This is a genomic window from Chitinophaga rupis, from assembly GCF_900109685.1.
GTDB lineage: Bacteria > Bacteroidota > Bacteroidia > Chitinophagales > Chitinophagaceae > Chitinophaga > Chitinophaga rupis.
Genome location: NZ_FOBB01000006.1, coordinates 115,344 through 173,014, shown reverse-complemented (window position 1 = coordinate 173,014; position 57,671 = coordinate 115,344). Strand labels below are relative to the sequence as shown.

Below are 57,671 nucleotides of genomic sequence, written 5' to 3'. Positions count from 1 at the left end.
GACCTGCACGCGGCATTAACAGATTTGAAACCAGCCACCGGCAGCCGTACCGTTGCAAAAAATATTGTTTTCATGTTTTCCGGCGCCGGCAGTCAGTACTTTAAAATGGCCCAACAGTTATATGAACAGGAGCGCTATTTTAAAAGGCTGATGGATGAAGGTTTTGAATTATTGGAACGTAAAACCGGCCGCGATTTTAAAAAGATCATGGGGTATACGGACGATGCAGCTACCGGTAAAACACTCATCAATACCGCGCTGTATATGCCGGTGCTCTTTTTAGTGGAGTATGCCCTGGCCCGGCTGCTAATGCGTATGGGCATACAGCCCGGTTACATGATAGGGCATAGTTTGGGGGAATATGTGGCAGCCTGTTTAAGTGGCGTATTTTCTTTTGAAGATGGGTTGAGCATTGTGATGAAAAGGGCAGAACTGTCTGAAACACTGGAAGAAGGCCGTATGGTGAGCGTGGAATTATCAGCAGAACAGGTAAGGCCCTACCTCACAGAAAACTTATCCATTGCAGCCATTAATACTCCTGACTCCTGTGTGGTCTCAGGCCCGCTTGCAGACATAAAGGACCTTACAGGCGTACTAACGTTGCATAACATCCCTTTCACGGAGCTGAAAGTTACGGTAGCCGCCCACTCAGCTATGTTTGATGCAATACTGGACGACTACCGGGAAGCATTTAAGCGTATTCCCCTTTCAGCGCCGGTATTACCGTTTATTTCAAACCTGAGCGGTAAGGAGATCACGGCCGCAGAAGCCACCTCAGTGGAGTATTGGGTAAGGCATTTAAGGCATACGGTTAATTTTTTAAACGGCATTCATTGCCTGCTGGAAAAAGGAAGCGCCAATTATATTGAGATCGGGTCCGGCGGAATCTTAACCTCTTTCCTAAAGATGCATCCGCTTTTTCAAACAAACAGCCTGGGTATAAATGTATTAAGGCATCCTAAGGAAGCAGTGAACGACTATGCGTTTTACCTGCATGCATTGGGTAAATTATGGAAGAACGAAGTGCCGGTGGACTGGGATGTTTTTAATGACCACGAAAAATATAATAAGATATCCATACCCGGTTATGCCTTTGATAAAACCAATTTGAGGGTAAGGATAGACACCTTTAAGCAGGTAACCAGTGGCGGGGCGGTTTTTAGCGCCGGCAACCCAGGCGCTGCAGAAAATAAAACCCCGGAGGAGGCTCCTGCCGGTTCCGCAGCTTATGATGTGAATGAGAACTACGTTGCGCCGGAAACTGCAATGGAAGCAGCATTATGCGAATTATGGCAATCTTTTCTGCCATCCGGCAAAATAGGCATTGAAGATAATTTTTTTGACCTGGGCGGCAACTCACTTAAAGCAATGACCATGCTCAGAAGGATTGAGCAGCAATATAACGTGCAGGTGGATCTCAAAGACCTGTATGCCCGGCCTACCATAAAACTGCTGGCGGAAGAAATTAACATTGCCACCCTGCTCAAATCACAAAAACCTAAAAAAGAGACGAGAAGCTTAAAAATATAACTTGTCATGAATATTAGTCAGTTACTGGTTGAACTAAACCATCACGATATATCTGTTTCTTTAGACGGCGACGACCTGCTGATAGGCTTTGAAGGAGACGAAATAGCGGAAACGCTGGTAAACAGGATCCGGGAGAACAAGAGTGAGCTGATAGCCTATCTTAAAAGATATGCTGCACAGGGATCCTTCGCGGAAATAACGCCGGTACCGGTGCAGGAAAGTTACCCCATGTCTTTTTCCCAAAGAAGATTATGGATACTGAGCCAATACCCGGAAATGTCCAGGGCCTATGTGATCCCCAATCATGTAGACATGACTGATGACCTGGATATAACACTGTTCAAAAAAGCTGTGGACGCGGTAATAACACGCCATGAAATTTTACGCACTGTTTTCAGGGAAAATGCAGGCGGCGAAGTAAGGCAGTGGATCTTGCCATTGGACGAGCTTGGCTTTGAGATCACGTTGGTAGATCTCAGTGAACAGGAGGATGCGGTAGCGCAAGCCGGTGAATATATGGAGGAAGACAGCTTCCGGTTATTTGACCTGGAAAACGGGCCCCTGTTCAGGGCCAGCCTCATTAAGCTGTCGGATAAGCAGTACCGGTTCTTTTATGTAATGCACCACATTATCAGCGATGGCTGGTCGCTGGATGTGTTGGCAAAAGACGTATTTGCCTACTATCATGCATACACGAATAATACCAGCCCTGTTATATCCCCGCTCCGTATTCAGTACAAAGATTATGCAAACTGGCAGGGCTTACAGCTAACCGCCGGTAAAGTGAATGATGACAGGAATTACTGGCTGGCGCAATTTAAAGACGGCATACCGGTAATAGAGCTGCCCAGCGAACAAACCCGCCCTGCTATTAAAACCAATAATGGGATCTTACTGGAAACCTGGTTGTCAAAAGAAACCACGCAAAAGCTCAGGGCCTATACACAAAAACAGGAAGGCAGCTTATTTATTACGCTGTTAAGCTTATGGAATGTGCTTTTATACAGGTATACGGGTCAGCAGGAAATGGTAGTGGGTACAGCGGTTGCAGGGCGTGAACATGCTTACCTGGAAGACCAGATCGGTTTTTATGTGAACACGCTGGCGCTTAAAAATACCCTGGCGCCAAAAGAAACGTTTACAGATAACTATACGAAAGTAAAAGCCAATACGCTGGCAGCCCTCTCACACCAAACCTTTCCGTTTGACCTGCTGGTGGAGGAGCTGCAGCTTATGCGCGACAGCAGCCGGAGCCCGCTGTTTGATGTAATGCTTACGTTTCAAAGCGCAGGCGCCAATCCTATAGAGCTGAACAACGAAATGGTGAACGGCATTCATTACAGGGGCCGGCGCAATGCAAAATTTGACATAGAGATAAATGCGCTGGAAGTTGGCGCCTATGTACAGCTCATCGTAAATTATAATACGGATGTATATAACCCGGAGATCATCAGGCAAATGATGCAGCACTTTAAACAGCTGGCAGCTGTGGTGCTTGATGATCCGGACCAGCACATTGATACCTGCAACTTTCTTTCAGTGCCTGAGCGCAATGAACTATTGTATGCGTTTAATGATACAAAAGCAGATTACCCATCTGACAAAACCATCATTGAGCTGTTTGAAGCGCAGGCAGCCCAATACCCCGACCGGGTGGCGGTTGTAGCGGAAGCAGGCAGCCTTACTTACCGGCAGCTGAATGAAAAGGCGAACCAGCTGGGGCACTTTTTACGGCAGCATTATGATATGGCAGCCGATGACCTGGTGGGTATTGAATTACCCCGCGGGCTGAACCTGGTAACAGCCATTTTTGGCGTATTAAAGGCCGGTGCCGCCTATGTGCCCATTGATCCTAATAACCCGGAGGACCGTAAATCATACATTAAAAAAGACGCTGCCTGTAAATGCATTATTGACCCGGACTTTATGGCCGGGTTTGAACCGTGTGCAGACCAGTATCCTGTACAGAACCCCGGGAAAATAAATAATGCAAAGAGCCTGGTATATGTGATCTATACCTCCGGGTCTACCGGCCATCCCAAAGGGGTAATGATAGCGCACCATGCTTTGGTGAACCGCCTGGTATGGATGCAAAAGGCTTACGCGCTGGGTAAAGCAGATGTGATCTTACAGAAAACAACCTACTCATTCGATGTATCTGTATGGGAATTGTTATGGTGGGGTTTGTACGGCGCACAGGTATATTTGTTAGCGCCGGAAGCGGAAAAAGTGCCGTCAAAGATTGTACAAAGCATTGAGGATGGTGAAGTAACGGTTATGCACTTTGTACCCTCCATGTTATTGCCTTTTTTGCACTACATCAAACAGTTTCCGGAAGAAAAAGCAAAGCTGCTTAGCCTGAAACAGGTATTTACCAGCGGGGAAGCATTATCAAAAGACCACAGCACCCTGTTCCGCGAACAATTGCCCTGGGTAGCGCTCATGAACCTGTATGGCCCCACAGAAGCCAGTATAGATGTAACGTATTACGATTGTGCAGCACCCCGTGCAGATAACATAATACCGATAGGTAAGCCCATTGATAATACAAAAATGTATGTGCTGGATGAGCAGCTGCAGCTGGTACCTATTGGCGTGAAAGGTAAATTATATATTGGCGGCGAAGGCCTGGCCAGGGGGTATGTGAATAATGAAACCCTTACCGCCAAAAAATTCATCACCAATCCTTTTGAACCGGGTCAGCTGATCTACGATACCGGCGATGTAGCCCAATGGCTCAAAGACGGGAACATTAATTTCCTGGGGCGGATAGATGACCAGGTGAAAATAAGAGGTTTCCGCATTGAGCTGGAAGAGATAGCTTACCATTTAAGGGAAAAGGAAGATATAGCAGCAGCCGTGGTACTGGTGAGAGAAACCATAACCGGGCAAAAAGAGCTGGTAGCTTTTGTGGTTTCAGACAAAGAGCAGGACGTAGCTGCACTCAGAATGCACCTGGCAGCTAAAGTGCCACATTATATGGTGCCCGCGGGTTTTGTGCAGGTTGATAAAATACCGCTGAATGCAAGCGGCAAAACAGATAAACGTAAGCTGCTGGCTTCCGCTCAGCCGGACCTTTCCAATAAGATAGCATATTCAGCGCCTGTAACAGACCAGGAAAAAATACTGGTGCAGGTATGTGAGATCGTTTTGAACAAAGAAAGAATAAGCGTTAAAGATAATTTTTACAACCTGGGCGGCGATTCTATCAAATCCATACAGATCGTATCCCGGTTAAAACAGCTGGGCTATACCCTTAAGGTAGAAGCCGTGTTGCAAACCCCCGTGCTGGAAACACTGGCCAGTCAGCTGGTGGTAAATGCAACGGAGCAGGCAGTTAACAGTACAGCACTATTTTTCCCGGGACTAACGGCAGAAAGTTTAAACGCTGTTAAAGCAGATGAGAATATTACAGCGGTATATGAGCTGTCGCCTTTGCAGCAGGGTATTTATTTTCACTGGTTAACCAGCAGCTCCCCATCGCTGTATACAGGGCAGATCGCTTACCGGGTACAGCTGAATACGATAACACTGCATGCCATACAGGAAGCTTACCAGCAGCTCATAAACCGGCATGCTGTTTTACGCACCAGCTTTGTACACCACCTGGCAGATATTCCTTTACAGCTGGTAAGAAGGAATGTAACCGCAAACTTTCATTACGACAGCTTACCCGCCTTCCTGGAAGAAAGGGATGTGGAGCCTTATATTAAACAGTACAAATTAAAAGACAGGGAAACAGGTTTTGATCTTGCAGCGCATTCACTCATGCGCTTAAAGGTGCTGGACCTGGGCGCCAACCGGTATGAATTTGTATGGAGCCATCATCATATTTTAATGGACGGCTGGTGTATGGGTATCTTAATCCGGGATTTTAACCGGTTATTAAACGGGGAGAGCCTTCCAGAACCCAAACCCTATCTGGATTATATACATTGGTTAAGAAGCATTAATACCAGTCTTTCCCTGGATCACTGGAAACAATACCTGGAAGATTATACCAGCGTTGCCACCATTCCCTTTTTAAAACCTCAGCAGCAGGAGTATAAAGAAGAAAAAAGGTCCGTTACCATTAAGGGCGCACTGTTTAATAAGCTAAAGGCGCTCTGTAATAAGTTAGCCATTACGCAAAACACGTTCTTACAAGCTGCCTGGGGATTTTTATTGTCCAGGTACAATAATACCAACGACGTGGTTTTTGGCGCTGTAGTGTCCGGGAGGCCTGCGGAGCTGGATGGCATAGAAAATATGGTAGGCCTTTTCATTAACACCATACCCGTACGCATAAAATATGAAGAAGACTGCACACCGGTAAAGCTGTTAACAGCAACACAACAGGCAGGTATTAGCAGCACCGCCCACCATTACCTGAACCTGGCTAAAGTGCAGGCACAAAGCGAGCTGGGAGCCAACCTGCTGAACCACATTGTTGTTTTCCAGAACTTTCCCATTGAGCAAATGGTAAAAGAAGCAGCGGTTACAACAGACCAGCTACAGGTAGAAACAGTGGAGTTTGTACAGCAAACCAATTATGATTTTAACCTGCTGGTATTCCCAGGTGAAGCCGCTTTGCAGGTAGACTTTATGTTTAATGCCGGCAAGTACGATGCCACAGCCATAACATCGCTTGCCGCACATTTGCACAGCATTATTGAGCAATTTGTAACAGCAGAGGACCAGCCGCTGAGCCGGATTAATTTTCTGCCGGCGGCAGACCGTGCGCTGATCTTTGAAAAATTTAATGCAACAGAAGTGGCCTATGAACCGGGTAAAACGGTGCTGGACCTTTTCAGGGAGCGGGTACAGGAGCAGCCGGAGCTTACCGCTGTTGCTTATGAAAATGCGCACCTGACGTACCGGGAGCTGGACCTGGTTACCAGCCGGCTCGCCGGCTATTTACAACAGCATTACAGCATACAGCCCAATGACCTGGTAGGTATACAGCTGGAACGCGGATTAAATATGCTCATAGCCATACTGGGCATTTTAAAATGTGGCGGCGCTTATGTGCCTGTAGATACGGAATACCCGGCAGAGCGTGTAAAATATATAGCGGCAGATAGTAGCTATAAAGTTTGCATAGATGCCATTTTCATGGAAACCTTTCAGCAGAAAGAACAAACGCCGTTCACGGAAGTGAACATACCTGCATCTACCCTGGCTTATGCCATTTATACCTCAGGCTCCACCGGTAATCCAAAGGGTGTATTAAATGATCATGCAGGCCTGTACAACCGGCTGTTATGGATGCGTGACGATCTGGGAATTAATGCCGCAGACATTATTTTACAGAAAACGCCTTATACATTCGATGTATCCGTATGGGAGCTGGTAATGCCTGCCATTACCGGTTGTAAGCTGGTATTTGCCAAACCGGGCGGCCATAAAGATCCCTTATACCTGCAGGAGCTGATAGCCGCTGAAAAAACTACCATCCTGCACTTTGTGCCTTCCATGCTGGCTATTTTCCTGGAAGGCCTGGATGCGGATAAATGTAAAACCCTGAAACACGTGGTATGCAGCGGCGAAGCATTACCGGCTGCTACGGTAGAGGCATTTAAGACGCAGCTGCCCTGGGTACGCATACATAACCTGTACGGCCCTACGGAGGCTGCTATAGATGTTACCAGCATTGAGCTTACAAAAGTGGATACACGAACCTGCGGGGTAACTATTGGCAAACCGGTTGCCAATACCAGGATATTTATTGTAGATAAACACCTGCAGCCACAGCCGGTAGGCGTGCCCGGCGAGCTGCTGATCGAAGGCGTGCAGGTGGCACGCGGTTATATCAATCAACGGGAATTAACGGAGCAGAAATTTATTACCAGCCCTTTTAATGCCAACTACCGCGCCTACCGCACCGGCGACCTGGCCAGATGGCTGCCCAACGGGGAAATAGCCTATATGGGCAGAATAGACCACCAGGTGAAGATACGTGGTAACCGTGTAGAACCGGGAGAAATAGAAATCTGCATCACGGGATCTGGTTATGTGGAACATGCCGCGGTGCTGGTAAGGGGAGAAGGGACCCCGCACAAATACCTGGCAGCCTATGTAATACCCAAAGCTGGTTATAACCAGGAGCTGTTATACCAATACCTGAAAAACCAGCTGCCGGAATATATGATCCCCGGCCGTGTAGTGGAGCTGGAAGAATTTCCATTAACCAGCAGCGGAAAGCTGAACAGGCGGGCCTTACCTGACCCGGGCGACAGTGACTTAGCGGCCACAACTTACGAGGGGCCCCGCAATGAAATAGAAAGCGCGCTGGCAAACATATGGGAAGAAGTGCTGAACCTGGAACGGGTTGGTATACACGATAATTTTTTCCGCATAGGCGGGGACTCCATCCTTTCTATCCGTTTGATCAGTAAGATCAACAAACAATTCAATGTGGGATTAACCATCGGGCAGTTATATGAATGCAGCACCATTACCGGTTTAAGCGAAGTAATTAATAACAACCTGGGTATTTCGGCAGCCAGGCAAAAACTAAAAGATGAAACAATCGCCAGGGTTGCGCAATTAAAGGAAAAGGTATTGGAGGTTATCCCGGACGCCGCATCAATAGAAGATATTTACCCCATGAGCGATATTCAGCGGGGAATGGTAATACTCTCTACATTGAATCCTGGTTCCGGTATGTACCATGACCAGTTTATTTTTCAGATACCGGCTGTGCGGCCGGACCTGTTTGAGCAGGCCTTTTCAAAGCTGGTATGGAAGCACCCGGCATTAAGAACCCGGTTTGATCTGTCAACGTATGGTGAAGATATACAGATCGTAGACAAACAGATAGCGGTTAACATCGGTTATCACAACATACAGGCATCAGCAACAGCTGCACAGGAAGAGCATATCAGGAATTATATGTTACAGGAACGCAAACGCCCGTTTAATATGGGGGAAGCGCCTATGTGGCGGGCAGACCTTTTCAGCATTTCCCCTGAAACAGATGTATTCCTGTTCCAGTTCTACCACGCTATACTGGATGGCTGGAGCGTAGCTTCCCTGAATACGGAGCTATCTCATATCTATCAGCAGCTGGCTGATAACACGCAGCTTTTTCACATAGAAAAATTAAGATCCACATACCGGGATGCGATCCTGGGTGAGTTATATGAAAAAAACGATCCGGAAACCATTCACTTCTGGAAAAATGAGCTGGCAGATTATAAGCGGTTAGACCTCTTTAAAAATGCACCGGTTATGCAAAGTTATACCGGCGTATACCCCGCACACTTTATTAACAGCCTTCGTGAAAGGTGCCGGCAGGAAGGAATTTCCATGAAAACGGCTTTTTATGGCGCCCTGGTATATGTGTTTAAAATGCTGAGTTATGAGGAGGACTTTGTAATAGGCATGGTAACCAATAACCGCCCGGTTGTGGAAGATGGCGATAAGATCTTAGGCTGTTTCCTGAATACGATACCGGTGCGCAACCGCCTGGAAAATACGCACCGGCTATCGTGGAGGGCATATTTTAAACGCATGGAGCAGCAGCTCACCGGTTTAAGGACCAAAGAGCGCATGACGTTATATGAAATTTCAAAGATCACGAATGAAAGGGACGCCGGCAGATCGCCATTTTTTGATGTGCTGTTCAATTATGTGGACTTTCATGTTTATAATGAATTGGGCGCCATCCATACACCTGCAGCCGGCGAAGTGCCCGCACAACGCCTGAACGTAGCATCATTTGAAGCCACCAATACTTTCCTGGATATAGATGTTATTGCCAGCGGGGAAACCATCCGGTTAATTTACGGCCTGCGTTACCTGCTGAAAATAGATGTGCCCATAGATACCCTGCATACGTATGTGAACCAGGTATTGACCGCTTTTGTAATACAGGCGGCAGAAAAAATTAACGATACCAACCTGCTGCCGGCAGCGGAACAGGAAAAGATCCTGAAACACTTCAGCGCTACGGAGACCCGTAATAACGCAGATAAAACCATCCTGCAGCTGTTCAGCGAAAGCGCCGGCAAAAACCCGGACAAAGCCGCTTTAATTGAGCACGAACAGGCGCTAAGCTACCGTGAAATGGATGGCTGCATTAACCAGCTGGCCGGCTATCTGGTGAATGACCGGAACATAGCAAAAGGCGACCTGGTGGGCATTGAAATGGAACCCGGCGCCTGGACCATCATTGCCATGCTGGCAGTCATGAAGGCCGGCGGGGTATATGTACCGGTAAATCCCCGGTATCCTGAAAAACACAAAACATTTATTTATGAGGACAGTAAATGTAAAATAGTTTTAAATGATACGCTAATAGCCGGTTTCAAAGAGATCAGGGAGCATTACAGCAGCACGTTCACAGCAGTGGCATGCAGCCTCAATGACCTGGCTTATATCATTTACACCTCCGGTTCTACCGGTAATCCCAAGGGCGTACAAATAAGGCATCTGTCACTGGCAGATTATGCTATCACCTTTTCAGCCTATTTTCAGCTAACCCCGGCAGATAGTATTGTACAACAGGCCAGTATTTCTTTTGATACGTCTGTAGAAGAAATTTTCCCGGTACTCATTAGCGGCGGCACATTGGTGTTATTCCAGGGCAAAAATGATATTGACCAGCTGCTGCAGCTTTGCGAGGACCATAAAATATCTATCCTGAGCACCAACCCTTTTGTGCTGCAGCATTTGAATAATGTATATCACAAATATGCCTTTAACTTCCGCGTGCTCATTAGCGGGGGCGATGCTTTGAAGCCCGGTTATATAGATAACATCTGGACCACCGTACCCGTTTATAACACCTACGGCCCTACGGAAAGTACGGTATGTGCCACCTATCATAAGGTAACAGCATTAGAAGATTCCATACCCATTGGTAAGCCCATTCCCAACAGGCACATTCACCTGCTGTACCCGGGAACGGAGCAGTTAACTCCCATTGGCGCGGTAGGGGAAATATGCCTTTCCGGCAAGGGCATTGCTGCCGGGTACCTTAACCGGCCGGAACTCAGCGCCGTAAAATTTGTACCGAACCCCTACCTGGATGGCGCCACTATGTTCTGCACCGGCGACCTGGGAAGATGGTTGCCCGATGGCAGCATAGAATTTATTGGCCGTAAAGATGACCAGGTGAAGATAAGAGGCTACCGCATAGAATTAGGGGAAATAGAAACAGCCCTTTCAGGAACAGGCCTGGTGCAGGATGCCATTGTGCTTGTAAAAGGCATGGAGGAGGAAAACAAACGCCTGGTAGCATATATAATACCCGGCGCAGGTTATACGCAGGAAAAGCTGTTGGGTTATCTGGCGCAGGTTTTACCGGAGCATATGATCCCGGGCGTAATAATGGAAATGGACCATTTTGCACTTACACTAAATGGTAAACCGGACAAAAAAGCCTTGCCCGAACCAGATGCGCTGCAGTTCCTGCAGGACATTGAACCACCCCGCAACAAAACGGAAGAAAAGCTGGTGCACATTTGGTGTGCGTTACTAAACAGGGAGCAGGTAGGCGTTACCACCAGCTTCTTCCAGTTAGGCGGTACTTCGTTAACTATTATCCGGCTTCGCCAAAAGATAGAAGAAGAAATAGGGGTCTCCGTAAATATCGTTGACCTGTTTAACCATACCACCATCCGGGACTTTGCAGCCACCATCAGCCAGGAAAGAACAGCAGGTATGGAAAGCAGCAACCTGACGCCCGCCACACTTAAATTCTAAAAACATTTTCAACTCAGTTTAAAATATACAATATGAATAAGTCCATTGCAGTTATTGGTATCTCATTTGAACTGCCCCAGATCAGGAGCTGGTCAGACCTGACCGCTTCTTTAGAGAACAAGCACACGTTTGTAAGTGAATTACCCGCTAACAGGAAAAAAGATATCCAGGACAGGTTTGGCCCCGTGGCCATTGCCAAAGCCGGCTACCTGGATCATATCGATCTGTTTGACCCTGTGGCTTTTGGTCTTACCAAACGCGAAGCATTTAAGATGTTTCCCGAACACCGGTATTTTTTACTGCACGCCTTAAGAGCATTTTATGACGCAGGTTATACCCGGGAAGATCTGAAAGGCAGCAACACCGGCCTTTTTTATACCAGCCCTAATTCCCACTATACTTATTTTATGGATGATGGTGTTGACGATACCGAGCTTACTCCCGGCATTGAAGGCACGCGGCTGGCCAGCTTCCTGGACCTGAGAGGGCCGGTAATGTCAATAAACACCACCTGCTCATCATCACTAACAGCGTTGCATAACGCCTGCTTAAACCTGCAGAGCGGAGAAGCTGATATGGCACTGGCAGGCGGCATACGTTTCAGCACGCCCACTAAGCATACCCAGAAAAAAACGGTAGTAATGTCGGACAAAGGGGAATGCAAACCCTTTGATGCAGCAGCAGACGGCATTATGAACGGTGAAGGAGCTATTTGTATCGTATTAAAACGTTTGGAGGATGCAGAAAGGGATCATGATCCCATTTACGGCATTATTGAAGGCAGCGCCATGAACCACGGTGGCGCCAGGATACCCAGCCTTACCGCCCCCAGCTCCGAAGCGCAAAAAGAGGTGATCATAAAAGCCTGGGAATATGCAAAGGTGAACCCCGCTGAAATTAAATTTATAGAAGCGCACGGCACCGGCACCATACTGGGCGACCCTATTGAGTTTAAGGCTGTTACCGATGCATTTAAAGAAAAAGGGATCACCGGTACCATTTGCGGCATCAGCTCCTTTAAAGGGCAGGTAGGTCACCTGGATACCCTCAGCGGCCTGGCCGGCCTGGTACGTTTGCTGGCAGCCTTAAATACAGGCATGCTGCCGGTACAACCCAACTTTACGGCCATTAATGAACATATTAACGAACGTAACAGCAATGTGCGCATTCAACGGGAGTATGAACCCTGGCCGCTTGTGAATGGTATTCGCAGGGGAGGGGTAAGCAGCTTTGGATTAACCGGCACCAATGTGCATGTGGTAGTTGCATACAAAGAGAACCCGGTTAGCACACAGGACCAGGATACCTTTAAATTCCTGCAGCTCAGTGAGCAAACGAAAGACCGGCTTGAAAAACAGAAAAAAGAGATCGTTCAATTCCTGGAAAATAACTCAGCCGCCAACCTGGACGCCTTCGCGCAAAAGATCAACCGGCTTTACACGCCCGGCAAGTACAGCGAAGGTTTTGTTTTTACTGATGCTAAAGTGTTGCTGGAACAGCTGCAATCATCCGCAACAGCCGCAGATAAAGCTGCAGCCTTTTTATTAATGGACCTGGATATTTTAAATTATGACCGGAACCTTATTAAGAACATACTGCAGGAAAATGTACTTATAAAAGATAGCTGGAACTTGGAGATAGGCGCAAAGTATGTACCGGAGCAGATACAGGACCAGCACCTGTTAAATGTGCTGTTCCAGTATGTACTGTATAAATACATGCTGTCCGTTTTGGGAAATAAAGTACAGGTAATTGCACGCAAAGGAGAAGGCACGCTGCAGGCATTATTGAATAAGGAGCTGCAGCCGGAAGATCTTATAAAGGATCCCGGATTGATCAGGATCAACCAGACCCCTTTTAATAAACAGGGTTTTGAAGAGTACGTGTTTAAGAACTATGATCAGCAGAAAGTGGTGATCATCCATTTCTCCAATGATATTCAGTTCCCGGAACAAAAGCAGGTAGTGAGCATACCGGGCAGGTTTGATGCAAAAGCGCGTTTTCAATTCTATAAAGAATTACTGATCATTAATAAACATCCGCTTAAAACGCAGAATGTGCCGGTTTATGTACACGGCCTGCAGTTTCCGTTGTATGAATTAAACCGCTTCTGGCCGGAAAATGTGCGTAAGATCGAAGCAGGCAAACACTTGCTGGAAGATGCAGATGCAGCCAAGGAGGTGAAACAGGAAAACACGATCAGCCTGGAAGAAGTAACCGCAGGTATTAAAGCAATATGGCAGCAGATCCTGGAAATGCAGGAAGATATTTCCCCGGCCGATGATTTCTTTGTACTGGGCGGCGATTCATTATCCGGCCTGGATATGTTATCAGCACTGGACAAAAAATTCGGGGGCGCTCATATCCGGTATGAGGAGATGTTTGGTGTTTCTACACTGGGAAAACTGGCTGAAACCTTACATGCCAGGATCTCCCGGAAAGATAAAGATATGGTAGCTGCACAACCGGACACCTTGGTGATACAGGACGATGATGCAGAAGTAAGAAGCGCCCGTTACCAGGACCTGCTGAATACCATCCAGCAATCACCCCTGCCCCGTAAGATCACGTATAACGATGTGCTGGTAACCGGGGCCACCGGTTTCCTGGGCTCTTACCTGGTGAAAAGATTACTTGATACAACGGATACAAATATTATTTGCCTGGTAAGGGGCGATAATGAGCAGGAGGCACATGACCGGTTCTGGGACATTTATAGGAAAGACTTTAACATTGCTAAGCACAACCGCATCAGGGTGATCTGCGGGGATCTGCTGGAGAAGAACATCTTTCAGGATAAAGAAGCAGAAAAGATATTGGAGAACGTGGATATGGTATACCATGTTGCAGGTACCGCCACCTTTGTAGGCAGCCCCAATCTCGAAGATCATATAAACTACAAAGGCACCCGCCATATATTTGACTGGGCGGCAGCCAATAAGGTGAAATATTTTAACCACATTTCCACCATCGGTGTTATAGGCGGCCGCATGCCCAAACACATCCGGGCGTTTTATGAAACCGATCTGAATGTAGGGCAGGATACTACCAACTTTGTACATTCAGGCACTAAGCTGCTGGCCGAAGAATATATAAGGCAGCGCCAGACGCCCGCCATGAAAGTAAATGTGTACCGCATTCCCAACATCGGTGGCAGGTTTTCCGATGGTTTTGCCCATTTTAATATGCAGCGGAACCTGATGTATATTAAGCTGCGCATGTTATTCGAGATCGGTCATTATTCCGATGCTTTCCTGGATTACAACTCGCAGCTGGCCATTGTTCCGGTGGATGTGCTGGCTCATTACATCTGCAGCCTGTCTTTTTACGAACACCCGTTGCTGGATACTTTTCACCTGGCAGAAGTGAGGGGCTTTATTGTACATGAAATCATGGAAACTTTTAATAAAAATGGCTTATTTTTAACGAAACTGGGAAATGAGGAGTTCCTGGAATACGCCGAAAAGTGGCAGCAGACCACAGATGGGTTCCAGGCAAGTTTGATCAGATACGGAACCTTTAATAAACCCGATAAAACCGAAAACTTTAAGATTATAATAGACGCCACCAATCTGACCTTAAAGAAAATAGACGCCTATTTAGCATACGACCGGAGAGAATACCTCGATAATATAGTACGATTCTGTATTCAGGAGGGATTCCTAAGCACCAACAGGCTTAGTTTGTTAACGAATGAAAATGTTTAACCAAAAAACATCATGAAGATCTTAATTGTAGCAATAACCCTTACAATTGCCCTGTTTATTGTACCTGCAGCAGTTAACGCCCAAAACATCAGCACTATTTCAGGTAAGGTTGTAAATGCCGCAAATGAACCGCTTTTGGGGAATGTGGTATTACTGGCTGTTCCCGATTCCGGTTTTATAAAAGGCGCCGGTTTTACCAACGGCGCTTTTGAAGTACCGGCTGTGAACCTGAAAGAGGTGTTCCTGAAGCTCACCTCTCTGCAATTCCCCGATACGGTAATAAAAGTACAGTACAACGGACAGCAGCATGTGGAGCTGGGGACTATTGTGATCAGGCAAAGCAAGTTCCAGTTAAATGAAGTGCGGGTAACCAGCCAGGCCCCGCTGGTACGGTATGCCAACAACGGGAATATTGAGGTGAATGTAGCCAACACCGTGCTGGCCAGCAGCGCATCGGTAAGTGAGATCCTTACCCGCACGCCCAACGTAATTGAGAATGATGGCCGGTACTCCGTGTTCGGTAAAGGGGAAGCCATTATTTACCTGAATGGTAAGCTCATCACCAGCGAGCGGCTGGCATCCATACCCAGCTCGCAGATAGCCAGGATCGAGATCATTTCCAACCCCTCCTCAAAATATGATGCGGAAGGAAAGGCCGTGATCAACATCATTACAAAAATGAAGGTAGATGAAGGTATTATGGGTACCATCAGCCAGTACCTGACATGGTCTGATTTTGCAGGCAGCAATGCCAACACCTTTGCGGACCTGAGTTATATGAAAGGCAAATTTACCCTGGTGGGCAACTACGCAATACTCTTTGGTAAAACCAGGGAAGTATTGCATACCATCCGTACCCGGCCGGCTACGGATGATTATATGAACTCTGACCTGAGAACAGACTGGAACAGCAAGCTCAAAAATTTCTCCACCTTTGGATTGGGCGCGCAGTATAACATTAATGAGAAGAGCAATATTTCATTAGCCTACAATGGTTACCTGGAGAACCTGGGCGGCACGCAGGACAGCAGGAACACCATTATTACAACTGCCGATAATAGTTTTTATACCAGTGGTATTGCTAAAAAAGATGTGCTGTGGAATCATTCCGTTACATTAAACTATAACAGAACGCTGGATACTTTAGGATCTGCTTTTTTCATAGGCAGCCAGTTCTCGCACTACGACGATGAGATCGATGATTTTATAGACGAAAAGAATATTGTGAACGGGCAGCATGGCGGCCGTTTCCTGAAAAATAATGTGGATCATAGCATAGATATATCCAGCACACAGGCAGATCTTACAAAGTATTTTGATGCCAATAATAAGCTGGAAGCCGGCGCCAAATTCAGTTATGTGAATAATACCTCCGGAACGGATTTTCTGGTAGCAGAGAATGGCGGCGATTATAAGCCGGACACCCAATTATCCAACAGCTTTAAGTATATAGAAAAGGTACCGGCTGCCTATGTTAATTACAGTGGCGCCATTGGCACTAAAACAAACTATGGTTTTGGCGTGCGGGGCGAGTGGACCAATTACGAGCTGAATACCAGCGTGGGCGGAGGGCAGCTTATTTCAGACAATTATTTCAACATTTTCCCAAACGTATCCATCAGCACGGCCGTATCTGATAAGCTCAGGCTAAGGGCCTCCTATGTATCCAGGATCACCCGGCCCAGGTACCAGTCGCTGAACCCCCTGGTAGTATACCAGGATCCGTTTACCACCATAGAAGGTAACCCCAACCTGATCCCGGAAAAAACACACTCTTTTGAAGCAGGCGCTAATTACCGGCAGTTCGACTTCAGGGTAGGTTACAATTATGTGCTGGACCCTCTTGATGCAGCTGCTTTAAGAGGTACTACCCCCAACAGTTACGTGTTAAAAGCTATTAACCTGGACAAGGGATATATTTATTACGCCGCTCTTTCCAAAACCTTTAATCTTAAATGGTGGACCTCTACTAACACAGCCAACCTCAGTTATAATAAGCTTACAGATACCAGGTATAACTTTGTGATGGTAGATCCCAAACCACAGATCTACCTGTATTCAAGTAATACATTCACGGTGGGCAACCTGTTCAAGCTGCAGCTGCTGGCCTGGTTCCTGGGCGATAAAGCTTATGGGCTGTACTACGACAACAGCCGGTCAACCGTAACGTTGGGTATTGAAAAAGATGTGCTCAAAGGCCTGAAGCTGAAATTTATGGCCAATGATATTTTCCACGGCACCAATGCCTCCGGCACTTATGGAGTAGGGCAAACGGATATTTATTATAACAGAACCTACAATACCAATTACTTCAGGTTGATTGCCACCTATAGTTTTGGCAGGTTAACGAAAACAAATTATAAGAGCAAAGCAACCGGTCAGTCTGAGAATAACAGGGCCAACTGATTACTAATCCATATTGTCATGCAACTTTTTTTATTGCATTTTGCCGGCGGTAATTGTTATTCATATGATTTTTTGAAACGAATAATGCCGGCAGCGGTTAAATTTTTTGCACTGGAGCTGCCTGGCAGGGGCAAGCGGTACAAGGAAGGCCTTTTGCGGCATAAGCAGGCGGCCATTAATGATTATGTACAGCAGATCCGGCAGCACCGGAACGGAGAGCCATATATCATCTACGGGCATAGCATGGGCGCCACTTTGGGGCTTTCTGTTGTAAAGGCCATGGAAAATGCGGGCGACCCGCCCCTGACCTTTATTGCATCCGGTAACCCCGGTCCGTGCATCAGTGAAACGGATGATGAAAGACTGAAGAACAAATACCTGCTGGATGATGACGGTTTTAAAGAAGAGCTGAGAAAGCTGGGCGGACTTCCGGATGAGATCCTGAACAATGATGAGCTGTATGGCTTTTTCGGGCCTGTGATACGGGCCGATTTTGAGATCCTGGAAAAAGATGAGCTTTTTGAAAAAGATACCCGCATTAATACCCCGGTTTATGCTATCATGGGCAATACAGAACCGATGGTAGAACAGATAGATAACTGGAAACACTATACGAATAATTATTTCGGGCGCCAGGTTTTACCCGGCAACCATTTTTTCATACACCAGCATCCCAAAGAACTGGTGAAGATCATTTTGCATTGCTCCCGTAACATGCAGGTGAACCATTAAGTTTTGTGTTAATCATGTAACTCCATTTGCCATGCTGAAATTAAAGCTGAAGAATATCCTTTTTCTGTTGGCATATGCGCTACCCAATACCCTGTTGAGTTTTGGGATCGTGTATATCATCAATAATGTGCTTGCCGGTAATGAAGCCTTTTTGAAAGACTATATGGGCATTGTGTTCCTGGCCATTGTGGTGTATACGTACCTGCTGAATATCGCTTTTCAGAAGCGGCTGAATGAGTTCTCTTTTCATATGTTGTATGAGAACGAGAAAAAGATCTTTGATAAGGTGCTGACAGCGCCATTGATGAAGCTGGAAAAATACGGCTCCAAACGGTTCTTTACAGCCGTAGAGGACCTGCGTACTTTTTCTTTTCTGCCGTTCACCATTACCCATACGGTAAATTCCATATTAATGCTGATCCTTTGCCTGGCCTATATGTTTACGCTGTCAATAGTATCCGCCTTTATTGTTATTGGCCTGATCATAATGGTGGCCGGCTGTTACTTTTTAGTTATAAATACGATGTCCAGGCAGGTAGGCAAGCTGCGTACCTACAATGAGAATTACTTTCAGTATGTAGATGATGTAATGAAAGGATTTAAGGAGCTGAAACTAAGTTTTTTCAGGCGGGAGAACCTGATGAACCGGTTCCTGGTCCCTAACCGGAATGAGGCCAGGGACCTGGATTTCAGGATCAACTATATTTTCCTGTCCATAAACCTGATCAGCCAGTACGGATTGTATTTTGTAATAGCAGTGATCCTGTTCCTGCTGCCGTCCATCGGGTTATTACCCCGGGAAAATGTGATCGCTTATGTAGTAATGATCCTGTTCAGCTCAGGCCCAATTAACAACCTTATTAACCTGCAGCAAATGTATACCCGCTTCAGGGTGGCTAATAGCCGGCTGCGGAAGTTTATGGAAGATTTTGATATCAGCGGAACAGGCGCTATAGTGAAGCCGGCCGCTTTCAGTGACGATTTTCAATCACTCAAATACCAGGACATCTGCTTCTCTTACCAAACAGATTCAGCAGAAGCTTCCTTTGCCCTGGGGCCAATAGACCTGGAAATACAGCAGGGGGAAGTGATCTTTATTATCGGCGGCAACGGCTCCGGGAAAAGTACTTTTATTAATATCCTTACCGGTTTGTATGCCCCCACTGAAGGGCAGTTACTGCTGAACGGCGCCGTGGAAAAAGATAACCGGGAAAAAGTACAGCAGCTGATCTCCGCCGTGTTTACAGACAATCACCTGTTCTCCCATAACTATGAGGATTACGAGATAGAAAATAACGAAACCTACCGGGAACTGCTAGCCGTAATGGAGCTGGATAAGATAGTTTCCGGTGAAAAAGATGAAGCAGCCAGGCGCAGGTTTTCCAAGGGGCAAAGCAAGCGCATGTCCCTGATCTTTGCCCTGTTGGAGAAAAAGCCTATCCTGGTGCTGGACGAATGGGCAGCAGACCAGGACCCGCATTTCCGTAAATTCTTTTATGAAGTGCTTATTCCAAAATTAAAACGCGAAGGAAAGACCATTATAGCTGTTACCCATGATGATGCTTATTTTCACCATGCAGACCGTATCATTAAGTTTGACTATGGCCTGATCGTAAAAGATGTGCAGGTAAGCAGCGCTGAAAGGCATACTGAAAGCCTTTGGGCATAAATGAATAGTACCCCGATCTTTAAAAAATTAGTACCCCGTGACCATGAGACTCTCGCTTCCCCAACAAGATGTCTATTATGAACAATTGTTGTACCCCGGTGAACCCATTTATAATATAGGCGCCAAAATTTCCATAAAAGGGCCCCTCAGATACGAGGCGCTGAACCAGGCGTATATCACGCTCATTGACCAGCATGATGCTTACCGCAGTATAGTGGTGCAGGACCACAACGAAGCGCAGATAGCGGTATTGCCTGAGCATGGCTCTGTATTGCAGTTCCTGGATCTTTCCGGAGAAGAGGACGCGGATACACAGGCTAACCGGTATATGCAGGAAACCTTTACCAAAGCTTTTGATTTTAATGACCGCACATTATTACACCGTTTTGTGCTGATAAAGGTGAGCGATAGCTTTCACTACCTGTTTTCCATGTATCACCACATTATTACGGATGGCTGGGGCACTTCCTTAATGTTCCAGCGCTGGGTAAAAAATTATAATGAGCTGATCACTACCGGCAGTATAACCCCACAGACATTGTATACCTACAGTGATTTTGTAGCAGATGACGGGGTGTATGCTGCTTCTGCTGAATTTGAAGAAGATAAACAATATTGGAAGGGCCGGTTCGGGAATCTGCCGGAAAGATTATTCCAGAAGATTGACCCGCAGCTTTATATAAACAAAAGCAGCCGGAAAGAATTAATAGTACCACGGCCGCTGTACAACCAGCTGGAAGCCCTGGCCAGCACACATAAATGCTCCACCTTTCATGTAATACTGGCCTTGTTATATATGTATTTTGGCCGCCGTTGCCAAAACAGGGATTTTGCTATAGGGCTGCCCGTGTTGAACAGGGGTAAGTCTGCCTTTAAAAAAACGGTAGGGCTTTTCATGGGCGTGTCTACTCTGCGCATGCAGTTTTCTTTTGATGATACTTTTGAGGACCTGGTATGTAACATTAAACAGCAGCTGCGCCAGGACTACCGCCATCAGCGCTTTCCACTGGGGAAACTGATCCAGGAGCTGGATGTTTTCCGGGAAAAAGACCGCCTGTTTAATATTACACTGTCTTATGAAAAGCAGAACTATGCAGATCAGTTCCTGGATACCCAAACCCGCGTTGTCCCGTTAACACATGGCGCGGAAAGGGTAGCGCTGGCAATTTACATCCGTGAGTTTGATGAAGCAGAAGATGTAAAGATAGATTTCGATTATCACATCAATTACTTTGACGAAGCCACTATTTCCGGTATAATTATGCATTTTGAGCAGCTGCTGCAGCAGGTTTGCGCGGACCCCAAACAGCAGCTGTCCGGTTATAAATATTTAACCCGGGCAGAGGAAGAACAGCTTTTATACACGTTTAACCAAACGCAATGGGAATATCCACGGGAGCTTACTTTTCTCTCTTTTTTTGATCAACAGGTAAAAGACCGTGCGGAATATATAGCCATTGTGGATGATGAGTTTACCTATACCTACCGGCAGCTGGATGAATGGTCAACCCGTATAGCAAACAGGTTACTGACCTACCCGGCAATAAAAGAAAAAGCGCCGGTTGCTGTATTAATGCCCCGTTCTGCTAATCTGGTGGTTACGCTGCTGGGTATTTTAAAGGCTGGCACAGCCTATATTCCATTAGATCCTGATTTTCCACAGGCACGTTTGCAATACATTGCAGATCATAGCCGGGCCGCTTGTATTATTGGCGCGCAGGATCAGCAGCATATTATTAGTTCAGCCATTTCCTTTATTTGTATAGATGACCTTACTGGCGATCAGCAGCAGGCCGTTGTACTTCCCGGAGTAACAGCCGCAGATACGGCCTATATTATTTATACCTCCGGTTCCACGGGCGCTCCAAAGGGAGTGGAAATAGGCCATCGGTCGCTCCTGAACTTTTTACTGAGCATACAACAGCGGCCGGGTATTACCGCGCAGGATACTTTTTTCTCAGTTACCACACAATCCTTCGATATTTCTATCCTTGAATTTTTTGCGCCATTGATCGCAGGCGCTAAGCTGTACATTGCCCCCAAACAATTGCAGCAGGATCCTGTTGCCATGATAGCTAAGCTGGAAGCTATACGCCCCAATATGATACAGGCAACACCCGGTTTTTACCAGATCCTTTACAACGCAGGCTGGAAGGGAAATAAAGGCCTTACAATATTATGCGGCGGCGACTTGTTAAGCGCATCGCTGGCAGAAAAACTGCTTGGCACCTGCGCCGCGTTATGGAATATGTACGGTCCAACGGAAACTACTATCTGGTCAAGTACCAAACACATTCAAACTCCGGATGATGCGTCCAACATTGGCACGCCTATTCATAATACGCAATTCTACATTCTGGATGAGCAGCTGCAACCCTTGCCTGTAGGCTGCCCGGGCGCTATTTATATTGGCGGCGAAGGCTTGGCAAAAGGATATTATAAAAATGAGGTTTTAACAGCGGAAAAGTTTATTCCCCACCCGTTTAATCCCGGTCAGCAGATCTATGAAACCGGCGACCTGGGGCAGTGGAACAGCCAGGGTGAGATAAAGTTCCTGGGCAGGAATGATAACCAGGTGAAAATAAGAGGTTACCGTATTGAGCTGGGTGAAATAGAAGCAAAGCTGAATCAGCTGCCTGCTGTAAGATCATCGGTGGTGATCGCAAAAAAGAAAACAGCGCAGGAAGCGTTCCTGGTAGCTTATATAGTACCGGCGCAGGAGCCGGCTGATACGGCTGCTTTAATAAAAGCGCTGCAAAAAGAGCTGCCGGAATACATGATACCGTATATCATGATCCCGGTGACAGATTACCCGTTAACGCCCAATAACAAAATAGACCGTAAGGCATTAGCGGCCCGTGAAGTGCAGCAACCGGCAGATGCAGCGCTGCAGCTTGACCCTGAAACATCATTGGAAACAGCGCTTTGCCGTTTATTTAAAGAAGCGCTGGAATGGGAGGGAAAGCTGGGCGTAACGGATAATTTTTTTTCAATGGGAGGCCACTCCCTGAATGCCATGAAAGTGGTGAACCTGGTACAACAGCAATTATATTACCGGGTATCCCTGAAAGATATTTTTAATCATCCTACTGTGCAGGCCCTGGCCGGCCGTTTACGTGAGCAGGGTACCGTTCCGCCAAAAGGGATAAGCTCCATTGCCGACAGGCCCTGTTACCCGGTTTCCCCTGCCCAGTATGCCCTATGGCTGGCTGCGCAGCAGGGCCGCCAGCGGTCGGTTGCCTACAATGTTTTTGTGGTATATGAGATAACAGGTAAAATAGATGTAGCACGGTTAGAGCAGGCCTTTACCACCCTCATAGCAAAGTATGAAATATTGAGGACCAACTTTATTGAGATAGAAGGCATTCCCCATCAAAAGATCGGAAGTACCCGGTTTCAGATAGATATTGTTCCCGATACGGCAGCCGCATATGTAAACAAAGCCTTTGATCTGGAAAATGATCTGCTGCTGCGGGTAGGCCTGGTTAAAACAGCGCAGGGATATTTGCTGGCTTTTTCATCCCATCATATTATCCTGGATGGATGGTCAATGGGAGAGCTTATCCGGGAGATCAGCCAGCTTTACCGGGCTGCTGGTGTACAAAACCAGCCATTGCCTTTCCAGTTCAGGGATTATGTGGCCTGGCTGCAGCAAACCACGCAGGAATGGCAGCAACGGAATGAATGGTTCTGGGAGAATTATCTCCTCGGCTACCGGTGGAAAACCATTCTGCCGGCAGCGCAGGGAGATGAATACGCTGCTGCAGAACATCATTTTCAGTGGGAGGGCGATTTTTTTGAATCGTTAAAAGCAGCTGCCCATCAGCAGAACAGCACACTGCATACCTTTTTGCTAACGGCCTTTTTAACCCTGCTGCATAAAATATCCGGTGAGCCGGACCTGTGTATCGGCACTATAAATTCCGGCAGAACCATTGCCAGCCTGCACAACCAGGTAGGCATGTTTGTGAAAACGCTGCCGCTCCGGTCACGGTTTAAACCACAGCAGTCATTTGCCGCACAGTTAAGGTCTGTGCATAATGATCTGCTGGAGATGGATGCGCACCAGGACATACCTGAAAATATTTACAATACCCTGTGGCCGGACATTTTATTTGTATTGCAGCCGCCGGCCTTTAACTATGATCATATTGTGCTGGATGAGGAGGTGCAGCTGCAGTTACACCCGGTAGCGCCTGCATACAGCCGCCTGCCCTTATTGATCAACTTTATTGAAGCAAAAGAAAGTTTGCGTTGCGCGGTGCATTATAGTACGGGTAAATATGATCCGGAAACCATTGCGCTGCTGTTCATGAGATTTGAAAGTATTTTAACCCAGGTAATAGCGCAGGCAGCGGTAACAACCGGCAACCTGGATCCGGCACTGGCCTTTGAAAAGGAACAGGCGCTTGATATACATCTTAACTTTTAGCATTAATCCTATTACAATGAACGCTTTTATAAAAGCATTACCGCTGGTAATACTCCTTACTTTTTCCTGGTTGTTTAAAACGCAGGGGCAGCAGGTATCTTTTAAAGACACCACCTCTTTTTACCCCAACGCTCGCAGGTTACAGGACCAGCAAGTGAAGTGGGGATACCTCTCTGTACCTGAGAACTGGGACGATCCGCAGGGCAAACAGATAGCAATAGCTGTAGCCGTATTAAAGAACACCTCCCATATACCCCACGCAGACGGCGTGGTGTTTATACAGGGTGGGCCGGGGGCCGGTGGTATACCCAACATCTGGAACTGGCTAAGCCATCCTTTAAGGGAGAAGAACGATATTATATTATTTGATGTAAGGGGCACCAGCTTCTCAAAACCGCGGCTGTGCCCCGACCTGGGAAAACAGTTGCTGGAGATCTTTGCAAAGAACCAATCCGGTATTGAGGATGAAAAGCAAAAAGTAGCGGCTGCCGTAACCTGCAAACAGGATATGCTGGATAAAGGAATTGATGTGAATGCCTATCACAGCCTGTCAGTAGCCAGAGACCTTCATGCATTAAGAACGCAGTTAAACTACGGCCGTTGGAATGTATACGGGGTATCTTATGGCACCTATATGGCACAGGTGTATGCCAGTACCTATCCCAATGATGTAAGGACCTTAATACTGGATTCACCGGTGGCAGATGTAAGCACTTATTACACGCGTAATACGGGTAATTACATGCACAGCCTTGCCAAAGTATTTGAGCTATGTAAAAAAGATCCTGTTTGTAATAAACAGTATCCTGACCTGGAACAGGTGTATTACAAAACCATTGCGGAACTGCAACAACACCCGGTAACCGTAACGGTTGATAAAAACACAGTACCGTCAGAAAGATTTACGTATAACGCAGATGATTTTAAACTGGCCCTGCAACAGGCATTGTATAATAAGCAGCTGGTTGAGGTAATACCCTTGCTCATTTATCAGTTTCATAACAGGAATGAAGCCGTATTAAAGAATCTGGTCACTGCTTTCTCAGGCCTTTTAATGCTGGATTATGGCGTTTATTACTGTGTAAGCTGTAATGAAGTATTGCCCAATAACAGGGTGGCAGATTTTGCGAATAATACGGCGCCCTATAAAAATCTGAAGGGAGGGTTATCTTTTTATCAAAGCGACTTTAAAGTATGTGAAGCCTGGAATAAGAACGGGAAACCCTTACATCATGATCTGTCTAACCTGTCGGCCGCTCCTTACACGGTATTGGTTTTCTCCGGTGGCTTTGACCCTATTACCCCACGGATAAATGCAGAAGAGGTAGTAAAACATTTTGCCAGAGGGTACCTGGTAAAAGCGGATGATTACGGCCATGCACCCAGTTTTACAAAAATAGGGTATAACGTGGCAAATGGGTTTGTTAATAATCCCGGCCAAACGCCGGATATAAATGCGTATGACAAGGCTATTAAGGTACACCTGGTAAAAAATGTTACGCTTAATAAAGGGATCTTTAACATAGGTACCAGCCTGAATAAGCCCGACCTGTTATTCCTGGCTCCCTTAATGGTTGCTTTTATACTGATGCTGGTTTTTGCGGTGATCTACCTGGTTAAGCTGCTGAAGAAAAAGTATGCCCTGCTACCGGATAAAATAATAAGGATCCTCACGATCCTCACTTCTGTGACAGGCATCATAGCTATTGCCTGCGCCATCTACGCCATTATGCAAACCGCCACGCAGAATTTTTACATTATGGCTTTTGGTTTGCCCGTTGTTTTCCATTATGTATTTACCATGATGCTGGTATTTGCCGGGCTGCTGCTGCTTACGCTGGCTTATTTCATCCTTCGCATAAAAAAGATCCATAACAGGAGTATGGTGTTCTCCGTTATTTTCTCCAATATTTTATTATCTGTTTACCTGCTGTACTGGGGAGTTATTTGACCATAAAATTGTTTTGTTATGATAGAAAGCCCGATCAACAATAGCATTCTCTTTGAGAAATTTTCTGAATTTACCGCCAGCTTCCCCTGCGATGTTCCCGTATGGATTGATACCAACAAATACGGGGTACCCGACATGCTGAGGGATTATCAATACCCCGTAAGTGCCTGGCCTGTTGTAATAAGCCCCCGGGTGGCCGGTGAGCTAAACCAGCTAACCATACGGCTGCCAAAGCTGTTAGGGCAGCTGCCTTCGCTTTATTTTAATAATGATATCAGGAAAATAGCAGCATTCTATTTTGGCGGGGATGAAATGGTCACACAGTTTGCGTTAATGTGTCATGAAAAGAATATTGAAATAGGCTGCCGGCTCGATCTAACGCTGACCAGTGAAGGGTTTAAGGTGCTGGAAGTAAATGTGGGTTCATCTATTGGCGGATGGCAGGTGCAGAGTTTTGAATCCATCATCCGGCAGTTGCATTCACCTTTAACGAAGGAGGAAACTGCCCATAATTTTGAATCGCGGAATACGCAGGCCATCTATATAAAGTTCCTGGTAGATAATATATTGAAGCACCAGCTGGTAACCAATAAGGAATTAAACATCTTTATTGAAATAGGAGATATGGCGAAGAATGAAGAAGAAAAGGACCGGATCCGGCAGTTTTTTGATGGCTTGTTAAAGCAGGAGCTGAAAGCCCGTGGCCTTACCGGCGGGGCTTATATAGGTGCGTTATCCACCCTTACATTAGGAAATGCGGGCCGGCTTTTTTTGAACAACAAATGTTTCCATGCAGTATTGATCTTTAACATGGAGAAAGAAAAAGTGCCTCCGGTTATATTCCGTTCATTTCTGATGGATAAGGTATACTTTCCGGATCATTTGGGTACACAGGTGCTGGGCGATAAGCGGAACCTGTCGTTATTACGGGTGCTTGCCGAACGGGGTGTATTCAGTGCTGAAGATAATGCCCTCATCCTTCAATATATACCCTGGACATCACCTGTTGAAGACCGGAACGTAATATTTAAAGACGGGGAATATAAGCTGCTGTCACTGATGGCTGACAATAAAGACCAGTTTGTGATTAAAGCTGCCGGCGGTTTCCAGGGCAAAAATGTTTTTGTAGGCAGGTTTTTATCGCGGCAGGAATGGGAAAACGCCATTAATATGGCGCTGGGAAAAAGCGCATTTATTGCACAGGAGTTTAGTGAGTCGCTGGATTTTCTGGCGCCCAATGCTGCCAACAAATGGGTACCTCATAAACTCATCTGGGGGGCATTTGGCTTTGGAGAACACTATGGCGGTGTTTGGGTGAGAATGTCATCTGCAAAAACCGATCTTGGGGTGATCAATTCAGCCACCGGCGCTATTGAAGCGATTGTTTATGAATGGAAGGATTAAAAAATGAGCATAACACAAAACAGGTAAACCCGCTCTGTGAAGAGCGGGTTTTTTTATGGAATTGGCAGAGATGGATGAGGTAGAAAGGTGGGGAATTTCAAAGGGCGAATGGCAACTCTATGTTAGCAGCCGTTAATTTTTTATATTTATCAGATGAAACATACACTTTTACCTGTTATATTACCTTTTGCCCTGTTGCTGTCATGCACATCAGCCACCACTACTAATACCACCACAGCAGTACCCATTACCGGTACCTGGCAGCTGGTATCCGGTACTACCATTGCAAAAGGTGACAGCACCACTACCGATTATACCAAGGGATCCCGCATGATCAAGATCATCAATGATTCCCATTTTGCCTTTTTAAAGCATGACCTTAACAGCCCGAAAGACTCTTCAAACCATTTCGACGCAGGCGGGGGCAGCTATACCCTTACCGGCAATGCATACACGGAGCACCTGGATTATTATGCAGACCGGAACTGGGAAGGCAAAACATTTGATTTTACCGTTACCATCAGTAACGATACGTTGATACAGCGGGGAATGGAAAAAGTGGAAGGCGCCGGTATTGACCGTGAGATCATTGAGCGGTATGTAAGGGTAAAGTAGGCGGAACGTTCAATTAAGCTATAAAAAAGGCTGTCACGTTTGAGTGTGGCAGCCTTTTTCGCTACAAATATCCTGCTCACTATTGCTTTTTCAGAGGACGGTGCATTGTCCGCACTACAATGGTATCATATCTTTGCGTAGTGATATCTCTTTGCAGCACATCATCATGATAGGTCAGCGTTGTGTTGTTCTTTATTTTATCAATTAAAAGGCTGTCGCTTGAGATCATGGAAGGCCCTGCAATGTAACCCTTGCTCGTGGACGCCACCATCATACCAAATATAGGCCTCCAGGTAGTAGTGGAGGCGATGGCAATGTAATAGGGTAAAGAGTAATTACCCTTGGAGATCAGGATAGGGAATTTTCTCCGGTAGCTGCATGGATTGGTATAATAAGTCGGGCATTCCGCCAGGGGGCCATACTTAGGCAAGAGATCCAGCAAAGTATCGCAAACTGATCTTGGGCCTGGGTTATCAGTGGTGTTATCCATTTCTGCAATCACCATTAAAGAATCGTTCTTATTGATGATCTCTGCTTTTCTGTTTCCCCGCAGTACGTTGTTACCACCGGTAAATTCCAGTGAGTAAGAGGATAGATCGCCAGGGGCCGGTGTTTCCGGTGAGTAGCCCATACGGGTAATATAATCCGCTATCAGCGCCTGATCATGTATTATATCATTGTTGGTGTACATGACTGCGCCGTCAGCTATTATTTCACTGGTTGGCTGATACGATTCATTATTACTATTATGATCAGGTGTAACATCGTTGTTGTCATCCTTTTTACAGGCAAACAGGAAGCTGCACGCCATCAATGCGATCATTACTCTTTTCATGGTCAAATTCGATTTTTAGTTTGTAAACTCGTTTAAGGTGAATCAATTTGTATATAAGACGAGAAAAATTGAAGAACTCCTATCGGCCGGGAAAAAATTAAAAAGATAATTTATAGGTTAAATAGCCATTGAATTTGAAGAGCTCACGGGGATACATATCCAGGTCGTAGCTTTTATTGTCTTCCGTTATGATCTCCGTACTATATTTCATAGCAGATTGATTAATAGCGCTGATGCCGGCAATCACCGTATGCCGCACCTTTTTTGTATCAAAGTAATAAGCGGCATTCAGATTTACCCGGTTGCTGACAGGGCCTTTGAATGGAGGCTTTACATCCTGCCCGGGGTTTATAACATTCTTTTCCGGATCCAGGGATAAGGTAGCAGGAAGCGTTATCCACCCGCCGGTATTAAAATGCCAGAGCAGGCTGAGGTCCAGCTTTTTTATGGGTTGATATTCCACTAAGAGATTAGCCTGGTTCCGCCGGTCGTACCGGTAGGGCTGGCGCTTACCATTATGGGCGCTGTCAAACTGCCGCCAGCTCCAGGAAAGCGTATAGGAGAGGATCACTTTAAATTTTTCAAACTTCTTTTCGCACATCCATTCGGTCCCATAGCTCCATCCTTTGCCGGTAATGATCTGATTTTCTACAGAGTCACCGTTGAAAAGGATATTTACATTTTCAGCGAAGCCGGTTACATTATTCATCTTCTTATAATAAACATCCGCCGTAAGGTTCACCAGACGCCTGTTCTTAAACTGGTAACCAAGGTTTATCATACGGCTTTCTTCGGGCTTTAATTGCGGGCTTGCCGGCAGCCATACTTCCCGGTTAATACCGGTGTAAGGGCTGGTAACAAGGTGCAGCATTTGTCCGGTATGCGCATAGGAAATATTGATCTGCTGATCGTCATCTATGCGGTAGCTGGAGAAAAACCTGGGCTGAAATACCTGGTAGTTATACGTATCATATTTATAGCTGTTAAATTGAACACTGGGTCTTATCAGCAGGTTGGCGCCTATATTGATGTCATTTTCATAGTAAGCCGTCAGGTTAGAGAAATGGGGAGAACGTGTAGTCCGGAAAGCATCTGTTCCTTCCTCAAAATCTTCTGTAACAAGCGTGTTAAAAGCGTGCAGGATATTGTACTCAAACTTTGCTCCAAAGCGGGATTGCACACCAGGTGAAACCGCCAGCTCAAATTGCGTTTTTGCCTCATACCGGCTGCCGGATGAATAATTATTGAAAACAATGTTCCGGCTTACAGGCACGCCAATATCGTTTGTCTCCTGCAGCTTATACATTAAAGCAATGTAATTATTATGACCGCTTGTACTAAAGGTAGTGTTTACAAAAGAGCGGCTGTTTAATACGTGGTTCCAGTTTGCCGTAAACAGTGCATTGCTCCACTTTTGCAGGTATTCCTGGCTATCCTGTGTTAATTTAAGCCGGTCATTGCCCACATAAGCGCTTAGCTGTAATTTATTATTCCTGTTAAGAAGATGGGTGAGCTTAACATGGGTATCTCCAAATAAGGCATCGTATGCAAACATGTCCTGGTTGAAAGCATCTCCCACGCTTTGTCTTACAGATGCCATCATTGCGGTATGGTTTTTCTTCAGCGGGCCTTCTATGGTAGCGGAAAATGCGTTTAGCCCGGCTTCGGCTTCCCCGCTCCAGCGGTTCATATTACCATCCTTTGAGTTTATTTCAGTCACAGAAGATATAGCTCCGCTAAGCCGGGCCGGGAAATCATTTTTGTATTGCTGCACAGATCTTATACTGGTATTGCCTAAAATGGAAACTTCACCCAGTAAATGAGCAGGATTAAATACCTGGTTGCCATCCAGGTAAAAAAGACTTTGTCCCGGATCGCCGCCTCTTACCAATAACTTACCGCCTGATTCCTGGCTTTCCATATTGCCGGGTAATAAATACAGGGCACGTACCTGATCGGTTTCTCCCAGCAGATTACTATATAAGCCTGCCTGGTATCTGTCAAGCTTAATACTGGCATCCCTTTTCAGCATGTTGCCTGCTGCTACCTGGGTTTCAGGCAACAGCGCCGGGGAAAGGAAAAAATTCAGCTGGGTATTTTTAGTGAGATCTATCGTTACGGTCTTTGAAGAAGATCCTGTAAAGGAAACCTGCAGCACATGCTCGCCGGCCGGGAGCACAATACTATAAAAGCCAAAGACATTCGACTCGCATATTGCCTTTGCGGATACTTCCCGCAGGGAAGCAAAGGGGATGGGTTCAAGGCTGTTTTCCTGCTGAATGAATCCATACAGCATATGTTTTTCCAGCAAAGCATCGGCCGGCAGGGGAGCATCAGCATATAAGATAATGATCTTATTGTTCTTTTCGATCACGGATACACGTTGTCCGCTTAAGATCCTGTTCAACACTTTTCCCAGGGATGTTTCACCATCGGGTAATGTAACATTTACCGTACTATCCAGTATAACGGGGGAATATTCAATATTGAACCTGCTATAGGCTGCAAGATCATGTAATAGCTTATGGGCATTCCCTGCTGCCGCGCGGCAATGGAACTTTGTATTTAACAGGTTGTTTTGCGCCATAACATCCGATAACAGAAGACAGCCGGCTAAAACAAATAAAAGGCGTAGCATAGGTATATACTCTGGTACCGTGGAGCTAAGGTTTAAATAAAATAATGGTATCCTGTTGCTTACGGTAACGGATGTTAACAAGCAGCTTTAGCTCTTCCAGCACCTGTGCCAGCGGCTGTTTCTCAAACCTGGCGGTAATGGCGTAAAGCTCCGGATGTTGCAGCAACAGGCTATCCGGCTGTATGTAGCAGCTATAATGGTCTGCCAGCTCCGCAGCCACCCGGTCAATAGGTGTATTATCAAATTGCAGAATGCCGGTTTGCCACGACAAATAATTTGAGTCCTTCACTTCCTGCATGTTAAAACCACTCTTATCCAATACAGCAGCCTCGCTGGCGGATACAATATGCCGTTCCGCCGTTTCGTCCCTGTTTATAAAAGCAACTTTGCCAATGGTTACCACCAGGCGGTCGTACTGCTTATTGCTGTTCACCAGGAAAGATGTTCCGATCACTTCAAGGTTAGCCCTTAGGGTTTGTATGCGGAAAGGGCGGTCCTTATCTGGTTGAACATCAAAATAAGCGTCGCCCGTGAGGGTAACCGCACGTTCCTTTTTACTGAACGTTTTTGGGAAACTGATGGCAGCACCTTCACGCAGCACTACCATTGATCCATCAGGAAGTGTCAGCTGTTTGTTAGCCTTACCGTTTGCCTGCAGAAGAAGCAAGCCCGTATCTTTTTTGAAGAACATCCAGCCCGCAAGGAAAAGGACGCCCGTGAGGCAGGCCGCCAGCAATACCCTTACCATAACACGGATCCTGGGCTGAGGGATAGGCGTTAGGGGCACTGTTTCATCTTTACCATGCCGGAGGGCCAGGTCCAGCTTATGCCATGCCTGCTGCGTATCAAAAACAGGCTCCTGCAATAGGGCGCCTGATTCCTCCCATAGTTTAAGCACCTGCTGGTAGAACAGCTCATGCGCTGCTGTTGCGGCTCTCCATTCCTCCAGCACTTTCATTTCTGCGCTGCTTTGGAGGCCTTTCAGCTGTTTTTCTATTATTATTGCTATATGTTCGGGTAATGATGTCATACTTTTCCTGTAATTAAGACCAGCATTTTTCAAAAACTCCTATCGCCGAAGAAAAAAATAAATAAAACCGGTGGTATCCACAAGCTGGCCTTTCGTATAAATGCCTTTAACAGCTTCATGGCTTTCCAGGTTTGATTGTTAACCGTATTAACAGAGATACCCAGGTGATCTGCAATTTCCTGGTTACTCAGGTTGCCGGAGCGGCTGAGCAGAAATACTTCCCGGCACTTTGGCGGAAGACTGTCCATGGCCTTTTGCAGCAGTTCACGGTAATGGATGTTATCATGTTGCTCCGGTTCCGCCGTCAGATCCCAGGGGCTGGCTTCTTCTTCTCCGGTGTCCCAATCCGTTAAACTATAGACCGGCAGCTTATTTTCTTTGGTCAGGTGAGTAAAGGAGCTATTCCTTACCGCTGTATACAGGTAAGCGCGGATCTTTGAAGAGCGTATTACTTCCCGGTGCTTCTCCCATATGCGGGTAAAAACATCCTGCACTATGTCCTCACTGCTTTCTTTGTCTTTAAGGAACGTAAAAGCATATTTACAAAGCGGATCGTAATGGGTTAAAAATAACTCCCTGAATTGGCTATAAAGATCGTTGGGATCCACAGAAAAAGGTTTAATAAAAATGATTGCTACACGTTAGCAATAAGAATGTTAGAGCATTGTTCATCGCGAATAAAGGCGCTGCAAGTTAAAGAAATAATTATATATTCTTACGGCTGTACCAGCGCAATAGGATAGGTGTCGTAGCCCCTTCCCTGTTATTTAACAAAAAGTTCATTGGAGCGCTGATTAAAAACCAATCAGATCCTGCTAAGATATAGGTAGTATAACAGCCGGTGTACCATTAATTTCGGTGCTGTTCAACCGTGTATGCATATGCGATATCTTATTCTGCTGGTCTTTTCACAACTATCTGTTGCCTGGTCATTTGGTCAATCATCCCATATTAAAAGCCAGGAGCAGGTATCCGCATTCCCGGTAAAAGATGTTACCATTACCGGTGGTGATTTTTTCCAGGCCGGCAGTACGGATAAAAAAGTAATGTTGTCTATAGTGCCTGACAGGCTGTTATACACCTTCAGGAAAAATGCAGGTATACCGGTTAAGCCTGCCATTAAACCCTATGGCGGCTGGGAAGCGCCTGATGTCGCATTGCGCGGGCATACCACCGGGCACTATTTGTCGGCGCTTAGCTATTGGTATGCGCAGGAGCCATTGCCCGCAATAAAACAGCGGATCAGTTATATAGTAAGCAGCTTGGCGGAATGCCAGGATAAGCTGGGAAATGGGTACCTGAGCGCTTTTCCTGAAAAGGATATTGACCGGGTTGAAAAAACAGGTGAAGGATGGGCGCCGCATTATACCCTGCATAAAATACTCCAGGGCCTCCTGGATGCCTATACCCTTACAGGTAACGAACAGGCGCTGAAGGTGGCCACCCGTTTTGGCGACTGGTTTGCTGCACGCGCAGCAAAGATCAGCGATCAGGCACATTGGGCAAAAGTGCTGGATATTATTGAGCAGGGAGGTATTGAGGAATCCCTGCTGAACCTTTATGTTATTACTCATGATGAGAAACATAAAACAGCTGCTACTTTCTTTGAGCAAACATCCAAAATTAAACCAGCCGCTGAAGGCAGGGATGTGCTGAATAAAAATATTACCAGCAATTATCAGCACGCAAATGCCACTATTCCGCAATTTATTGGCGCCCTCCGTAAGTATGAGGTTAGCGGGGATACTTATTACCTGCAGGCCGCTGATTTCTTCTGGAACCAGGTAACCGGCCACCGTGCTTTCAGCAATGGCAGTACCGGTTACAATGAATACTGGCATCATGGCCCGGATACCTTGTTGCCTGAGCTGGGTATTAAAGCAGGTGAAACCTGCTGCAGCTATAACCTGGTTAAATTAAGCAATGATCTTTTCCGTATGCATCCGCATGCTAAGTTCGGTGACTATGTAGAAAGAGCACTGTATAACGATATTCTTTCGGCTATTCACCCTGAAACCGGAGGCATGATGTACTTCCATACGCAGCAGCCCGGCGGCTTTAAAACGTTCGGTAAGAACGAGGAAGTGTTCTGGTGCTGCACCGGCACCGGTATGGAAGATCATGTGCGGTATGCATCCTCCATTTATTTTCATAGCAAAAATGACCTGTATGTGAACCTTTATATTCCTTCCAGAGTAAAATGGAAAGCAAAAGGTATCAGCATAGAACAGCTTACTTCATTCCCCGATGATGAGCAGGCCGTGTTTAAGATCAGCGGAGCTGCTGCCAGGTATGCCATACATTTCAGGGTGCCTTACTGGGCTGCTAAAGGCATCACTGTAAAAGTGAATGGGAAGAACATAGCGGCAGCGCCAGACAGTACCGGCTTTGTGATGATCAACCGCAGCTGGCATAACGGCGATAAAGTAACCATTAACCTGCCTATGCAGCTCCATCTGCAGCCACTGCCTGACGCGCCTGCGTATGCTTCTGTAATGTATGGGCCCCTGGTATTGGCCGGTGAGCTGGGGCGTGAAAAAATGGCCGATTCGCTGATCATGACCACCGATTATTTTTTTGGTGATGTGCCCCCGGCTTATGCCGCTACCATAGCAGTACCCGCCCTTACCGGGGCTACCGGGCAGCTAAGCTGGATCCGGAAGATGCCCTCCACAAGACTGGCATTTACAACAGACCAGACCAGTAACGGGAAGCCGGTAAAACTGGTGCCCGTGTCCAGGATCTATGATCAGCGGTTTGCTGCTTACTGGAAGTTTGTGGGAGGGAAGGAGTAATAACGTTATAAGGAGCGTTCTCCGGCCTTAATAGTTTTATCACTAATGCAGCCGAAACGCTTGCTGATAAGACCTTTTTCATCAAACTCCAGCTGCTCATTCCCGTAGCTATGAAACCACTGGCCATCGCGGTCACGCCATTCCTCCTGGAAGCGGATCGCATTCCGGTTTTCTTTAGCGCCCCACACTTCTTTCCGGATCTTATAATCCTGCTGTTCTGCAAACTTGCGGCTTAAATATTCTTTGACCTGGGCCCTGCCTTTGAGAAAAGTGGTACGGTCTGACCATTCAACGTCTTCTGTGTACAAAAGAGATACTTTTTCAGCATCGCGTGTATTCCATTCATTTTCGTTCAGCTGCAATTTTTCAGCTGCTGTTTCCCCGCTAAAGGGCGGTACTAATTTTTCGTTTTCCATTTTTTTAACTTTAAGAATTGACCAATAAATGTTAAGATCAATGGACGTTTTCATTGATCGCCATTGACTTTACAAAGGTCATTATATGCAGGGGAGTGGTCCATGGACGGATAGTGCTTTGGCATGGACAATTGATACAGGCGGGAACTTACTTAAGCATTGGCCTGGTTGAACCCAATGGTATCCCTGAAAAATTGTGGAGAGATGGCAACGTGGTTTTTAAAAAAGCGGCTGAAATAAAATTCGTCATTGAAACCCAGCTCATAGGCAATTTGTTTAACCGGCTTATCTGTAAGGTACAATTGCCGTTTTGCTTCAATGATGATCCTGTCTGAGATCAGGTGCGACAAGGTTTTATTGAAATGCGTTTTGCAAACCCTGTTTAATGCGGCCGTAGATATATTTAGCAGGTCTGCATATTCTCCCGCGCTGTGCAGGGAGCTGAAATGCTCCTCTATAGCGTTTTTTAGGGTGTCTAAAATAACCGGTGTTTTTGTGATGGATGCATCTTCCGTCTGTTGTTGGAAGAGTTTGATCCGGGAGCCGTTTATCAGTAATATTTTTAAATAAGATATCAGCACTTCGGTTTGCGCAATCCCTGTGCTTTGCAATTCCAGCTTAAGGCCATTTATGGTCGATAGCAGCAGCTCCGTTTCATCTTTTGCCAAAGCGGTTACCGGTGAATCATAAATATTGTTGAACAGCACACCGTTGCAGGAAACTTCATTACGGTGTTTATGCAAACAAAAAAAATCCGGGTGAAAATTAACCATCACTCCCTGGAACACCCCTTCACTTTTGATCTTAAAGGGCTGGTAAAGGGAAAAGCATATCAGGCAGGCTCCATCAAAAGGGTATTGTGACAGATCTGCAGTTACCATGCCTTTACCCTTTGTTACCAGGATCACTGAAAAATAATTATACTTTTTAAGACTGCTGAAATATGCATCATCTTCAAACGCATAAACTTTAAATACCAGAGACTTGCGCTGTGGATCTATTAATTCCAATGCATTACCGCTCATGCTTATTTTCTTTTATCCCTGCAAAAATAAGCCATAAACAAACCGCAGCCTCCCCAATGAAGGATGGGAACAGGATATAAGGGAATAAAGGGTTTGCAAAACCTCGTGAAAGGAACATGGTGAAGCTGTTGATGATATAACATAAGCCGGCAATAGCATATAAGATCCCCAGTATTTTGGGTATGTAAAGCGTTTTGAAAATAAGATAACCTATTATTATGCAGTAAAACCCAAAGAACACCAGGCCGATCGCATAGCCCTGTGATTGGAAATCGAGGGCCATGGCAGATAGCGCTGCTAACTGACTGGGTTGAAAAGCGCCCAGGTATGCCTTATTACCAAAGATCAGCAGAGGATAGAGCTGGTATAAAATATTGATCGCAAATACAGCATTTGAGATGACCACAAAAAAGATCGCAAGCAGGGTACTGCGTTTATGGATCGGCCTAAATAAAAGATAAAAAAACAATATTACCGGTAACCCGCAAATGAAATTTATAAGGTCGGCGAAAAAGCCTAAACGATAAAATAGTTCATGGGATTGTATGTTGTTTGCCGTTGCCATGGCATCATTGGGCACCGTCAGGCCCTGCCGTACAAACACCTGTGCGAACAGCCCGCCGGCAATAACTGTCAGGTAGAGAATGCCGGCAATGCGCGCATTTTTTTTCATGGAAGGGAAGGAGCTGTCTTGCATCGGGATAAATTAAATATAGCTTGATGAGGGGTAAAGCTATTTGTTTTTTAATGATTATTTTGGGAAACATCTGCAAAATTCCTGATGGGGCAGCCATTGAAAGGATTGTTAACAATTTCATAGCTTCTTCTTTGAAAAAATTCTTCTGAATATGCAGCAGACGATCTATCTTTTAGCCCGTATCCTAAATTCATTATTCCATGACAGCTGAAGAATATAAGCAACAATTTTCAGAAGAAGATGCCGTAGGATGGTTATCAATTGATGCAACATTGGATAACGTGTACGGGGGAATAGAACCCCGGCATTACGGCCCGCTATGCGGCCTTCATTATGTGGCAGGTGGAACAGATCCTATTGATGGTGCAAGCATCTATGACAGCAACAAACAGGAACCCCACCGGCATATTATCAGCTATGGTATGTCGGAGCTGTATTATAATGCAGAAAAGGCTGGCGGTGAATTCAGCAAATGGGGCTTTGAGCTTACCTTCAGATTAAAGCCCTATGCAGGTGATGCAGGCGACCCGCTTTGGGTTGTTCAGATGATGAATAACCTGGCCAGGTATGTATACCAGAGCGGTAAATGGTTTGAAGAAAATCATTTTATTCCGGCAAACGGCCCTATACGCCTGGAAACCGAAACCAACATTACAGGTATTGTATTTACACTGGACCCTGAGCTGGGGAAGATCCAAACCCCTCACGGAGAAGTATCTTTCCTGCAGATGGTAGGCATCACCAGTGAAGAAGTAGAAAGAATCAAACAAAACCCTACTACGATTGAAGTGCAGCAGCTGATCGATGAATTAAAAAGATCAAATCCATTATTAATAACGGACCTGGACAGGAAATAGAAAATAAGTCCCCTCTCCATTTAACCCGGCCCAAGTTCCCTTGCGCTAAAGCGAACATGCCTGTCTCAAAACCGAACACATATAAAACAAACATATATTTATGTTGGTGGGCTTTACCATGGTATTTTATGGCACAGCCTTGGTGAGTTGCATTGAATTACTCACCTAACCTTTGATACCATGTTCAAGAACTATCTTAAAATAGCCTGGCGCAATTTGGTGCACAGTAAATTATATGCCGCCATCAATGTGGTAGGCCTGGCCGCGGGAATGGCCGTAGCATTACTGATAGGACTATGGATATGGGATGAGGTTTCCTTTGACACCTATCACCACCAATACCACCGCCTGGCGCAGGTAATGGTAAATGCAACCAACAGTGGAAAAACCTATACCGGTGGCACTGTTTCCATTCCTATGGGTACTGAGCTGCAGGATAAATACGCTGCTGATCTTAAATATATATCATTGGTTTCCCATCCCGCCGCGCATATACTGGCAGTGGGCGACAAACAAATATCGCAAACAGGCGTGTGGGCACAGCAGGCCTTTCCACTTATGTTAACCCTGAAAATGTTACAGGGCAATGCGGATGCGTTGAAAGATCCCAGCTCCGTATTGCTGTCCCAATCTGTGGCCCGTGGTCTTTTTGGAGAAGAGGATCCGTTGAATAAATTAGTGCGTTTGGATAATAAGACAGATATGAAGGTAGCCGGTGTGTATGCAGACCTGCCGTATAACACCACCTTCCGTGATATAAAGCTGATGCTGCCCTGGAACGGGAACAATGCAGACTGGATAAAAAATGCCCGGACACAATGGGACAATCATATGTGCCGGCTGTACGTGCAGCTAAGCGATCATGCGGATATTGATAAAGTGAATGCTAAGATCCGCAATGTACCCACACCGCATATTAACTTTTCCCGGGAAGAGCTGCTGCTGCATCCTATGGAAAAATGGCATTTATACAGCAGCTTTGAGAATGGTAAAATTGTTGGAGGCCGTATCAGCATGGTATGGCTTATAGGTATTATAGGTGTGTTTGTGCTGGCGCTGGCCTGCATCAATTTCATGAACCTTTCCACTGCCAGGAGCGAAAAACGCAGCCGCGAAGTAGGCATACGCAAAGCCATCGGATCATTCCGCACACAGCTTATAGCGCAGTTCCTCAGCGAGTCATTGCTGGTGTCATTCCTGGCCCTGGTGCTGGCAGTGCTACTGGTACTGCTGCTGCTGCCGTTCTTCAATAGCCTGTCAGACAAAGCCATGGCCATTCCCTGGAGCATGCCCCTGTTCTGGGTGCTTACGCTGGCCTTTACCTGCTTTGCAGGACTTGTTTCCGGCAGCTATCCCGCGTTTTATTTATCGGGCTTTGAACCGGTAAAAGTGCTCAAAGGTACCTTTCGTGCAGGCAGGTTTGCGGCGCTTCCCCGCAAAGTGCTGGTGGTAGTACAGTTCACGGTATCTGTTTCACTGATCATGGGTACGCTTATTGTTTACCGGCAGATAGAGCATGGCCGCAACCGTCCCATAGGCTATACCCGCGCAGGGCTGATCACCATAGATATGAATACGCCAGATATGCAGGGGCATTACAACACCATACGCCATGATCTGCTGGAAACAGGCGCAGTGGCCGATATGGCGGAATCCAACAGCGCGCCTACGGAAGTATGGTCTAACAACCTTGTTGACTGGGAAGGTAAAGATCCCGGCCTTGTAGTGAGCCCGGGCACCATTGCTGTTTCACACGACTTTGGCAATACCATTGGCTGGAAAATGAAGGAAGGACGCGATTTTTCCCGGAGCTTTGCTTCAGACACCGGCGCTTTTATATTGAACGAATCAGCCGTTAAGCTCACTGGTTTTAAAGAACCGGTAGGTAAGGTTATCCGCTGGCTGAACCAGGATCATGTGATCATTGGTGTAGTAAAGGATATGGTAATGGAATCGCCTTACCAGCCGGTACGGCCCACTATTTTTCACCTGAATCCGGCCTGGGCCCGTTTAATAACGGTGCGGATAAAACCTGGCGTATCTATGCGGGAAGGCCTGGCCAGGATAACACCGGTATTCAGGAAATACAATCCGGGTAGTCCTTTTGTATATAAATTCACAGACGATGAATATGCCAAAAAGTTCGATAATGAAGAACGTATCGGCAACCTCGCCACCTTTTTTGCAATGCTTGCCATTTTCATTTCCTGCCTGGGATTATTCGGGCTGGCATCCTTTGTGGCAGAGCAGCGTACTAAGGAAATAGGCATACGCAAAGTGCTGGGGGCCTCTGTATTCAACCTGTGGAAATTGCTGTCGAAAGATTTTGTAGGGCTGGTTATAATATCCTGCGCCATTGCCATTCCACTGGCAGGGTATTGCCTGCACCAATGGCTGCAGCAATATGAATACCGCACAACGCTCTCCTGGTGGATCTTTACGGCTTCCGCTGCTGGTGCGCTGGTAATTACACTGGCAACAGTAAGCTACCAGGCCATAAAAGCGGCTGTTATGAATCCTGTAAACAGCCTGAAAACAGAATAGTAATTATAATTAGTGTAGTAGAAAGCCGCACGGATCATATGATCTGTGCGGCTTTTTTTTATATCAGGCTAATTGCAAGCCTGCTGATTTAATGTTTGGCAATAAGGCCGGCTGCGTGCCTTGTTTAATTTTACCAATTACTTATACTTTTTTATCGGTTATAAAGTATTTAAGAAAGAGATTAAAACCACGGAAAGGCTGCCAGCAGTGAGTTATACGGCATAATATTACTTAGGGAAACCGCTTTTCAGGAATTTATGCAATCGTTTGCAATTCGAGATAAAATACTTACATTAGATTAGGGTTAACGTATATTCCACGAGTAAGAACTGTTGCATAACCTTGTATTGCGCAATTTTAGGATTCCTATGTATGCCTGCACAATTCCCCGTTGGTGTTGCGAGCTCCCTATGTACACCCTCAGTTAAATTACCCTCTAAATCATTCCACATGAACCCGAAAAACTACTCATTACGTATCTTTTTCTTTATGTTATGCGTAACAGCAGCCCTCCGGCTTTCAGCTGCTACCATAAATGTTTCTTCTCTGTCGGCTTTACAAACAGCTATCAATAATGCTGCGCCGGGAGATATTATTATTCTTGCCAATGGCGTTTACACTGCATCAACAGACATTACTATCAGCAAACAGGGAACCGCTGCACAGCCTATTACCATTACCGCGCAAACAATTGGTGGCGCTGAAATAAATGGGACGGCGGGTTTTAACATTGTAAGTCCGGCGAGATATGTCATCATCAAAGGATTCAAATTTACTTTTAATGCCTCGCAGGCTACCATGGCAAGCGGTACCAGCTTTTGCCGGTGGACCTGCAATGTGTTCCAAACACCAGGTACAGGTGAGAACCTGACCCTGAACGGTAATGACCATGAAGTAGATCATAATACCTTTCAGCATAAAAATGCCCTGGGACGTTTTATTGCAGTACGGGGCAGCGGCAGCCAGATCGCACAACGCCTGCACATTCATCATAACTACTTCCTGGATCAGCAGCCGCAAACAGGGAATGGCGCTGAAACATTGCAGTTCGGGCTTAGCGGCTACAGCCTCTCTTCTTCCAACAGTATTTTAGAGTATAATCTTTTTGAAGATTGTGAAGGCGAAAATGAGCTGATATCTATTAAATCATCCGGCGTTGCCATCCGTTATAATACCATCCGCAATTGCCCGGCCCAGTTCACTTTGAGGCATGGTAACCATAACACCGTGTATGGGAACTATTTTATTAACACGCCGGGGATCCGCATTTTTGGAGATGATCACAACATTTTCAGCAACCATTTTGAGAATTGTAATCCTGCCATTAATATTGGTAATGGCGATGGAGAAGTAGCAGATGGAGCCGCGCTTACAGCCCATGATCGCCCGGACCGTACCCTGATCGCGTTTAACACGCTGGTGAATAATACAGGCAATATAGTGCAGTCTGGCCGTACAAACGGGCTGGGTGCTACTGCGCAAACCGTTGTCAATAATATTATCCAGGGTGGGGGACCAGCAGCTTCCATTGCAGGACCTTACACCGGTGCTGTATGGTCAGGGAATATCCTCTATAATACCAATGGCGATGGTGATATGCCTGCCAGCGGATATACAACCGTTAATCCGTTACTTGCAAGAGACGCAACCGGTACTTTTCACCTGCAGAGCGGAAGCCCTGCTATTAATGCAGCAACAGGCTCCTATGCAGCTGTTACAGCTGATATGGACGGACAGCCACGGACTTCATCCCTGGATGTTGGCGCTGATGAAGTTTCTTCCGCTCCTGTTATTGCCCGCATACTCACACCTGCCATGGTAGGTCCTTTTGCCAGTGATCAGCCATCTGCCTGTGAGCCGGTAACTGCCAGCGCCGACGATGGCAATGTGCCGGCGAATGTACTGGATGGGGATCTGAACACCCGCTGGTCTGCCAACGGTAATGGGCAATGGATCCAATTTTGCCTGGATGATACACTGACGGTATCTGGTGTACAGATCGCATTCTACAGCGGTAATGTACGGACATCTACTTTTGATGTATTGGTAGGTAATGATACCCTTCATTGGGCCACAGCAGCAGCAGGACAGGTCAGCAGCGGTACTTCCCTTAACCTGCAAACATTTTCCTTTACGCCGGTAACTGGCAGATATGTGCGGATAGTGGGCCATGGTAACAGTGTGAATGCATGGAACAGCTATACGGAAGTAAAGATCCAAACAGGCAGCAGCCTGCGTTCATCTGCCATGATGAATGTTACTCATGATGCTGAAGAGCTGTCTTCACTGAGCAGTTTTCCCAATCCATTTAATGATCATGCAATGATCCGCTTCAGCATAGAAAAAGCAGGTATGGTTAATCTTGCAGTGCATGACATAAATGGCAAACCGGTGAAAGTGCTGATCCATGCACGCTTGGAAGCAGGCGCCTATAATGTACCGTTTGATGCCGGCCGTAAACCGGCAGGTACCTATATACTATCACTGAATTATAACGGGAAAGTGAAGGTGAGGAAGATCCAGAAATTGTGATTGCCGTTCATTGGCCTGATGCAGATACGGAATGTTAATATAGCACTGATGGTATTGGGACCTGATAAGGAAGTAATAGATGAAATGGGACAAGCCTTCAATGAAGACTTGTCCCACCTGATGATAAAAGTTCAGGTTTCCTTAATTACTTTCTTATCTCGTAAAATAATTCCACCATCCCGCTTTTATAAGCTGTCACGTCTTTTAGGTGCAATGCCTGTTCCTGTCCTATCTGATCAAAAAACAGTGTTCCGTCGCCCAAAATAACAGGCATAATTGATAACCTTATTTCATCTGCCAGTTTTAAACGAATAAAATCTTTGGCAAGCATTGCCCCGCCTGCAAGCCAAACATTCCTGTAGTTTGGTTTTAACCGTTCATTTACAAGCTTGTTCAGGTCACCTGAATAAATTTCAATGTTTGGCCGGTCAACAGGCAGGTTCCGGTGAGTTAATACAATTGTTGGTGTATCTCCATAAGCCCATCCATAGGATTTTGAAAGCTCCAGAGCATGTTCATAAGTCCGGGCGCCCATTACATAGCAATCTATTGCTTTAAGAAATTCGCTGGTATCCTGTTCCGTGAGCGTAACTCCTTTTTCGTAGTGATCAGCTGTTTCAAACCAGGAGATGCTATTGTCTTTTTTAGCAATAATGCCGTCTAGGCTGGAAACCATGTGGATGGTTATTTTAAATGTGGGTGTTGTCATGTGGGCGTTTTTTTATCTGTTTCTGCCGCCGGAAATGGCAGATGGTATATGTGAGGGATGCTCTTTTGAGGCCGGCTTGACGAACATAATTATTCCGGCAGTAATGGTAAACTGCCGTTATTATAAATATAAGAAGAAGTAATGACTTTTGCTATTGGCTGTCCCTATGGCGGTACACTACCACTACCTGATCTTTGACTTCAAAGACCGGCTTAACTCTTTAATAACAGCCGCTTTATCCTTTTTGATCTTCTTGCCGATCTCTTTTCGGGGACAGTTTGCATTGTATTTTGCACCCCAATCCATTATTTCTATGACAATCGGTAATAGATCCAAACCCTTTTGCGTAAGGCTGTATACAAATTTTGACTTATTTGCGGGCGACACTTCTTTTACAAGTATCTTTTCAGCTTCAAGAACATTTAGCCTGTTGACCAGAATATTTGAAGCGATTTTCTCTTCCGAACCTAAAAATTCGCTGTAGGATACCTTGTCTCTCAACATTATATCCCTGATTATTAATAGCGACCATTTATCCCCAAATACATCAAGGGAACAACTGATTGGACAATCTGACCTGAATTTTTCCATAAAAAAAGTTCTTGCGTTTTGCAATATCTTTTATAAATTTGGTTCTTGCGTTTTGCAACAACAAATTTATAAACTTAAAACATATAAACCATGGAAAAATCAGCACAGACAAAACAACTACTGGAAACCTATTACAAGGGATTTGCAGAAAAATCGAATTGGGAAAGCGTAATTGCAGACGACTTTGAATATGTTGGAGGAGACATGAACAATATTAAGCCGGTAATAGGAAAACAAGCCTATATTGAGATCATTAAAAGATTTTCGCAGCGCTTTAATGCTATGCGTGTAAAACAAATGATTGTAGAAGACGATAAAGCAAGTGTTATCGGAAACTATGATTTTGTATTTCCAAACGGCGTTCAGATCAATGGGAATGTTTCGGAAAACTGGACCGTTGAAAAAGGAAAACTAAAATCCCTGACTTTATACTTTGATACCTTGACCTTTATGACAAACTTAAAACCTTGATGGCTTACAGTGAATTGCTTACTGTGATTTTTTTGCTGAGTAGCTTAAAAATAATAATTTGTGGGAATGGCTTCTGCTGAAAGTAGCGCATAATAGCGGAAATATAGTATTGTAGCAGTTTTAAATAATATAATTATGATTTTCATTAACCCACAGTGGCAAGGCTCAGGTTTCACGGATGATCTGAAAATGGGAGCAGAGACTTTCATTTCATATTTTAAGGATAGTGACACCAAAGTTATCCCACTTTCAACCAAAGGTTTAACAACAATCGCCAACATTAAATGCTTTGAACCCATACTTGAGCAGACAAAGCTTTTCAAAGAGATCATCCTTGACAGTAAACCTGATAAAATATCAACGATTGGTGGCGACTGTGGAATTGAGATCGTACCTGTTTCCTATCTAAACAAGACATACCAGGGAGATCTTTGTGTCATTTATATAGATGCTCACGCAGATCTGAATACACCGGAAAGCTCACCAAGCAAGGCATTTCACGGAATGCCGTTACGCATGCTCCTGGGAGAGGGGAACGAAGAATTTATCGGCTTACTGTTTTCAACACTGAAACCGGAGCAAATATGTTATGTTGGATTGAGAGACTTAGACGAGCCTGAAAGCGAATATATCAGGCAGCATAATATTACAACAATTGCAGATTGTAAATTTGAATACGTTCAACAGGAAATTAAGAACTTCAGGAATGTTTACATTCATCTTGACTTAGACGTTTTAGACAAATCGGAATATGAGTTTTCCATGTTCCCGACAAACATTGGTTCTTCCGTGTCTGATGTTGCTGAACTTGTAAGGAAAATAAAGGCAAATTATAATGTCGTTGGGTTTTGTATCACAGAATCAATAGCTACAACTTTAGAACAGCTAAACCCAATAAAGCCGATCATAGATCAAATTAACCTCTGAACGGCTGGCAGAAGAAAAACTGCCACCAAACGTGTTGGTGACAGTTGTGATATACATGCCGGGGTTATTTCCTGATCAACCAGGCTTCAACAGCTCTTGAAAAATCGGCTACATCGATCGGGTGCCTGCTGGTGACGAGATTGCCATCAGTAACCACAGGTTCATCGGTTACAGTTCCACCCGCATTTTTCAGATCAACCTGGATATTCCAATAACCGGTCAGCTTTTTCCCTTTCAGAACATCAGCTGATGCCAATACAACCGGTGCATGACAAATGGCCGCAATCAGCTTTCCTGACTTGTTGAAATCCTGGATGAATTTGATCACATCTTTATCATAGCGAAGATTATCCGGATTCCAGGCGCCACCGGGAATAAACACCGCATCATAATCACTTACTTTTACCTGATCGGCCGTGCGGTCGAATTTGATCCATCCTACAGGCTGCAGATATTGGATAGCCATGATATGTGTTTTTGACATCTCCGGGTAGCTCAGGCCATATCTTGCCGGGGCGGGATTAAACTTAGGCGCCACAATGTCGACCCTGGCCCCCAATTGTTTGAAATACCAGACAGGCCCGGTTAATTCGATCTCTTCAAAACCGTCTGCTGCTATCACTGCAATCTTCTTTCCCTGTAATGTTTTTTCCTTAACAGGTGTGAAAAAGAAATCTCTCAACGCCTCATTACCTGGCGCGTTCAGAAGGTGAGATACCGGCATATTGACAATGGCAGTAGAAGTAGTCAATTGATTTACTACTTCCAGCTCATACGACTTTACTTGTTCGGCTTTCATTTTTGTCTGGGCATTTAAGTTAATTAAAGAAGGTATGCTTAAGAGACCTGTCATCAGGATTTGATAGATCGGTTTCATTTTTTGAATGTTTTGATTTTAATGTAATGGAGTTTAATTATTGGCGGATAACCGGTGCAAACTCGATTAACCTGTGAAGGCCCGTTTCGAAAGGTTGTTTTTTGATGCTGGTATGCAGGTAATCGATCACGGGTTGTATGGGCGGAAAATTCAGGTGATATTTAAACGCATCTTCGTTCCTGAATTTTTCATACGTAACGAATTGGGTATTGTCTTCTTCCAGCTGCGAGAGCTGGTAATTAATAACTCCCGGTTCGCCACGGAACTGCGGCATGGCATTGTGATAGACTTCTTTAAAATTATTTTCCGTTCCGGGTTTTGCATCCACAAACAGCATAATGGTAAGCGGCTGATCCTCCTTTTGGGCACCCCTGCGCCATTGCTGTTTGGACAATGGCGCAAGATCTTTCACATAGATCATCTTAGCCGGTTGTTTCAGTGAGCTATGGGATAAAGATCCGATGGCTTTGAATCCTGAACTTTTACTGGCTTTGTCCAGCTCGTCTTTGTTGCTCCATCTTTCAATAAGCCACAACACGGTAGTATCTCCCTGCTCATGGTATGCTTCCGATAAAACGTTCGTTTCCGACTGAAGGGAATGGAACACATAGTCGCTTACCGCCTGGCGGAATGTGGCCTGGAATTCCGGTTGCACATCATAACGGATCAGCCGTGCCACAACCTTATTCAATGGATCCGGTTCCTGCTGTTTCCCAATTTTGAGCAGCAGACCGGAAAGCTCATGGGGCTGCGACAAAAACGGAGAATGGCTGGTATTAAGAGAATAAACCGTTTTGATACCTGCTCCGGCGATCATACGGTCCTGCAGCCCGGGTGAGATCACTTTATCCTGGAGGGTCTTGATGTACACTTTCTCCACTGCACCGAAATTTTCCCGCGACAGCGTTACCTTACCGGTAAAGGGAATGGCCGGTTCAGCGCGATAGTTTTTAAGTACTTGCTGCTTGGCGGTTTCAGAGCCATCATCTATAAAAAGATAGGTCAGGCTGTCCCGTTTCACATCGAGTGTTAACTGATCGGCTGAAGGAATTAGTAAAGGCCCCAGTCTGGAGCCAGGATCCGAAAACGAAAGATCGGTTAAGGCTTGCCCCGATGAAGGAAGAAAAGCTCCGATGTACACCAGCTTCCTGATCTTTGAAGGGATCTTCTCCGCTACCTGTGTGATCACCATTCCACCCATGCTATGTCCAACAAGGATTACATTACTGTCTGCTTTTGAGATTGCATCGATCACCTTATCCCTGTACACATCAAGGCTAAGCTGATGCGGCGGTGTGGTGTCGGAGCCATGGCCCGGAAGCTCCACTACAATTACTTTGTTACCGCTTTTAGAAAGATCAGCCTGAACTGAATCCCAAACATAAGGAGCCTGCCATGCTCCATGCACGAGCACATAAGTTTGCGGAGCTGCAACCGGATTTTTCTCATCGTGGATGCACGCGGCTGCTATTGAAAGGGCGGCTGCTGTTGAAAGCAGTGATACAACTGTTTTTTTCATGTTAGGTTGTCTTAATTTTTTTATGGGTTTACTCATTATTATCAGGCGCAGGCATGTCAAATCCATTTAAGATCATTGCAATGAGGCAATAACCACCGATCAGAAAGAAGAGCTCTGCCACGCCATCCTGCCCTAACAGATCTACTGCCTGTTTATAAGTGGAATCCGGAATAATATGACCGCTGACCAATGCACAGGCAATGACATGGGCAATGTTCTCTGCTTCGTTTAAACCATGCGGATGACCACCGGCTGCAAGTGTTGCAATAGTACCAGGTGAAAGACCGAAGGCTTCCGCCATGATCTCATGTGCGTATAATTCGAAGCGGGCTCCGAAGGCGCTTCCTACTGTAAGTATGGCTACTTCACGAACTGTTTTTGCTAATGTTGATTGTGTGTCGAGTGTTCGCAGGAAGCTCAATGCGGGTATGCCAAATTGTGGATAATGAAGCATGGGCGCAAAAGGCCCCAGCAATGCTCCTGACGGATCGAGCATGTTTACCTGGCTTTGACTTCGGCCAATGAGACCAGCAATTTCGTCATGCACGAAACGGATTTCAGGAGTAAGCGTGTCTGGCGGTAAAGGTTTAATACGCATAATTGTGATTTCAGTGTTGAGCAATTTCATCGGTGAACTGCCCGTCAATCAGGATAAAAGCCATCCGGCAGATCTTACCGGAACGGTTTGCCCAGGCATGGTTTGTTCCGCATTGAATAACGATATCGCCAGCCTGAATAGTTGCTTCCGCACGGTCAAGGACCAGTGTTATCTCGCCTTCCAGCACGATCCCATAATCAACGGTTTGTGTCCGGTGCATTAAGGGGTGAGGCGCCCCTTCTGCAGACGTGGAAGCTTTTTCATCGCCCATCGTTTTGAATTTAGCCGCAGCGTCAGCTCCTGTTAGCTTGCGTATTTCTTCACCTTCAGGTGGGAACTCAATAACACGCATCCTCGTTCCTGTTTTGGGTGGCGGTAACACCAACCCGTTTTCATCAGGCTCCCTGGATTGGGAATGAATTAAAGCAGGCGTTTCCAGTGTGTGCCATATCTCGAAAAAGGTAGGGCCTCCAGGGCCGCCGACCAATTGGGTGTGAACGGGTGGTGCATCGGAAATAATAATAGCTTTCCCATCGGTATCATGACCTGTTACGACGCGCCTGAATGTTTTTTGTTGCTGATCCATAGTTATAGTTTTTGGCTGTTACCTGATTTTTTGAAAACAAACACACCGAGGTAGTGGAATAGTACGCCTATTGCCCATGCGGGAGTAGACCATAACGGCCATGGATATGTTCGATCGGTTAAATACCATACCAGCCAGATAACCGGAGTGGCCACGAGGAATACAATTAAATGGATTTTGAATCCCTTTGCAGCATTGGTGGGGGTAGTTGCTGCCCATTGATTTGGATGTGTCATACAAATGGTTTGGATCCGTTGTGGCCATTTGTATGCCATTCAATTGAAACAGCGAAGAGGGAGACGCAGCTATTTGGTAATGCTTTGAAAATCAAGTTGCCCGCATCGGCAGGCGGAAGTGAAGCGAAAGAAGTTGAAGTTATGCACCCCCGAAGATATCGGGGTATTTCTTTAGAAAACCCGAAAATTCCGGGGCATATTGCTATAAAGGCTATAAGTTTTCAGATGGATCGGTAAAATCCTGTCTTTTAATATTCAGCTTCGTCATTTTTGATTCGAGGGTGCTGGGTTTGATGTTTAATAATTCCGCAGCACCTCCGGCTCCGCGTATACGGCCTTTTGCTTTTTTCAGAAAGGAAGTGATGTATTCTCTTTCTGTTTGCTGCTGAATATGTTTTACTTCTTCAAAGGTATTGAGAGCGGGTTTACCGGCCGGTTCCGGAATGGCCGTACTAAAGCTCCTCATTAATTGTAATTTAGATCTGCCATCGTTCAGCACAACAGATTGCTCAATAATATTTTCGAGTTCACGGATATTTCCCGGCCAGTGATAGGCATACATTTTTTCCATCATCGAATCAGTAATACCTTTAAATGGCTTGTTCAACGCGTCACAAAATTTTTGTGCAAAGAATAATACCAGGGCTTCGATATCGGTTTTTCGTTCACGAAGTGGTGGCAGCGTGAGGGGAAACACATTCAGCCGGTAATATAGATCAAGCCGGAAATTCCGTTCCGCCACTTCCTTCTCCAGGTTTCGATTGGTGGCGGCTACTACGCGAACATTTACTTTTACCGGCGAACTGCCGCCTACGTATTCGATCTCCCGTTCCTGCAAAACACGTAATAATTTCGCCTGCATGCTAAATGGCAGTTCTCCGATCTCATCTAAAAAGATAGTTCCCCCGTCAGCCAGCTCAAATTTTCCTTTTCTTTTTTCAATAGCGCCGGTAAAAGCGCCTTTTTCATGCCCAAATAATTCTGACTCTATCAATGTTACCGGAATAGCCGCACAGTTCACCTTTACAAACGGACCTTTTTTCCGGGGCGAAAGTAAGTGGATGGCTTGCGCCACACTTTCTTTCCCGGTACCGCTTTCGCCTAATATCAGAACGGAAGTATTATAGGGCGCAACCTGCGCTGCCAGGTCCAGTGCCGACAACAGTAAATGATGGTTGCCGATAATACCTTCGAACGCTTTTTTGTCTGCCACCTCATCCTGCTTCCTTTTAAAAGCGGCCGGCTGACGAGCGGCTGTAACGGAGGATGTTTCGGTATATAGTGTTTTATTTGCTACCTCTTCCAGGCATATTTTCAGACGGTTTAACAGGCTAATATGATCTTTGTTGTAGATATCAGCATGCCGGCTATAAAAGAAATAATGTACGGACAATCCATAACCGAGGGCCACGGGGAATGCGAGATAGGATTCCATCCGCAAACAATCCATTAGCTTTCTTTGCAGCAGATTGTTGTTTGTATTTTTGGTTGTCCCGTGATTATAAATACCGGCATGGCTGTCGCTATCGCTGTTTTCAATGATACCGGAAAGTGCGGCTTTGCTCAAACCCGAGATGGCCACCAGTTCTTCTTCACCAATAAACTGATATTCATTGAACCCGGTGCGCAAATATCCTGTATCCGTGAACTGTTTTGCATCCATCGGCCTGATGCCGCATGCAATAAAATCAAAGGGTATGTACGATTGCATCACTCCTGCAATTTTCAGCAGTGATTGCCGGGCATCCAACGCTTCATTGCTTATTTCCGTTATGCTTTTCTGCAGCTGTTCTTCGCGCCTCAATTTTGATTCATAGCTATGCTGATGCAGGTACCAGGCAATTTCCAGCGCAACCAGCAGATCCTTCTCCCTGACCGGCTTAACCAGAAATCCATAAGGCTCGGTTGTTTTTGCTTCTTCGAGTATGGTCTGGTTCGCGTTGGCAGATAGGTAAATAAAAGGAATATGATCGGCTCTTAATTTCCGGGCGATATCCATACCGGATAGTTTTCCCTTAAGCCTGATGTCAAGCAGTACCAGGTCGGGTTTATTTTGTTGAATATACTCCTGCGCTTCCCGGGCCGAAGCAGCAATACCGTTTATTGTATAGCCGGCTTCCTCCAATATCATCTGCAGATTGTTGGCTACAATAAATTCATCTTCTACAATAAGTATTTTTTTAGTCATACGACTGGTTATTTAAAGCGCTAAACCGGATTGATATATGCAGACCTTTGTTGCTTTCAATATTAAAAATTCCATCCAGCTGCCTGGTAAGCCCACGCATCAGGCTAAACCCCAGCGAGCCCCGCTCTGACAGCTTCCCATCCAAAGGCAGGCCTATACCATTATCTGATATATTGAGCACTAAATGGTCAGCGTCACTATATTTCAGACTAATCCGTACAATACCAGTCTGCTGCCTGGGGAATGCATATTTAATGGCATTTACAATGCCTTCGTTTATGATCAGTCCCAGCGGAATGGCTTTCGCAACGTCCAGCTTCAATGGTTCAATATCCTGTTCAATTACGGTACGGCTGCCGGTATCAAAGCTGTCCTGCAGGTAGCTAACCAGTTCATCTATATAGTGAGGCATATCGATCGAGGACGTATTTTCGGATTGATACAGCTTTTGGTGGATCAGCGATATAGCCTGTACTCTTCGCTGGCTGTCATTGATGGCTGTGAGGGCCGTATCATTGTCTATGTACCTGGATTGAGAATCGAGCAGGCTCATGATGATCTGAAGATTGTTCTTAACCCGGTGATGGATCTCTTTCAATAACCACTCTTTATCCGCTACCAGGTCCTGCAGCTGTTCGTTTTTATAGGTAATTATTTTATTGCTCTTTTGTTTTAAACGGGTTTGGCGGTATAATAACCCTGCAATGATCATTGCTGCAACAATACCTGAAAGGGTTAAATTCCTTATAAGTTTTGATTGTTTTGCGTCCTGGTTCAATGCAGCGATCTGGGTTTCTTTTTCCTGTGTTTCGTACACGACCTGGAGCTCTTCTGCCTGTCTTATGCTTGTTACTCTGAAATTGGAATCAAGCAATTTTATGTATTCCTTATAGTGGGACATCACTGCTTCTTTATTGCCAAGCGCCGAATCGGTAGCAATCAGCAAACGGTATGCTGCCAGATCATTCATCAGGGCCCGGTGGCCATAGGAAGGAACTTTGAAATGTTCTTCAAGATATTCTTTTGCTTTCTGGTATTGTCCGCGATTAAAGGAAAGCGATGCATAATGTTCGATGACAGCCCCTCTTCTTAGTGGTCCCCGGATAACTTCAGCCTCTGTTTCAAGCGAATCCATCTTTTTGATATGCACTTCGGCTGAATCTAACATGTTCAGGGCTTCATAACATGTAGAAAGTGCTGCCTGATAATAGAACATATCTGATATGCCCACCGGTGTGCTCACCTTTTTTGAAATATTGAATACAAGATCGAGCGCTTCTTTTCCATGGCCTTCTTCATTCATAGCCTGGATTACAAGTTGCAGGACATTGTACACGGCCGGGTTACGATCTATGATAAATCGCTTTATTGATTTTTGCGCCGTCTCTAACGCCTCCTTCCGTCTGCCCTCGGCATCATATAATATTGCCAGCCGGCCATATAAAAGCGCCCACGCGGTGCTGTCGCGGCAGCTTTCTGCAACCTTAATTGCCTGACGTATATATCGTAGTGGTTCCCCGAATTTTCCCTGGTACATTGTGATGTTGGCAAGCGCCTCTGTAATGTAATGGGTATATGGATATTGAATAGATGCTGCCAGTGAAAGCGCTTTCAGAAAAAGATCATTGGCTCTTTGCAGCTGTCCCGCGGCCATAAAAACATAGCCCAGGTCCATCAATAGATTGATCTCAGATTCAATGTCGCCCAGGCTGTGATAGCCGTCTGCAGCCTGTTGCAGATCGGTCAGTTTTCTTTGAAACGTAGTTTGTCTGGGAGCTGTGTATATGCCACGATAGGCAATTGCCCTGGTTTCTGTTTCTTTATCGCCTGCTTTCCTGCATTGATCTATCAGTTGATTATAGATCGAATCGCCTTTATTGTCGTATGCCTGCAGATATATTTTCCCCAGCAGGCAAAGTGCTATACGTCCCCACTTTTCTTCCTTCAGGGTTTTACTTTCTTTTATCGCTTTATTTAGAAAATATTCAACGCTGTCTTTATACCGGGAATAACCCGCGGGCTGAAAAGCATAGTAAGCACCAAGCAGCATCAATAATTGCAGATGTTTTTTGCCGCTTGCTTTTGAAAGAGAGCGGATGGCTATGTTTGGATCGCTCTGATCGATCCATTTTGATTGCTCACGCAATTTTTCATCACCAAATCCCTCTGCCAGTATGGAAAACCGGCTCAGACCAAGATAACGGCCGGCTATTAACAAACAACTATCCTGGTCGGTCAGTGCCTCCTTGGCAATATAGAGATACGTGGAGCTAAGCCACAAATTCAGCCGTTGCCATGATGCTTTATCCTTAGCTGGCGGGTAATAAGAATACGCTGAAGCCTCCGGCTGTGCCGTTGATTGGGATGGGATTCCAACAGATAACAATAAACCGGATAGCAGACCAATTAGAACCGCCCTGGACATAGTTTTCTTTTTGAGAGTGGTGTGGCCGGCCGGAGCGGCCGGTCAGAATATAGTGGTCTCAAGTTAGCAAATTCAGAGGGGATGTCAAAGGGGAGTTGAGGTACCTGGAAAACAGGTAATTGATGATCCTATATATATTGGGGGTACAAATTTTTATTCCATTTTTGTTTTTTTGCCGGATAGAGCTGTGGGAGTTATTCCAAATTGTTTTTTGAATGCAAAAGAAAAATGAGAAAGCGTCTCAAAACCCAGATCAAGATAAATGTCAGATGGTTTCAGTCCTTTCTGATCAATCAGGAAGTACGCTTCCTGGAGACGCTTTAATACCAGCCAGCGGCTTGGTGTTTCATTGAATATTTGCCTGAAGTCCCGTTTGAATGCAGATATGCTTCTGCCGGTAAGAAATGCAAATCGTTCTATGCTGACATTGAACGGATAATTTCGAACCATGAATTCTTCCAGATTGATTTTTGCAGGGATACCGAAATCGAAAAGCAAACCGGCAAATTCCGGTTGCTGTTCCAGAAGGATCAGCAACAGCTCCTCACGTTTTACATTTGAAAAAGGCTCTCTTATCTTGCCATGGCTATATATTCGCTGCAATGATCCGATATAGTTATCAAGTAATTCATTCTTACTCACCGGAATGCATGTTTCAGTACACTCAAATTTTGTCACTGCTATTTTGTGCTTATTATAAAACTGTTTCAGAAAGGATGTATCGAGAGAGAGGATTACTTTATCCAGTTCACCGTCTTCCCTCGTCTTATAGTAGCGCCCTAATCTGTTTCTGCGGGCAATACAGCTTTGCCCCGATCGCAATTCCTGGTATTGACTCCCATCATAAAGCACCACCACTCCCTTTATAACATACATAAAATAATGCTCGTCAATAAAATGTTGAGATGAAATTTCATCAATGACATATGTTGGATTTGTTCCTGTTGCCTTCGTCATAACAAATTCAAATTACAATACTTTCTGTAACAGCGCTCTCGTTTCTGCAACAACGCGGTCCTGGAATTTGGGATCGCGCGACAATTCCGAGCCTATCATTGGATAGCCTTTTTCATCAAAATATATACCTGTCTGCCCTGTTTCGTCCATTAGTATTTTTGCGATAACCTTTGCAGACTTTTCCGGAGTGCTACTGTAGTGAGAGAAGGGCGGTATAATAGCCATTAGGTGACCGAATATAAAGCGTACAACCGAATTTGTGCTTTCACTGCCAAGATTGGTGCCCCGGGTGATCCCTGGCTCTACGGCATTAAAATGCAGTCTTTTGTTTTCACGTGCCAAAGCCATCGCCGCGGCGAGGATACACTGCTTCGATGTTGCGTAAGCATCTATTCCGGCCATTTTTGAGCCGCCTTCTTTCCACTCTCCCCGGGCACTTGCCTCGGCAGAAATGTACCGGCCTCCCCGCATACCCATAATCTTTGCTGGTTTGCGCTCCGGATCTTCTATAGCAGAGGCGATGAATATCACGTTTGCTCTATCGGGCAGGTAAGGCGAGAGTGCTTCGGTAAATGCGAAAGCGCCAAGATGATTGGTCGCGTAGGTCATATCCCAGCCCTGTGCGCTTTTTGAGCCCTTTCCCAGCATAATACCTGCATTGTTGAGTACTCCCGCTATGGGAAGTTGTAGGGCAACAATTTGCTGTGCTGCACTTCTCACACTTCTGATGTCTGATATATCACACACTACACATATTGCTTTTTGCCCGTTGCCAGCGATAGTTTTTTGTACCTGATTTAGTTTATCACGATTTCTGCCTACGAGAATTACCGTCCCATGTTTGGCTAGTTCCATTGCAGTTGCAAAGCCGATGCCGGAAGTTGGTCCGGTTATCACATATGCTTTAGTTGCTCCCATTGTTGTAAGATTTTATTACACAAAGGTCGGCAGGGAATGTTTATTCTGCTTTCCTGAAAAGTCCAAAGTTACTTTCCTGAAAAGTCCGGCAACTTGCATTTAGGAGTAATAAATGATCTTATCGAAGCGCATCGCATTTCAGGATGTGCACCGCCTGAAAATCCGCTGAGCAGCAGAATGACATGTGATAGTACGGCTTTTAGCAATGATATTAGTTATACCTGCGATTTCAGCTTCAAGAAGATGAAATTACGGTATTGTAAAACCTAATACGATCATACTCAATTCTTTTATTGCTTTTCTAAACTGTTTTCATTGGAGGAAGATTTCCCAATTCTAAATTTTTCTATTGGTGTCAAAGGACTATACTATCTATTTCCCAGCTCTAATTTGGTAATATCAACCGCGATCCCAACGGTCATTTCAGCTTTATCCGCTTCACAGAGGGTGAAGTGTAAAATATTAGGCTACGATTAGTGTACCAAAACGTTGTAACGCTTTGGCTTTGCATTGCCTCACGCGGAATCATATTGCTGGATTTACAACTTATGTTGAAATTAGCAATTTTTGCTGCAGTACAAATTGCAGAATGAGACACATAGCCGGTGTCAAATATTTAATAGCCTTCGCGTAGCCATGAAATATCCTATCGGGCATAAAAGACACTAGGTATAGCTTTCGGAGGTGTGAAAGGTTTTGAATAGTTTATCAAAGATTATATAAGTGTTAACGGCAGAAATATTCTGCTGTTAACACTTATTGCATATTAATTAATCAACTTGCAGCAATGAAGTATCTTTCCATACGTCTTCATATCCCGGTGCGATTAGAAATCTCCATCCCGGTGCAAGACCAAGATATTTAATTATTTGAGGGCACCACTCGTTTAAATGTTCAATATGAAGAGAAACGAAAAAATCCGGGTCTTCTGAAAATTCTTCGCCTGCCCAAATATACCATCCCGAAGTGTCTCCTTCAATCGGATGACGCATTCCATTTATCGGATAAATGCCGTCTTTAACATTTAGAGAAATGCCGACTTTAAGATTAGAAGGAGCCTCGACGAATACGGCTCCGAACTTAGTACATACTTCTTTTTGTGTTTTAATTAAATCCATGTTTTTTTCTTTTGCGCTTTTGAATATTTACTCAAGCAAGTTAAAA

Annotated in this window: 35 protein-coding genes (1 of these 35 only partly in view); 16 read left to right on the top strand and 19 right to left on the bottom strand. The window is 45.5% G+C overall.

Annotation, left to right across the window (positions count from 1 at the left end):
- The 10 genes from BMZ54_RS22030 to BMZ54_RS21985 all read left to right on the top strand — a co-directional run.
- A protein-coding gene (locus BMZ54_RS22030) for a type I polyketide synthase (RefSeq protein WP_089917445.1) crosses the window boundary here: on the top strand, positions 1-1,530 show its 3' portion. Its footprint begins 1,518 nt before the window's first position; 1,530 of the gene's 3,048 nt are visible here — the last part of the coding sequence; its start codon lies off the left edge, out of view; the stop codon is at positions 1,528-1,530.
- A gap of 6 nt (positions 1,531-1,536) precedes the next feature.
- On the top strand, positions 1,537-11,220 hold the full coding sequence (locus BMZ54_RS22025; protein WP_089917443.1) for a non-ribosomal peptide synthetase: 9,684 nt from the start codon (positions 1,537-1,539) through the stop codon (positions 11,218-11,220).
- Positions 11,221-11,252: 32 nt separating this feature from the next.
- A complete protein-coding gene (locus BMZ54_RS22020) occupies positions 11,253-14,927 on the top strand; it encodes a beta-ketoacyl synthase N-terminal-like domain-containing protein (protein WP_089917440.1) in 3,675 nt (1,224 codons plus the stop codon).
- A 12-nt stretch (positions 14,928-14,939) separates the two neighbouring features.
- Positions 14,940-17,333 (top strand): outer membrane beta-barrel family protein, encoded by a 2,394-nt coding sequence (locus tag BMZ54_RS22015; protein ID WP_089917438.1) that lies wholly within the window; start codon positions 14,940-14,942, stop codon positions 17,331-17,333.
- Between the two features lie 18 nt (positions 17,334-17,351).
- Complete coding sequence (locus tag BMZ54_RS22010) at positions 17,352-18,065, top strand: thioesterase II family protein (RefSeq protein ID WP_089917436.1); 714 nt, start codon at positions 17,352-17,354, stop codon at positions 18,063-18,065.
- Positions 18,066-18,096: 31 nt separating this feature from the next.
- Positions 18,097-19,734, top strand: a complete 1,638-nt coding sequence (locus BMZ54_RS22005) for a cyclic peptide export ABC transporter (RefSeq protein WP_089917434.1) — start codon at positions 18,097-18,099, stop codon at positions 19,732-19,734.
- Between the two features lie 43 nt (positions 19,735-19,777).
- Positions 19,778-24,166, top strand: coding sequence for a non-ribosomal peptide synthetase (locus BMZ54_RS22000; protein ID WP_089917431.1), 4,389 nt, complete (start codon positions 19,778-19,780; stop codon positions 24,164-24,166).
- 16 nt (positions 24,167-24,182) lie between these two features.
- Positions 24,183-26,117, top strand: coding sequence for an alpha/beta fold hydrolase (locus BMZ54_RS21995; protein WP_089917832.1), 1,935 nt, complete (start codon positions 24,183-24,185; stop codon positions 26,115-26,117).
- An 18-nt stretch (positions 26,118-26,135) separates the two neighbouring features.
- The gene (locus BMZ54_RS21990) at positions 26,136-27,521 is read left to right on the top strand and encodes a hypothetical protein (RefSeq protein ID WP_089917428.1); all 1,386 of its coding nucleotides are present in this window, start codon (positions 26,136-26,138) and stop codon (positions 27,519-27,521) included.
- A 153-nt stretch (positions 27,522-27,674) separates the two neighbouring features.
- Positions 27,675-28,136 (top strand): hypothetical protein, encoded by a 462-nt coding sequence (locus BMZ54_RS21985; protein WP_089917425.1) that lies wholly within the window; start codon positions 27,675-27,677, stop codon positions 28,134-28,136.
- 79 nt (positions 28,137-28,215) lie between these two features.
- Here BMZ54_RS21985 and BMZ54_RS21980 read toward each other — a convergent pair whose 3' ends face one another.
- The 4 genes from BMZ54_RS21980 to BMZ54_RS21965 all read right to left on the bottom strand — a co-directional run bounded on the left by BMZ54_RS21980 (position 28,216) and on the right by BMZ54_RS21965 (position 33,247).
- Positions 28,216-28,971, bottom strand: coding sequence for a hypothetical protein (locus BMZ54_RS21980; RefSeq protein ID WP_143081102.1), 756 nt, complete (start codon positions 28,969-28,971; stop codon positions 28,216-28,218).
- 97 nt (positions 28,972-29,068) lie between these two features.
- Positions 29,069-31,558 (bottom strand): TonB-dependent receptor, encoded by a 2,490-nt coding sequence (locus BMZ54_RS21975; protein WP_143081101.1) that lies wholly within the window; start codon positions 31,556-31,558, stop codon positions 29,069-29,071.
- Between the two features lie 76 nt (positions 31,559-31,634).
- The gene (locus tag BMZ54_RS21970; RefSeq protein ID WP_089917418.1) at positions 31,635-32,639 is read right to left on the bottom strand and encodes a FecR family protein; all 1,005 of its coding nucleotides are present in this window, start codon (positions 32,637-32,639) and stop codon (positions 31,635-31,637) included.
- A gap of 29 nt (positions 32,640-32,668) precedes the next feature.
- Positions 32,669-33,247, bottom strand: coding sequence for an RNA polymerase sigma-70 factor (locus BMZ54_RS21965; protein ID WP_162277642.1), 579 nt, complete (start codon positions 33,245-33,247; stop codon positions 32,669-32,671).
- Between the two features lie 273 nt (positions 33,248-33,520).
- On the opposite strand from BMZ54_RS21965, the gene BMZ54_RS21960 reads away from it, so the two are divergent.
- Positions 33,521-35,434 carry a beta-L-arabinofuranosidase domain-containing protein gene (locus BMZ54_RS21960; RefSeq protein ID WP_162277641.1) on the top strand — a complete coding sequence of 638 codons (1,914 nt, stop codon included), beginning with the start codon at positions 33,521-33,523 and terminating at the stop codon, positions 35,432-35,434.
- A 5-nt stretch (positions 35,435-35,439) separates the two neighbouring features.
- Here BMZ54_RS21960 and BMZ54_RS21955 read toward each other — a convergent pair whose 3' ends face one another.
- From BMZ54_RS21955 to BMZ54_RS21945, 3 genes are all read right to left on the bottom strand, one after another.
- Positions 35,440-35,850 carry a DUF1348 family protein gene (locus tag BMZ54_RS21955; protein WP_089917410.1) on the bottom strand — a complete coding sequence of 137 codons (411 nt, stop codon included), beginning with the start codon at positions 35,848-35,850 and terminating at the stop codon, positions 35,440-35,442.
- A gap of 152 nt (positions 35,851-36,002) precedes the next feature.
- Entirely contained in the window at positions 36,003-36,875 is an 873-nt protein-coding gene (locus BMZ54_RS21950; RefSeq protein ID WP_089917407.1) for a helix-turn-helix domain-containing protein, read from the bottom strand.
- The gene (locus BMZ54_RS21945) at positions 36,865-37,572 is read right to left on the bottom strand and encodes a DUF4386 domain-containing protein (RefSeq protein ID WP_089917405.1); all 708 of its coding nucleotides are present in this window, start codon (positions 37,570-37,572) and stop codon (positions 36,865-36,867) included. Before BMZ54_RS21945 ends, BMZ54_RS21950 begins: the two co-directional genes overlap by 11 nt.
- 200 nt (positions 37,573-37,772) lie before the next feature.
- Here BMZ54_RS21945 and BMZ54_RS21940 point away from each other — a divergent pair, with 200 nt between their 5' ends.
- The 3 genes from BMZ54_RS21940 (at position 37,773) to BMZ54_RS21930 (ending at position 43,505) form a co-directional block, all read left to right on the top strand.
- The gene (locus BMZ54_RS21940; RefSeq protein WP_089917402.1) at positions 37,773-38,429 is read left to right on the top strand and encodes a suppressor of fused domain protein; all 657 of its coding nucleotides are present in this window, start codon (positions 37,773-37,775) and stop codon (positions 38,427-38,429) included.
- A gap of 180 nt (positions 38,430-38,609) precedes the next feature.
- A complete protein-coding gene (locus BMZ54_RS21935; protein WP_089917398.1) occupies positions 38,610-40,973 on the top strand; it encodes an ABC transporter permease in 2,364 nt (787 codons plus the stop codon).
- 450 nt (positions 40,974-41,423) lie between these two features.
- A complete protein-coding gene (locus BMZ54_RS21930; protein ID WP_089917395.1) occupies positions 41,424-43,505 on the top strand; it encodes a chondroitinase-B domain-containing protein in 2,082 nt (693 codons plus the stop codon).
- Between the two features lie 145 nt (positions 43,506-43,650).
- Here BMZ54_RS21930 and BMZ54_RS21925 read toward each other — a convergent pair whose 3' ends face one another.
- Together BMZ54_RS21925 and BMZ54_RS21920 are read right to left on the bottom strand one after the other, a co-directional pair.
- A complete protein-coding gene (locus BMZ54_RS21925; RefSeq protein WP_089917392.1) occupies positions 43,651-44,214 on the bottom strand; it encodes a dihydrofolate reductase family protein in 564 nt (187 codons plus the stop codon).
- Between the two features lie 183 nt (positions 44,215-44,397).
- Positions 44,398-44,805 carry a winged helix-turn-helix transcriptional regulator gene (locus BMZ54_RS21920; protein ID WP_089917389.1) on the bottom strand — a complete coding sequence of 136 codons (408 nt, stop codon included), beginning with the start codon at positions 44,803-44,805 and terminating at the stop codon, positions 44,398-44,400.
- Between the two features lie 90 nt (positions 44,806-44,895).
- Between BMZ54_RS21920 and BMZ54_RS21915 the strand changes: the two genes are divergently transcribed.
- Together BMZ54_RS21915 and BMZ54_RS21910 are read left to right on the top strand one after the other, a co-directional pair.
- Positions 44,896-45,276 carry a nuclear transport factor 2 family protein gene (locus tag BMZ54_RS21915; RefSeq protein WP_089917386.1) on the top strand — a complete coding sequence of 127 codons (381 nt, stop codon included), beginning with the start codon at positions 44,896-44,898 and terminating at the stop codon, positions 45,274-45,276.
- A gap of 135 nt (positions 45,277-45,411) precedes the next feature.
- The gene (locus BMZ54_RS21910; protein ID WP_089917384.1) at positions 45,412-46,203 is read left to right on the top strand and encodes an arginase family protein; all 792 of its coding nucleotides are present in this window, start codon (positions 45,412-45,414) and stop codon (positions 46,201-46,203) included.
- A 64-nt stretch (positions 46,204-46,267) separates the two neighbouring features.
- Here the strand turns inward: BMZ54_RS21910 and BMZ54_RS21905 are convergent, their stop codons facing one another.
- From BMZ54_RS21905 to BMZ54_RS21860, 10 genes are all read right to left on the bottom strand, one after another.
- On the bottom strand, positions 46,268-47,080 hold the full coding sequence (locus tag BMZ54_RS21905) for a DJ-1/PfpI/YhbO family deglycase/protease (protein WP_089917382.1): 813 nt from the start codon (positions 47,078-47,080) through the stop codon (positions 46,268-46,270).
- Between the two features lie 37 nt (positions 47,081-47,117).
- Positions 47,118-48,599, bottom strand: a complete 1,482-nt coding sequence (locus BMZ54_RS21900; protein ID WP_143081100.1) for an alpha/beta fold hydrolase — start codon at positions 48,597-48,599, stop codon at positions 47,118-47,120.
- A gap of 28 nt (positions 48,600-48,627) precedes the next feature.
- Complete coding sequence (locus BMZ54_RS21895; RefSeq protein ID WP_089917377.1) at positions 48,628-49,197, bottom strand: carboxymuconolactone decarboxylase family protein; 570 nt, start codon at positions 49,195-49,197, stop codon at positions 48,628-48,630.
- 10 nt (positions 49,198-49,207) lie between these two features.
- Positions 49,208-49,783: a cupin domain-containing protein gene (locus BMZ54_RS21890; RefSeq protein WP_089917374.1), complete on the bottom strand. Its 576-nt coding sequence runs from the start codon at positions 49,781-49,783 to the stop codon at positions 49,208-49,210.
- Between the two features lie 2 nt (positions 49,784-49,785).
- Positions 49,786-50,019, bottom strand: coding sequence for a 2TM domain-containing protein (locus BMZ54_RS33580; RefSeq protein ID WP_162277640.1), 234 nt, complete (start codon positions 50,017-50,019; stop codon positions 49,786-49,788).
- 211 nt (positions 50,020-50,230) lie between these two features.
- Entirely contained in the window at positions 50,231-52,207 is a 1,977-nt protein-coding gene (locus tag BMZ54_RS21880; RefSeq protein WP_089917367.1) for a sigma 54-interacting transcriptional regulator, read from the bottom strand.
- Positions 52,200-54,632, bottom strand: a complete 2,433-nt coding sequence (locus tag BMZ54_RS21875; protein WP_089917365.1) for a tetratricopeptide repeat-containing sensor histidine kinase — start codon at positions 54,630-54,632, stop codon at positions 52,200-52,202. The genes BMZ54_RS21880 and BMZ54_RS21875 overlap by 8 nt, the downstream gene beginning before the upstream one ends.
- 153 nt (positions 54,633-54,785) lie before the next feature.
- Entirely contained in the window at positions 54,786-55,589 is an 804-nt protein-coding gene (locus tag BMZ54_RS21870) for a helix-turn-helix domain-containing protein (RefSeq protein WP_089917362.1), read from the bottom strand.
- A 12-nt stretch (positions 55,590-55,601) separates the two neighbouring features.
- Positions 55,602-56,507, bottom strand: coding sequence for an SDR family NAD(P)-dependent oxidoreductase (locus BMZ54_RS21865; protein WP_089917359.1), 906 nt, complete (start codon positions 56,505-56,507; stop codon positions 55,602-55,604).
- Positions 56,508-57,277: 770 nt separating this feature from the next.
- Complete coding sequence (locus BMZ54_RS21860) at positions 57,278-57,625, bottom strand: immunity protein Imm33 domain-containing protein (protein WP_089917357.1); 348 nt, start codon at positions 57,623-57,625, stop codon at positions 57,278-57,280.
- Positions 57,626-57,671 lie beyond the last annotated feature (46 nt).

Bases quoted from the DNA above. Each gene is read 5' to 3' on its own strand.
- BMZ54_RS22025 (WP_089917443.1), top strand. From the start codon at position 1,537: ATGAATATTAGTCAGTTACTGGTTGAACTAAACCATCACGATATATCT.
- BMZ54_RS22020 (WP_089917440.1), top strand. From the start codon at position 11,253: ATGAATAAGTCCATTGCAGTTATTGGTATCTCATTTGAACTGCCCCAG.
- BMZ54_RS22015 (WP_089917438.1), top strand. From the start codon at position 14,940: ATGAAGATCTTAATTGTAGCAATAACCCTTACAATTGCCCTGTTTATT.
- BMZ54_RS22010 (WP_089917436.1), top strand. From the start codon at position 17,352: ATGCAACTTTTTTTATTGCATTTTGCCGGCGGTAATTGTTATTCATAT.
- BMZ54_RS22005 (WP_089917434.1), top strand. From the start codon at position 18,097: ATGCTGAAATTAAAGCTGAAGAATATCCTTTTTCTGTTGGCATATGCG.
- BMZ54_RS22000 (WP_089917431.1), top strand. From the start codon at position 19,778: ATGAGACTCTCGCTTCCCCAACAAGATGTCTATTATGAACAATTGTTG.
- BMZ54_RS21995 (WP_089917832.1), top strand. From the start codon at position 24,183: ATGAACGCTTTTATAAAAGCATTACCGCTGGTAATACTCCTTACTTTT.
- BMZ54_RS21990 (WP_089917428.1), top strand. From the start codon at position 26,136: ATGATAGAAAGCCCGATCAACAATAGCATTCTCTTTGAGAAATTTTCT.
- BMZ54_RS21985 (WP_089917425.1), top strand. From the start codon at position 27,675: ATGAAACATACACTTTTACCTGTTATATTACCTTTTGCCCTGTTGCTG.
- BMZ54_RS21980 (WP_143081102.1), bottom strand. From the start codon at position 28,971: ATGAAAAGAGTAATGATCGCATTGATGGCGTGCAGCTTCCTGTTTGCC.
- BMZ54_RS21975 (WP_143081101.1), bottom strand. From the start codon at position 31,558: ATGGCGCAAAACAACCTGTTAAATACAAAGTTCCATTGCCGCGCGGCA.
- BMZ54_RS21970 (WP_089917418.1), bottom strand. From the start codon at position 32,639: ATGACATCATTACCCGAACATATAGCAATAATAATAGAAAAACAGCTG.
- BMZ54_RS21960 (WP_162277641.1), top strand. From the start codon at position 33,521: ATGCGATATCTTATTCTGCTGGTCTTTTCACAACTATCTGTTGCCTGG.
- BMZ54_RS21955 (WP_089917410.1), bottom strand. From the start codon at position 35,850: ATGGAAAACGAAAAATTAGTACCGCCCTTTAGCGGGGAAACAGCAGCT.
- BMZ54_RS21950 (WP_089917407.1), bottom strand. From the start codon at position 36,875: ATGAGCGGTAATGCATTGGAATTAATAGATCCACAGCGCAAGTCTCTG.
- BMZ54_RS21945 (WP_089917405.1), bottom strand. From the start codon at position 37,572: ATGCAAGACAGCTCCTTCCCTTCCATGAAAAAAAATGCGCGCATTGCC.
- BMZ54_RS21940 (WP_089917402.1), top strand. From the start codon at position 37,773: ATGACAGCTGAAGAATATAAGCAACAATTTTCAGAAGAAGATGCCGTA.
- BMZ54_RS21935 (WP_089917398.1), top strand. From the start codon at position 38,610: ATGTTCAAGAACTATCTTAAAATAGCCTGGCGCAATTTGGTGCACAGT.
- BMZ54_RS21930 (WP_089917395.1), top strand. From the start codon at position 41,424: ATGAACCCGAAAAACTACTCATTACGTATCTTTTTCTTTATGTTATGC.
- BMZ54_RS21925 (WP_089917392.1), bottom strand. From the start codon at position 44,214: ATGACAACACCCACATTTAAAATAACCATCCACATGGTTTCCAGCCTA.
- BMZ54_RS21920 (WP_089917389.1), bottom strand. From the start codon at position 44,805: ATGGAAAAATTCAGGTCAGATTGTCCAATCAGTTGTTCCCTTGATGTA.
- BMZ54_RS21915 (WP_089917386.1), top strand. From the start codon at position 44,896: ATGGAAAAATCAGCACAGACAAAACAACTACTGGAAACCTATTACAAG.
- BMZ54_RS21910 (WP_089917384.1), top strand. From the start codon at position 45,412: ATGATTTTCATTAACCCACAGTGGCAAGGCTCAGGTTTCACGGATGAT.
- BMZ54_RS21905 (WP_089917382.1), bottom strand. From the start codon at position 47,080: ATGAAACCGATCTATCAAATCCTGATGACAGGTCTCTTAAGCATACCT.
- BMZ54_RS21900 (WP_143081100.1), bottom strand. From the start codon at position 48,599: ATGAAAAAAACAGTTGTATCACTGCTTTCAACAGCAGCCGCCCTTTCA.
- BMZ54_RS21895 (WP_089917377.1), bottom strand. From the start codon at position 49,197: ATGCGTATTAAACCTTTACCGCCAGACACGCTTACTCCTGAAATCCGT.
- BMZ54_RS21890 (WP_089917374.1), bottom strand. From the start codon at position 49,783: ATGGATCAGCAACAAAAAACATTCAGGCGCGTCGTAACAGGTCATGAT.
- BMZ54_RS33580 (WP_162277640.1), bottom strand. From the start codon at position 50,019: ATGACACATCCAAATCAATGGGCAGCAACTACCCCCACCAATGCTGCA.
- BMZ54_RS21880 (WP_089917367.1), bottom strand. From the start codon at position 52,207: ATGACTAAAAAAATACTTATTGTAGAAGATGAATTTATTGTAGCCAAC.
- BMZ54_RS21875 (WP_089917365.1), bottom strand. From the start codon at position 54,632: ATGTCCAGGGCGGTTCTAATTGGTCTGCTATCCGGTTTATTGTTATCT.
- BMZ54_RS21870 (WP_089917362.1), bottom strand. From the start codon at position 55,589: ATGACGAAGGCAACAGGAACAAATCCAACATATGTCATTGATGAAATT.
- BMZ54_RS21865 (WP_089917359.1), bottom strand. From the start codon at position 56,507: ATGGGAGCAACTAAAGCATATGTGATAACCGGACCAACTTCCGGCATC.
- BMZ54_RS21860 (WP_089917357.1), bottom strand. From the start codon at position 57,625: ATGGATTTAATTAAAACACAAAAAGAAGTATGTACTAAGTTCGGAGCC.